This window comes from Rhizobium favelukesii, assembly GCF_000577275.2.
Classification (GTDB): Bacteria; Pseudomonadota; Alphaproteobacteria; order Rhizobiales; family Rhizobiaceae; genus Rhizobium; species Rhizobium favelukesii.
Map to the genome: position 1 here is coordinate 1 of NZ_HG916854.1, position 56,651 is coordinate 56,651.

A 56,651-nucleotide genomic window follows, 5' to 3' on the forward strand; every position below is an offset into this window, starting at 1 on the left:
ATGAACATGGCTCCAGCCTTTATCGAAGACCTCGACTTTGACAGGGAAATACTTGAGCAAGGCGAGTTGATCTCCGACAAGCTGAACATGCTGCGGCTCGAGCAGTATCCTCCAAACGCGCTGAAAGGGCTACGCCGCTTTTCGTCTGCCGAGGTCGCTGATTTTCTGGGCGTTACGCAGAATCACATTAAGAAGCTCCACCTCGAAGGGAAGGGGCCAGAACCGCAAGTATCGGGGTCCGGTCGTCGTTCGTACACTGCCGAGCAAATGATGGAACTGCGGCAGTACCTCGACAAACATGGCCGCTCGGATTTCAAGAAGTATGTGCCGCAACGCCGCCGCGGCGAAGATCTTCAGGTCATCTCTGTCGTGAACTTCAAGGGTGGCTCGGGCAAGACGACGACTGCGGCTCACCTCGCGCAGTACCTTGCACTGACCGGCCACCGCGTTCTTGCGGTCGATCTCGATCCGCAAGCCTCATTGACGGCCCTCCATGGCATCCAGCCGGAACTCGACCGCAATTTGTCTCTGTACGAGGCGCTGCGTTATGACGAAGAGCGCAAATCGATCAAGGAATTGATCCGCCCCACGAACTTTCCGGGCCTTGATATCGTACCCGCAAATCTCGAGCTCCAGGAATATGAGTACGAGACGCCGTTGGCTGCTACCGGCAGGCACCAGCCGGAAGGCAAGCTCTTCTTTACGCGTATCTCGCAGGCGTTGAAGGAAGTTGACGACAGATACGATGTTGTCGTCATCGACTGCCCTCCACAGCTTGGCTATCTGACCCTCACTTCGCTCAGCGCCTCGACGGCAGTTGTCATCACGGTTCATCCGCAGATGCTCGACGTGATGTCGATGAGCCAGTTCCTGCTGATGCTTGGCGGCATTCTCGAATCGATCAAGGCAGCGGGGGCTTCCGTCAACCTCAAATGGTTCCGTTACCTGGTGACACGCTATGAGCCGACAGATCAGCCACAGGCTCAAATGGTTGGTTTCTTGCAGGCCTTGTTCAACAAACGAATGCTCAAGCATCAGATGTTGAAGTCGACCGCGATCTCCGATGCTGGGATAACCAAGCAAACCCTCTATGAAGTCGAGAAGTCGCAATTTACGCGCTCGACCTACGAGAGGGCGCTCGAAAGCCTGAATGCGGTCAATGGCGAGATTGCTTCCCTCATCCATAGCGCATGGGGGCGAAAGTGATCCTTTTGACAGCCGTGCAAATGCTGAAAAACAGACGACCTTTCAACATGATGATCGCCAACGCGGGAGATGGAAATGGCTAGAAAGAATCTCTTGGCACACATCACGGCGACGATCGGTGACGATGCCGAGCGCGGCGCAAATTCTGACACCGAAGCTCGTGCTTCCTATACGAGACGAGGTGCGTCCCGCTCGATGATCCAATCGCTGGATGAACTTGCCGAAACGTCGATGCGCATTCTCGACGGAGATACCATTATTGCGCTTGATCCTGTTGAACTTGACGGGTCGTTTGTCGCCGACCGAATTGGTGACGACGACCAGGCCTATTCCAGTTTGAAAGAGGCGATTCGCCAGTCTGGTCAGTCGACACCGATTCTCGTGCGTCCCCATCCGAGCGATGACGGGCGCTATATGATCGTCTTTGGTCATCGACGAGCACGAGTTGCACGTGAGCTGGGTGTCAAGGTCAGGGCAGTGGTCAAGCCGCTCGCTGATATTGAACATATAATCGCCCAGGGGCAGGAAAACACCGCAAGAGCCGATCTGACCTTTATCGAAAAGGCGATCTTTGCAGGCAAGCTGCTTCGCAGCGGCCTGTCGAAGGATGTTCTTAAGTCGGCTTTGACAGCCGACGATAGCCTCCTATCTCGCATGCTGTCGGTCGCGGATGTTGTTCCGGACGTGGTTCTTGATGCGCTTGGATCTGCCAAAGGCGTCGGCCGAGATCGCTGGGAAGAACTGAAGAAGCTCGTATTAAATCCGGCGGCCGCGGCGCGCGCTAGGGAACTGGTACAGGAAGAGATGTTTCTCTCCCAGACGACCGACGAGACCCGATTCCAGCACCTGGTTGTAGCCCTCAAGGCTGCGCAGAAGGCGGGCAAGCGCGCAAAGCAGAAATCAGCGCCAGCCGCATGGATGCCGGCTGATCAGTCGGTCAGTGTGGTCGCACGGCAAAAGCCAAACAGCCTTGTGATGGAATTCGGGAATCCCAAGGGCAAGTCCTTTGGGAAATGGCTCTCCGGCAACATGGATAGCCTCTTCGAGCAGTACTCGAAAGCGAACGGGGAACAGGAAACAGGAGACTAATCCGCAAAAGAAAAAGGCCCCCTTAACGTTGCCGTCGTGGAAGCCTTCCTCTCGTGTGGTAGCTTGAGAATCGCATTTCCCCGAATCCCAGTCAAGAGTCTTTGGCACCGTTTTTGGTGAGCGGATTTCTTTTGCCTCTTGGAAGGTAAAGGAAGATGCAAGGTGGACATGTAACGACGCCCTTTGGGCGGCGGCCGATGACGCTTGCCCTGGTGAAACGACAGGTCGCTGTAACAGGAATGACGCCAGGCAAGTCGGTCGACAAATGGAGCGTCCTTAGAGACGTTTCGGAGGCCAGGGGAGTGCTGGGATTGCAGGACCGCAGCCTGGCGGTTCTCGATGCGCTGTTGAGCTTTTATCCGGGTAATGAATTGCGCCAGGACGCGCAGCTTATCGTCTTCCCATCCAATGCGCAGCTGACGCTGAGGGCCCACGGCATTGCGGGGGCGGCGCTTCGCCGTCATCTGGCACTCCTTGTCGAGGCGGGAGTGATCATTCGCAAGGATAGCGCCAATGGCAAGCGCTATGCCCGCAAGGGTGGGGCAGGGGAGATCGAAAACGCATTCGGCTTCGATATTTCGCCTATGCTCATGCGCGCCGAAGAACTTGCCGGCATGGCGCAACAGGTTGCAGCCGATCGCGTTGCGTTCCGCAGGGCAAGGGAGAATCTCACGATTTGCCGGCGTGACGTCCGCAAGTTGATTACCGCGGCTCTTGAGGAAGGCGCATTCGGAGACTGGGAGATGATTGAAGAGGTTTATCTTGGTCTCGTCAGCCGCATTCCGCGCTTACCAACACTTGCCGAAGTTGCTGCCATCCTGGACGAGATGGACCTCCTTCGCGATGAGATCGTCAATACGTTGGAAATGCAGCAGAAAACTCAAGATATTGGCACCAATGATGCTCATGATGAGCGCCACATACAGAATTCAAACACCGAATTCATCAATGAACTTGAACCTCGCTCTGAATACGAGCAGAGCGAGAGGCTGAGTGAAAGTCGCCCTCCAAAGAGCGAACCGAACCAGACGGTCCCGTTGGGACTCGTGCTGAAGGCCTGCCCGGATATCTGTGCCTATGGGCCGGGCGGTGCGATCAACAGCTGGCGGGATTTGATGAGCGCGGCCGTCCTCGTCCGTTCGATGCTTGGCGTCAGTCCGTCGGCCTATCAGGACGCGTGTGAGGCCATGGGGCAGGAGGATGCTGCAGTCGCAATTGCCTGCATTCTGGAGCGAGGCGACCAAATCAACTCGGCTGGTGGATATCTGCGGGATCTGACACGCCGAACCGAGAGGGGAGAATTCTCGCCCGGTCCGATGCTGAGGGCGCAACTGCGCTCAAATGGCAAAATGGAGCAGGTTTCCGGTGTGCGCCCGAAGAGCCGCGACGCAGAGGTCCGGACTCAAAAGCGAGCGGATCCCGTTCAGACGCGGTTGCATGTTCAGGGCTTCGTCATCGAAAATTTCACCTCCGCCGCCCCTCCTAAAAGAGAAGCGGAAAGAGATTTGGCGAGCAGATGAACTAGAATTGCCCTTCACGGGCAGACAGACGCTCTATCGTCCAGACAGGTCCCGCAGGATTGAAAAATTGGCGCAGCTTGCCTCGATATTGCCGATACGGATCGCATGCTCGGACCGGGGCGTCAGAAGCGACAGATGTACGTTTTTGGCGCCCTTTGCCCTGACCAGCAGTTCCTGGCGAGCAAAGATAAGGCCCGCTCGGTCCGAAAGCTCATAGGCAACGGTTTCGCTGTATCCGTCATCCGCAATGGTGATTGTCGCCAAACCAGACTGCATTTGTGAGTGTTCCTCAGTTTTTCCACAGATTGTTAGAAAACTGCGGGCAGGGTCAATGACACCGACCGGTTTTCGTCGCAATATCGAAATTACAGCAACTGCTGGCACGCACGCGAGGCGAGGGCTACTCGTCGACTTCCGGCACGAGGACGTCGAAAACCTCCAGAAGGGCCGCAGTGATGGCTGCACCGAGCGCATTTCCGCTCTCAGCAATTGCCTTCTCGTCCATGTCGCGGGACGCGATCGCCAGATTGCCTCCTTGCTCGCCGACGATTGCTCGGGCTCGTTCGATCGCCCACTGGGCGAAATCACCCCGGTTCTCGATGGTGACCGTCTCAGTTTCCATGTCACTTTCCCCTTTCAGGATTTGTTCAGGACTGCCAGGCAGAGTGCGATAGCGCGTTGAGTTGCGCGTACGCGCTACCTTATCCAACCCGAGCAATCAACAGCGCAGCCGACCTGCTGAACCCTCGACCCGACACTGAGGTTGCTTTCTGCATCCACCAAATACGACGGCCGGCGAGGTGACACTGGAGCGGCGCCGAACTCCGGAAGCAAAGGCGGTCAGTGGGATGGCGCTGTCGCGAATACAAACGATGCTATAGCCGCCCCTGGTTGCAAGTGCCCGTCAGGACGTTAAAGAAGCCGTTTGGCTGGTCCGAATGGTGCCCCGGTGTTAGGTTCGTGTCCGTTCCGAATACGAGGAAGCGATATGCCATCTGAAACTCGGTCACCGCGCTTGGCGGTCCTGATCGACGCCGACAACACTTCGGCCAAAATCTCCGACGGGCTGTTTGAAGAGGTCGCCAAGATCGGCGAGGCGAGCGTCCGCCGGATCTATGGCGATTTCTCCGGCACGCGCTCGAAGGGGTGGGCGGATGTGCTGGCAAAGCATGCCATCATTCCACAGCAACAGTTTGCCTATACGACGGGAAAGAATGCCTCTGACATCACTTTGGTGATTGATGCAATGGATTTGCTACACAGTGGCCGCTTCGACGGCTTCTGCCTCGTTTCGTCGGACAGTGATTTCACGCGACTTGCCGCCCGGATTCGCGAGCAGGGCGTCGATGTGTTCGGCTTCGGCGAGCAGAAGACGCCGGAGAGTTTTCGCCAAGCCTGCCGGCGGTTCGTCTATACCGAAAACCTACTTCCCGGAGCCATCAAGGACGAGCAGAGCACTGCGTCTGCCGATAAACCCCTGCAGCCGGCCAGCGCCGCCGTGCCCTTGATCAAAAAGGTGCTGTCACAAGAGGACACCGAAGATGGCTGGGTCAATCTGGGCACCGTCGGCAAGCAACTGTTGAACCTGGCGCCGGACTTCGACCCACGCACCTTTGGCTTCCGAAAACTCAGCGATCTTATCCGTAAGACAAATCAGTTCGAGGTTCGCCAAGCCGAGGGCCGTCCCATCAGCATCCGTGTGAAACAACGAGGCAGAAAGTAGCGGCCACCAGCGCGGCGATTGGCATGAGCGGGAAATTCAGAGCAACCGCGACAGTTCGTATGGCTTTTCGTTGCGGTCGGAAGCGTCTATCGGTACTAACGCAGTCGAGCCCAGAGGTTCGGCAAGTCGATGATCAAAGGAAGATGTTATGGCGACCGGTACAGTAAAATGGTTCAATGCGACGAAGGGTTTCGGCTTCATTCAGCCGGACGACGGCAGTGCCGATGTCTTCGTTCATATTTCGGCGGTGGAGCGGGCTGGAATGCGCGGTCCTAACGACGGCCAGAAGATTACCTATGAGCTGGTGAAGGATCGCAAGTCCGGCAAGATGTCGGCCGACAACCTGCAGGCCTAAGGCTGTTTAAGACAATCCACCAGGAGGCCGGGTTCGCCCGGCCTTTTCCGTTTGCGGCGCGAGGGATCCAACATCGATGCAATCGCGAGACTTGAATTTGCTGCAGCGCAACATTATCTTCCGAGTACCGAAGCGATTCACCTCCTCCCGAGCCGCTTCGGTCCGACGGACAGCACTCCTCCTCCCAAGCTGTCAGTCACTATCGAGGCCCGGCGCACCTCCTCCCGCGCCGGGCTTTTTCGTTGAGCAAGCGGACGATCGCCGCAGGGCAGGGCGCCTCGCGATTTTGCCATTGTTGTCGATCACTGCCTCGCTTGAACAATGCAGCGAGGGATCATGGACATCGGCGCCAACGACCGCGAACTCATCGCGGTGATGAGACGGTACTTTGCGGCGAAGGCCGAGCTACAAGCGCTGAAGGCGCAGTTGGAAGCAGCGCGACAGGCGGGAGGGCCGGGCGATCGACGCCTTCTATGACCCGCGCAGCAACTTGAACCACGCCCGCGACCTGCAACGATCCTATCGCTTGAAAGGCGGAAAGGCGAGATGGTGTCGCTGATGCAGCGCGCCGAGGCCTGGGGCAGGATAGAGCTTGCCGCCGATCGCGCGGAGACGCGAACCGGCTTGGACGAACCGTCCGATGGATCAGTCGATGCGCCACTCGGCGCCTAGTCGCACTCAGACGATCAGTCGCGCCGCACGCCCGTTCTTGCGTTCGACGTTGTTGTAGTAACTGGCCGCCTGCGTCACTGACTTGTGCAGCGACTGCTGCATCGCTTCGAGGAGCGGAATGCCACGGTTGGCGGCCTCGGTCAGATAGCCGGAGCGCAGGCCATGCGCCGAGAATGCCGCTGGATCGTTTGACGCGGGCCTTCAGGATGAGGTTGACCGATTGCGGCGTCAGCGCCCGCCGGTCGATATTGCCCCACTGATCGATGCGTCGGAATGCCGGTCCGGTGTCGATTTTGGCTTCAGCAAGCCAGTGCTTCAAGGCAGTCACCGGCCGGCCGATCAACACGACGTGTCCGTCGTCATCGGCCGTCGTCGTCTTGGTGCGGCCCAGATGGATCGTCAGGCAGGGCAGGGGAGGGGAGCTCTTGTCGGCCGGATCGGTGCGTACCGGCTCCTCGTCGACCAGATCCTCGACCCGCAATGCCGCCACCTCCGAACGCCGGCGGCCGCCGGAAGCGAAGGCGACGAGCAGCAATGCCCGATCACGCAGATCGACTAGCCGATCGCCGGCGCAGGCGGACAATAGCTTTGCCAGGACATCCCCTGTCACCGCCCTTTTGCTCTTGCGCTGCCGCGGCCGTTTGCTCGCATTCACCGCCAGCCTTAGCGAGGTTTTCACGGATAGGGCGGCAAAGGCGCCGGACAGGCCGCGCCAGCGTGTCAAGATCGACCAGGAGGTCAGGCGCCGACGCACCGTGTCCGGCGCGTGCGGACGATCGGCTCGCAGCAGCCGTTCCGCCCGCAATCCCGTTTCCACGGCCGCCGGCATGCCGTGGCTCGGATCCTCGGCGCGTTTGCCGGGTCCCAGAGATGATGCGCGACGAATTTTATCAGCAAGCTTTCAGGCGCGGGCCAGGGCAGGGGGGGCGCCGGTGGCAAGTCCGCACCAGGCCTCGAGATAGCCAAGGTCGGAGGCGAGCGCCCGCAAGGTGTTGTCGCCCATGCCCTGCTGCGCCAGATATTTGAGTGTCGCGACGTCCTCGTCGGTCAAAAGTGCCGCCAGCTGATCGCGGCGACCGAAGGGCAGGATGGCGTCGAGCGCATCAAGCTCTTCGGCGCGTCGGATTTGGATGGTTTTCTGCTCAGAGGTCTTGGCCATGGATCGCTACTCAGTCATCATGGGCGACAAATAACTTGTCAAGAATCCGGAAATCCCGTAATTTACGGAAAATTGGAGATGCGTTATGACGTCGACTGTGACCGCCGCTGCAGTGTCGAAGAATTTTGGAGCCTATCAGGATGCGGCCGTGCGCGAGCCGGTGATCATCACCAAGAACGGTCGACCGCGCACCGTTTTGATCGCCTATGAGGACTATCTCCGCCTGGCAAAGCGTGATCGTCGGGTCGAGCTGACGACGGCGCTCGGTGACGATGAGCTTGCCGCGATCGAGGCGTCTGAGATGGAACCGGGTCTCGATCATCTCAATGCCGAACTGCTGACGGACAAGCATGCTGCCGACTGAACCGAAAGTCGGCTGGGTCTTCAGCTATTCTTATCTTTCGCATTGGCAGCATCTCGAAGGTCGGGAGGAGGGCGACAAGGATCGCCCGGCTCTCGTTCTGGCAATTGTTGCCACCCTCGACGATGGAACGCCAGTTGTTCGGGTTCTGCCCATTACGCATTCGCCTCCGTCCGATCCGCGAGACGCTGTTGAAATCCCGCCAGCCACCAAGCTGCGCCTCGGCCTCGATGACGAACGCTCCTGGATTGTACTGACGGAGAGCAACCGATTTATCTGGCCCGGACCCGACGTCAGGCCGATCGACGGTGAAACCGGCTATTACGGGGCGTTGCCACCGGCCCTGTTTGGAGAGGTCAAGCGCCGGTTTGTCGAACTGGCGCGGGCTGGGCATCATCGCGCAACGGCCCGCAGCGAATAGCTGCCGTTTCCTCGTCGGCAAGAACGTCCGATTCCCCATCGTGCGTTTCGTTTCAGATGCCAATTTGTGATCGCCGCGACCGTGATTTGCCCCGACTTTACCCTCTCTGCGAGTCAGAATCTATCACTATCGATACGCGATACTTGTCGGCAGCGAGGCGTCGCAGCCGTTTTTGTGTCCAATGGCAGAAGCTATCGGCGATATCGCTTCTGGTTAATGGCACGTTTACCATGATTTCAATGTTTTGAGATCTCGCAACATTGCCCGTCCAGAGGTAACCGGGGGTCCAGAGTAACCGGGGCAGATCTGGAGGCAGTGCTGTTGTGGCTTTTACCTCCCGATTTCAATTGAAGCTCTAAGCTGAAATTTCGTCCCTCGTTTTCGACCTAACGGCTTCACGCAGGGCAGGGGGAGGGCAAGCAGTCTCCTTTGTAAGTGCAGGAGACTCCCACATTTGCGCCCGATTTGGGATCGAGTTATATACGGCGACGACAGGCTCGTGAGCGGCAGGACGGGAATGGCGGTGGACTTCAGCGAGCTTCTGGATGCGTTCGAATTCGTGAGCTCCGTCGGAAGCGGCGAAAACACGGCTTATCTGTGCAAGGAGACGGGCAAGATCTACTGGCATTCGGACTGGGCGGACGATGTCGAAGAACTGCCTGACGTGGAGGACAGCGAGAAATACATCCCCATTCCGGAGAAGAGAGAACTCGATCTCGGCAAACCGCTGGTGCTGAAGTTCGCGCGCCACCACCTGCCCGACGATTGCGATAAGGTTCGGGAGATCTTCAGCCGGGCCGGTGCCTATGCCCGCTTCAAGGATCTGTTGGAGCACAGGCACGCCATCGATCGGTGGTACGCCTTCGAGCAAAAGGCCACGGAAGACGCTTTGAGGACCTGGTGCGAGGATAACGACATCGAAGTCAGCGGTTGAAGTTGAAAGTGTCTGGCGTCAGGATCGTTCCGATGACTGGCTCCCAGCGAACAGTAGCCTGAGCTGTTTCCCGCACAGCTTTCCGCAGTCACGTGGCCCGAGCGTCGTCCGAAAAAAGCGACACCAGTTGAAATTCGCTGGAGCACCACCGTCCAGAAATTCAAGCCCGGGACATCATGTGGCGCTTGGCGTCTATTGCAAAGCGCTCCTTGATTCTGTCGACGGGCGTCCCATCGTGAAGTGCAACCTGGACCAGCCTGTCATAGGTCTCAAAGCCCATCCTCGCGTAGTAGGAGACCGCTGACGTTGTCGGCACGAATTGTCGCGTTGATGAATTCGAGCCCGAGCTCTTCCGCTGCGCCCCGGGTTGCGGGAAAGAGGGCGCTGCCTGCGTGGCGGGCTGTCCCTCAAAAGATTGCGACATCAACCGGCGGGTTAGGAGGCGTCGCGCGACGGATATTTGACGAAGTTCACGGGCAGACTTTGCACTCGCCCCACCAAAGGCCGCCGGGGCAAGCGTTCGCGCCAAAACGGCGCCATGTTCCCTGCGTCGATGCTTCCATTTTCATGAGATGTCCTTTCGCTAACCATCTCCTGAAGTACGCCCAAAACGCCTGCCCCATCGAGTGGAACAGGATGTCGTCGACGTCAGACCGGCAGACCGAGCTGCTTTCGCAGGCTCTTGTCGAATGCCAATGCGGGGACGAAACGGCGCAGAAAACTGACCTGGCGTGCCATTTTCCCGGCCGCATAGCGCCTCTTCGGAGCGGCATCGGTCGCAGCCGCCAAAACGGTCTTGGCCACCACGTCGGGGGCGTCGCCTTTTTCCATCGCTTTCCCCACGATTACATTCATGCCAGCGCGCGCAGAGTCATAGATATCAAGCAACTGATCCGGCTTGGCGAGATTGTCTTCGAATGACGTCCGGGTATAGGCGGGCTCCACCAACGAAACGCGAATGCCGAAGGCGCGCAATTCGTGATCGAGCGACTCGGAATAACCCTCGATGGCATGTTTGGTCGACGAGTAGAGCGCGAAATAAGGTGCGGGGATGAACCCCTGTACCGAGCTCAAATTAACGATCCTGCCCTTCCCTTGGCGTCGCATTGCCGGCAACACCGCGTTGGTCACGCGGAAAACGCCGAAGACGTTCACATCGAATAGCGACTTAGCCTGGGTCATTGAGGACTCCTCCGCGCCACCAAGCAGGCCCATGCCAGCATTATTGACAAGAAGATCGATGCGCCCGGCCTCTGCCAGTACGTCATCAACCAGTTTCGCCACAGAGGTATCGTCGGTCACGTCGCAAGTCAGCATGAAAACGCCGTCGCTCCTCTGGGCAGAGAGACGGCGACTGGTTCCGAAAACGCGAAAGCCCGCGTTCTGCAGGACGGCGGCGGTTGCATACCCGATGCCGGTGGATGCCCCAGTCACCAGGGCGACGCCGAGATTGGTCTTGTTCATGGAAATCACTTCTTTCTGTGTGCTGAACCGCGTTTTTGAAAATGTCGGGCGGGCTGTCTGCGACTTAGGTGCCCTGTCACCTTTTTAGATTGCGATAGAAATCTATGCGCGATATAGAGCTCGAACGCAATCTAAAAAGGAGATGTGATCCGCAAATCTTAGGCGCATCGCTCCGGCGGCGCTGCATGGTGGTCTACTACGCCTCGATCGACGCGATCTGCTGGAGGTCACCGTCACCTGCACGCCGCCGCAGGTCGTCACGGGCTTCGCCGAGGGCGTCCCGTGGCACTATCATGCCAGGCTATCGGGACTCGGTATACGCGTTGTCAAGCTCCGGCCAGGAGGTGACGGTCTCGATCGCCGTACGCCGCCGGTATGAGCGCCTCGGTGATGTCCTGCCCACTCTCGAACTTACCGTCGTGATCTGTTCATCCCGAGGTGGGTAAAGTATTTGCGCTTGAGGACTTTTTACGGTTCACAGGCGGCGGGCCGCGGTCTTGCCGTCCAGGCGGCAGTTGGCCACGAAGAGGCGGTCGCCGAACAGATTGCAAGCTGCATGTGCATATTATCGATCGGAGGAAGCCTTGCATTTCAGCATTATTCGAGCGAAATAGACCCGAAATCGTCAGCACTCTCTTTGTTGTTTAATCGACCGCATCTATTTCTCGCCGGTCAGTTCCGTTTCGACAGCGGGATCGAAACCGAACTTCATTCTGAAACATCTCACGCGCTTCTTTGATGTTCGAGAAGCCGATCATACTGACAAACCTCAACACCGTCGAGCTTGAGACCCCGGCACGTTTTGCAATGTTATTGGCAGAGCTAAAGGCAAGCACGTCGGGGCAATCCAAGCACAATCTTGCAACTTCCTCGACCCGAGCGGGGAAGAGCAGCTCTCGTTTAGCGATCTGGTCTTTGAGGCTCCGGAAAGTGGAATCCGGAGCCATGGCCGTTTCGAGCGCAGGCATGGCTCCCCACCAGCCTTCAGAATATGTCGGCAAGGCGAACGGTTTGTCCGGTTGCCAGGGAGCGTGTCGCCGCCTCCGCGACAGCGAGCGCTTTGACGCCGTCATCAAGCGAAACTGGCAGCGCTGATCCGGACGTAATGGCTTCGACGAATGCGTTCCATTCGATGGAATATGCGCGCATGTAGCGTTCGAGGAAGAAGAATTCCGGCTTGGCGCCTGTCACTCCATCCTTGGTGGCCTTGGTCAAGGTATTCTCCAGGATGTTGCCGGCTGCCAGCAGCCCCTCCGAGCCCAACAACTCAATACGCTGATCGTAGCCGTAGACGGCTCGCCGGCTGTTCTTGATGACGGCGATGCGGCCATCGGCGAACTTGAGCGTGACGGCGGCGGTATCGACGTCACCGGCGGCGCCGATATCAGCATCGACGATCGAACTTCCGATGGCCGTGACAGTCTCAGGCGCTCCACCGAAGATCCAGCATGCCATGTCGAAGTCGTGGATCATCATGTCCCGGAACAACCCGCCAGAGACCCTTATGTAGGACACCGGAGGCGGTGCAGGATCGAAGGAGGTGATCGACAGCAGTTCCGTCTTGCCGATCTCGCCCCGGTCGGCGGCAGTCTTGAGAGCCGCGAAGTTTGGATCGAAGCGGCGGTTGAAACCGATCATCACGGGTTTGCCCGTTGCAGCAGCTGCGATCTGGCATGCGCGTGCCCGTTCGAGGCTGAGATCGACAGGCTTCTCGCACAGCACTGCCTTGCCGGCCTTCGTCGCTGCCTCTATCAGGTCCGAATGGGTGTCCGTCGATGTCGCTATAAGCACGGCGTCGATGGCGGGATCGTTGATGATGTTGAGGCTGGAACGGGCCTCGGCTCCGTATTGGGCCGCGAGCTTTGCGGCGGCGTCCGTGTTGACATCCGCGACCGCGACCAGCGCGCTTCCGGGATTGGACGTCATCGCTTTGGCGTGGACGTTACCAATCCGCCCTGCACCGAGAAGACCAACTTTCAGCATTTGCATTCCTTTTGACATGTCGTCGCACGTGCCTGACGAACGGGCGCGCAGAGAGGGATCGTTAGAGGGTGAACGCCTGGCGGAAACGGCTCAGCGCCAGCTCGTCGTCTTCGGATGGCCAGGCTTCTAAACCGATGACGCCGGCGTAGCCCATGGCATCGAGAGCACGGGCGATGGCAGGATAATTGATCTCCCCGGTGCCGGGTTCCTTGCGGCCGGGCACATCCGCCACCTGGATTTCACCGATGAACGGAAGCGCCTGACGGCAAAGCTCGATGAGATTCCCTTCCCCGATCTGTGCGTGATAGAGATCGAGGTTGAGCTTCAGCGATGGCCGGTCGATGGCTGAAACCAGTGCGATCGTGTCGGCCGCCTTGGCGAAGGGCGTCTTCGGATGATCGACCGCTTCGTTCAGGTTTTCGAGAACGAAAGTCACTCCCTCTTCTTCGCCAAGATCCGCGATGCGGTTGAGCGTATCTCTCGCCTTTAGCCACATGGCGCCAGTGACGCCTTCCGACTTGACCACCGGCAGCCCCTGTCCGTCGAGGCCTGTCCCGTGCAGATTGAGCCTGGGGCAACCGAGTTCCTTTGCAACAGGGATAGACAGGCGCGCCGTCCTGATCAGCTCATCGGCGCCCTCATCGTCCGCGAGCGTGCCGGTGATGTACCCCGTCATCGACGAGAACGTCGCGCCGGACCGGGCAAGCGCAGGAATGTCATGCTTGGTCCAGTCCCAGATCTCGGCGACAAACCCAAGCTCTGCAATCCGCTTCAGTCGCTCCGTGACCGGCAGGGAGCGGAAAACCATTTCCGCGCAGACTGCCAGCGTGAAAGGCCCTGGATGTGCGTGTTCTTCCGTCATCATTTCAGTCCTGTTCTATGAATTAGATGGTGCCGCCGAGCTCGTTGGAGAGCGCCTGCAACTCCTTGCCGCCGGCCATCATGTTTTGAAGCTCGTCGATGGAAATCTCGCTCTTGGCATAGGTGCCCAGCGTCTTGCCCCGATTTAGGATGGTGAAGCGATTGCCGACGGCGAAGGCGTGGCGCACATTGTGCGTGATGAAAATAACCCCAAGTCCCTTCTGCTGCACATGGTTGATGTATTTGAGAACCATGGACGTCTGTGCCACGCCCAGCGCAGATGTCGGCTCGTCGAGGATGAGAACCTTCGCCCCGAAATAGACTGCACGGGCGATCGCCACGCATTGCCGTTCGCCGCCCGACAGGGTTCCGACTGCCTGGTTCGGATCACGGACATCGATCCCGATCTTGTGCATCTCCTCCCGGGTCACGGCATCGCAATGCTTGAAGTCGATGTAGCGGAAGGGCGGGATCCCCTTGCGCGGCTCACGCCCCATGAAGAAGTTGCGCGTCACGGACATCAGCGGGATCATGGCCAGATCCTGGTAGACGGTTGCAATGCCGGCATCGAGCGCGTCACGCGGGCTGGAGAACGTGACAGGCTTTCCTTCGACGAGCAGTTCGCCACCGGACGGTTTGACCACGCCGGACAGCGTCTTGATCAGCGTCGACTTGCCGGCGCCATTGTCGCCGAGCAGGCAAAGGACTTCGCCCTGCAGCACCTTCATCGAGATTCCCGACAGCGCGATGACCGAGCCATAGTGCTTCACGATGTCCTTGGCCTCGATGATCGCGGCTGCGGAATTGGATTTCATGTCAGCCATGCTCAGCGCTCCCCTGTGACCTTGCGACGGATGAAGTTGTTGAAGAGGACGGCAAGCAGCAGCATCGAGCCGAGAAAGACTTGGAACCAGTCCGAGTCGAACTTGGTGTAGGTGAGGCCAATGGAGACGAGGCCGAAAATGATGGCTCCGAAGAACGCGCCGATGGCCGAACCATAACCGCCCGTCAGCAGACTTCCGCCGATGACAGCTGCAATGATGGCTTCGAACTCCTTCTGGAAACCGCGCCGGGCGTCAGTCGATCCGGCATCGAGCACCGTGATGATGGCGACGAGGGCGGCAGCACATGCGGTCAAGGCAAACAGACCGGTCTTGACGCGATCGACCGGTACGCCGGAGTTTCGGGCAGCATTGGCATCACCTCCGACGGCGAAAATCCAGTTCCCAACCCGGGTGCGCAACAGGACCCAGGTCGCGACGCCGGCAAGACCGATGAACCAGACCACGGAGACCGGCACGCCTGCGACCTTCGGCACGCCATTGTCGAATTTCTCGATCAGGTCGTTTTCGGCAAGCCAGGCAAAGAAGCCTTGGAAGGCCAGGCCTGAGAACAGGCTCGCAATGGGGGTGTCGCCAACGGCTTCGCTGATACCGCGAAGCTGCGTCGATCCGCCGGTGGCCCATTTCAGGCCGACAAGCGTCAATCCGCGCAGGATGAACAGAAAAGCCAGGGTGACGATGAACGAGGGAAGCCGCGTCCGTATGACGATCTGCCCGTTGACGGCGCCGAGCACGGCGGCAAAGAGCAAGGTGAAAAGAATCGCGATCCAGAGTGGCTGGCCAAAATTGACCAAGAGGCCACCGAAAATCAGACCTGCGAAGGCACCATCGAGCCGATGGAGAGATCGAACTCGCCACCGATCATCAGCATGGACGCTGCGATGGCGAGGATGCCCAGCTGCGACGCCGGCGCCAGGATGGTCATCAGGCCCGACAAGGAGAACATCGACGCGTCGGCGGTGAAGAAGAAAAAGGTCACCACCATCAAGAGGCCCGCAACGGCGCCAAGTTCGGGACGTCGCATCAGACTTGTCAGAACACTGACCTTCTTCATGCGTTCGTCGGATTTAATCGGTGTGGCTGGAATTCTGCTAATTTCGGTCATGGTTCCTCCCGTGGGCGTCATACGCCACAGCCATGCAGGACAATGCGAAAGGGTGATCGGCAGCCCTCCTGTTGGCGGGGCTGCCGACGCGCGCTAGCGCGACTGGAGATGGATCAACGGATACCCTGTGCGGACAGCTCGACGACCTGAGCGGCCTTATCCTTGGTGATCAGGTTCGGACCCGAGGGTACGTTGCCACCCGGGATGAGGCCGTATTTCGCGTTGTTGGCCAGGAAGACCGTCGACAAGTAACCCTGCAGGAACTGCTGCTGATCGATGGCAAACGCGGCTTCGCCCGCAGCGACTGCTTTCAGGAAATCGGCAGAAAGATCGAAGGTCGCCACACTGACCTTGCCTGTCTTGCCAACGTCCTTGACGGCTGCGAGAGCGGGCTCGCCGGCAGTGCTTGCACCCAACGCCATGATGGTGTCGACCGCATCGTTCGCGCTCAGAGCCGCTGTGACCTTGGCTTCGACTTCCGCCGGATCGTTGGACACGGGAAGGACAGTGACAGTGCCGCCAAACCCATCCGAGAAGCCCTTGCAGCGCAGGTCGAGCGAGACGTTGCCGACTTCCTGGTTGATGCAGATGCCGGTCTTGCCGCCCATCTCCTTCAGCTTCTCTCCGGCAGCTTTACCCGCACCGTACTCGTCCTGGCCGACATGCAGCAGAGCGCCGAGTTGCTTCGATACATCGGAGCCGGAGTTGATCGAGATCACCGGAATACCAGCAGCAACGGCTTTTTCGATCGACGGTCCGAGAGCCGAAGCATCCGGGATCGACACGATCAGACCATCGGGCTTCTGGTTGACCGCAGCGTCGATCAGCTGGCTCATGGCCACCATATCGAACGTTTCGGGCGCGCGATAATCAACCTGGACGCCGGCATCCATCGCACCGGCTGTCACACCATTCTTGACCACCGACCAGAAGGGGTCGTTCGCCTGGCCATGTGTCACAGCAATGATCTTGATGTCTTTTGCGGACGCCAGGCTTCCGGCACCCGCAACAGCTGCAACGATCGAAACACCGAGCGCAAGCTTCTTAATAAGCGATTTCATAAAAACTCCTCCCAAAGGGCGTCCCACACCTCGCGAGAACCACCAAAACGCCTCAGACGGCGCCGTCCTCCAACTTGCTACCGGGTGCATATTTTTTGCTACCGGTAGCAAACGTGCATAGCTATAAGATTCTTGCTAAAAGAAATCAACCATTCATTTCGCCATTCGGCAGAAATGGAATAAACGTTTCGAAAGGGAGAAGATCGACCATGAAGCGAGCGACGGCGCAAAATGTGGCGTTAGAGGCGGGCGTTTCAAAGTGGACGGTCATCCGCGCATTTACCCCCGGTGCATCGATCACGGAAGCAAGCAAAGCCAAAGTGCTGGAGGCGGCAGCACGACTCAATTATCGGCCAAACCTGTTGGCTAGGAGCCTTGCCACCAATTCTACACATCAGGTCGCGGTTCTCATCGACGACTTTGAAAACCCGCACAAGCTTCCGTTTCTTGAAAAGCTGACCGCCAGCCTGCAGGCTGAGGGGCTCGTGACGATGCTGATCAATATCAATCAGCACTACAGCCACGTGCATGCCATATTGAATGCCGAGCAGCGGCAGGTTGATGCGATCGTGCTATTTGGCACAGCGTTTCGCGACGAGATGTTGACGGACCATAAGCTGGGACGCGGCGGCCCTCCGATGTTTGTTCTCGCTCGGGATAGCCAGATCGAAGGTGTTCCCGCCATCTCCTGCGATGCGGCCGTGGCGATTGCCGCGATCGGCAAGCACCTATTAAATAGGGGGTATCGGAGGCCGGGATTTATGGCCGGAGCTCGCTCCCTGTCTACGGCGCTTGGCAGGCGCAGGAACTTTAAGGAGTTCTGGCGAACCACTCTCGGCGTCGAACTCGTGGAGATGTCTGCCGAGCGCTATAGCGCAGAAGCAGGTGCGCAGGCAGCCCGGGACTATCTGTCCCAAGTTGCGCCGGAAGACCGGATCGATGTCCTCATGTGTGAAAACGATGCCCTCGCGTTCGGAGCGATGGATGTTGCCCGCAGCGAGTTCGGCTTACGTGTTCCCAACGATCTCGCCATTGTGGGCTTCGATAACGCTGCCCCAGCGGCGTCACCAGCATACGGCCTGACAACCTATGAGCAGCCGACCGATCAGATGGTCAAAGCGGCAATAGACATGATTTTGGAAAGAGCACCGAGAGAGACAGTTAACCTCCAGGGCAAGCTTGTTGTGAGAGATTCAGCTTGATTGATCAAACAATAAGGCGCGGTCGATTTACTTACACTTGGTTGTGCTCGGAATCCTCGCGCTCGAAACATCCGACGCGGAAGAACGGTTGCGGCTGTGAGCATTCCGTAAGCGAGCGCCGCCACGGCGACGGTTTGGAACAGGACGCCGACGCTCGCTCCATACCAGATCACCGCGGACCATCCCAGACCCGCAGCCACAATCATTCACGGTTCAGGCCAGTACGGGAAGAAGCACACGCTTGGTTCCCTGGCTCCCGAAGTAAAGGCCAGACCCAATCCAATCGCCCCGTATGCAGGTGCTACCGTTCGCAGATAAAGGGATCCCATTTCCTGTACGTTCGGGTCGCTGGTGAACGGCTTCATCCAAACATGCGGGAACACCGCAGCGAGGAGGCCGATGATCAGTGTGACTCCAAACGCAATCCCTGCGCCAATCCAGGCGACCCTGCGCGGCCGCTCGACCTGGTCGCTTCAGAAGTGGCAGGCAGAGAATCATGCTGCTTGAATATAGATTGCGTTTAAAATCTAAATCACGTATAGAGGTTGGACGCAATCTAATTTTGATGGTGAGCGAACGCGCCACCCGGGGCCATACAGGAATGACGAAAGCGATATTCTTTGATCGGGAACCGATCGCCACCGACATCGCGGAAAACCCCATCGCCAATGATCTATGCTTTGTACTTCAGCGGGCCAATCGCATTATTTCGCGCGGCGCTGACTCTGCATTGCGAGCGACAGGACTGACTGCCGAGCAGACATTGCTGCTTGCGGCAATCGCCGAGGCGGGGGTCCCCTAGAGCCGCCGATCTCTCCCGCAGCCTCGGCATCGATGCTTCGACGATTGCGGCGAACCTCAAGCCTCTGATGAGGCAAGAATTGGTTTTTGCGCCGGTCGATGTCACCGACCGCAGAGCGCGGCGGCTTTTTCTGACCGTGGCTGGGAGCGAACGGCTTGAGAGGGGGATCAAGCAGCTCCAGGAATACGAAGGCGGCCTGGCATCAGAGTGTGACGGAAATACCGATCACTTGGCCTCTGTCAGGCTCTCAGCAGTCTGGCAGAAGCATGCCTTTAAGTAACACGCGCCCGCCTTCATGCCTGTCTTCTTTCCCCAGGAACGTTGCTGACCTCACCCACGCCAATGACGGCAATCCTTGGCTGGAGGGGACGTATATTCGGTGCAGTAACCATCGTTTGGTTCATAGAAGGTCAGCTCCCAAGCAAGGGTAGTTTCAGGACGGGGCGGCCGCTGCGATGAGTGTCAGCCAACGGTGGATTGCTACCACTAATCCCTTTATGTCCACCGTCTGAAGAGTGCGCTGGCATTGACCCCGCCAAAGCCGAAACCGTTGGATATTGCGTATTCAGCGTCTAATTGGCGCGCTTGGTTTGCGACGAAGTCGATACCGTCGGCTTCCTGATCCGGAGAACTCAGGTTCAGGGTCGGTGGCGCGATCCGGTTCTTGAGCGCCAAAATCGTGAAGATAGCTTCCAGTCCACCAGCCGCGCCGAGCAGATGTCCTGTGGCTGATTTCGTACCGCTCACAGCGATGGTGTTGTCGGAACCGAACACAGTCTTGATGGCCCTGATCTCACCGAGATCTCCAACTGGTGTCGAGGTGGCGTGCGCGTTCAGATGACCGATCTCATGCGCGGCTATTCCAGCCTGCGCGATAGCGATCTCCATGGCTCTGCGCGCGCCGTTCCCATCTTCGGGACCGGAGGTAATGTGATGGGCGTCGGCTGTCGTGCCGTATCCGACGAGTTCGGCAAGCGGCGTGGCACCGCGAGCAAGTGCATGGCTCAACGCTTCGATGACTAACATGCCCGATCCCTCGCCCATAACGAAGCCATCGCGCATCATGTCGAAAGGGCGGGATGCCTGGCTCGGGGTTTCGTTGAAGCCGGTCGATAGCGATCTGGCGGCGGCAAAGCCCCCAAGACTGACGATATTCATGCAGGCTTCCGTTCCGCCGCATATCGCAATGTCAGCTTCATTGGATCGGATTAGCCTGGCGGCATCGCCGATCGCCTGAACACCGGCAGCACATGCCGTCACGGGCGCGCCGAGGGGACCCTTGAAGCCGAAACGGATCGAGACTTGTCCCGCTGCGAGGTTGACGAGAAACGACGGTATGGTGAAGGGCGAAAGACGGCGGACACCGCGTTGATCGACGGTGCGGACCGCTTCGGTGATTGCGGGAAAGCCGCCGATACCCGAAGCGATGATCGTCGCGGTTCGCAGCCGGTCATCATTCGAAACCGGCTTCCACTTCGCCTGCGCGAGCGCCTCTTCAGCGGCCGCCAGTGCGAAGATGATGAACCGGTCGACCTTGCGTTGGTCCTTCGGCGCCAGGACCGTATCCGGATCGAAGCCGCCTTCAGGATCTTCAGTGAACGAGGGGACCACTCCCCCTATTTTTGACGGGAGGTCTCCGACCACGTCGTCTCCCAGTCGCCGAATGCCGCTTCGACTCGCAAGGAGACGTGCCCAAGAGATACCGACATTGGCTCCAAGGGGGCTGACAGCTCCCATTCCTGTTACAACGATACGACGCATCTGTTTTCCACTTGTCTTCTTATTAAAAATTGGCACGCCTCAAGCGTGCCGGCCGACGATACCGCCAGACCCATTCTCAAATCATGCAGTTTGCGCAAGAGTTCAAAGGGCGGGCGCTGTGCCCGCACATTCGGGCGATAGCTCAACGCGGGTCCTCATCCGCACCAGGTCATCGAACCCAACGACAGCCTTCAGGCGACATCATCACCGTGCGCAATGCGCCTGACTTCGCCAGCAGCTGCGTCGAGGATGCCTTGCGACAAACTCTCGTCCTCCATAATCCGCGACAGCGTGACGGCGCCCACCATGAGAGACAGTATCGCCATCGCCTTGCCGCTGGGATTGGAGCTCCGGGCGTCGCCCATCAGTTCATCCAGCACCTCAAAGTGAGCCCGGATCCCATCCTCGAAAGGGCGTCTAACTTCTGCATTCTGCCGGGCCGCGTCCGATCCCAACGCCACCAAAGGGCAACCGTCGGCCTTTTCCCCGAGATGGCCCGGTGAGAGATAGAACTCCATGACTGCTTCAAGGGGATCGGAGCTGGTCGCGGCCGCCGTCGACCATCTCCGCGTAGCGCTTTCCAGTGCGCGCCTGGACGCCTGGGCTGCGAGATCGTCCTTGGATGAGAACTGCTTGTAGAACCCGCCTTGCGTCAGGCCGGCACCCTTCATCAGATCCTTGAGGCCAATACCATCGAAGCCGTGCTCTCGAAACAGACGGCTGGCGACGTTGATCACGGTCTCTCGATTTTCCTCGGCCTGTGCGCGGCTCACTCTCATATTGATCTCCGATTAGATTTCATTTGACATCTATAACGCAAATAGAGTTAGATCGCAATCTAAATTATCCCGGTCGCTGGTCAAGAAGAGAACTTAAAATGAAACGCAAACATGTCCTGACTTTCGTGGGTCTCGTTGCAGCGGCGGGGGCGGCTGCCTTTTTCCTGGTTTTCGAATCCCCTAAGCGGGAAGCCGAGGCTGCGGACCCACGGACGGCTTCACCACTCGTAAGGGTGGCAGAAGCGACAAAGACGGAAACGGCGGAGCGCTCGTTTACCGGCACGGTCGCTTCGCGCGTACAGAGCAACCTCGGGTTTCGGGTCCCGGGCAAGATCGTTCAGCGGATGGTCGATGTGGGCCAGCAAGTGAGACAAGGCCAGACCCTGATGCGCATTGATGAAACCGATCTCCAGCTCGCGCTGACAGCGAAGCGCAATACGGTTACCGCAGCGCGTGCCGTCCTGACCCAAGCACAGGCAGATGAAAAACGATATGCGACGCTGGTGAAAAATGGATTGGCTGCCACTCAACAGCGTTATGAACAGGCAAAGGCGGCTCTCGATACGGCCTCCGCACAGCTCGCCGCGGCTGAAGCCGACGCCAAGGTTGCGGAAAATGCGGCCACCTATTCCGTTCTTCTCGCAGATTCGGATGGAACGGTCGTCAATACGCTTGGAGATCCCGGGCAAGTCGTGACAGCAGGCCAGACGGTGGTTCAACTCGCGCAGGCTGGACCGCGGGAAGCTGTTGTGTGGCTACCTGAGACTTTACGACCCCGGCTAGGGTCCGTGGCGGAGGCCAGTGTCTACGGAGGCGACGGTCTCAGCGGAAAAGCTCGTTTGCGACAGATTTCCGACGCTGCCGATCCCCAGACCCGGACTTATGACGCGCGTTATGTTCTTGAAGGCTCCGCCGCATCTGCTCCGCTCGGCTCGACGGTGACGATTAAAATTCTGGACGCGGACAGGCAGTTGGAGGTCGCTGTTCCCGTAGGCTCCATCCTGGACGACGGTAACCGCACGGGTGTGTGGGCTGTTGATGGCGGCACATCCACCGTTAAGTTCACCCCGGTCAAAGTTCAGCAGATCGGCGAGGAAACGGCATTTGTCACGGGAATTGGAATTGGCGAGCAGGTTGTTGCTCTGGGCGCGCATCTCCTCGACGATGGTGCGGCCGTCAGGATTGCCTCGCAGCAAGAGGTGACGAAATAATGAGCTTCAATCTTTCCGCCATCGCTGTCCGCGAACGCGCCGTCACGTTATTCTTCATAGTCCTCTTGGCCGCCGCAGGAGCCTACGCCTTCGTCAAGCTGGGCCGGGCTGAGGATCCCTCCTTCACCATCAAAACCCTTACGGTCACCTCGGTTTGGCCGGGCGCTACGGCGCGAGAAATGCAGGACCTTGTCGCTGAGCCGCTTGAGAAGCGTATCCAGGAACTCACCTGGTACGACCGTGTCGAAACAACGACGCGGCCTGGCTACGCCTTCCTCACCGTGACACTGAAGGATAATACTCCGGCGAGCGCCGTCGCAGAAGAGTTCTATCAGGCTCGCAAAAAGCTCGGCGACGAAGCCCGAAATCTTCCGCCCGGTGTCATGGGTCCCTTTGTCAATGATGAATACTCGGACGTGAGCTTCGGACTTTACGCACTGAAGGCGAAGGGGATGCCGATGCGCGACCTCGTTCGCCAGGCGGAGGTCATCCGTCAGGATCTCCTGCATGTTCCGGGCGTCAAGAAAATCAACATTCTCGGAGAGCGCCCAGAACAGATTTTCGTCGAATTCTCCTATGCCAAACTGGCAACACTCGGAATATCGGCGACCGATATCGCCGCAGCCTTGCAAAGACAGAACACGGTCACGCCGGCCGGCTCTATCGACACGCGTGGCCCCCAGGTCTTCATCCGTTTCGACGGAGCCTATAACAGTGTGCAGGCGATTGCCGACACGCCGATCGCTGCGGCCAGCCGGACGCTGAAGCTCTCCGATCTGGCGGATGTGCGGCGCGGCTATCAGGATCCCGCAACCTACATCATCCGCCATGAGGGCGAGCCGACAATCATGCTGGGTGCAGTGATGCAACCGGGCTGGAATGGCCTTGAGCTCGGCAAGGCGCTTGAAGCGCGGTCCGCCGCGATCGCGCAGACACTGCCGCTCGGCATGACGCTCACGAAAGTCAGCGATCAGGCCGTCAATATTGACGAGGCGGTCGGCGAGTTCATGCTGAAGTTCGCCATGGCGCTTGGCGTCGTGCTGTTCGTCAGCCTGGTCGCTTTGGGCTGGCGCGTCGGCATCGTTGTGGCGCTTGCTGTGCCGCTGACGCTCGCCGTCGTCTTCCTCATCATGCTGGAAACCGGACGGTTTTTCGATCGTATTACGCTTGGCGCATTGATCCTTGCACTGGGGCTTCTAGTGGACGATGCTATCATCGCGATCGAAGTCATGGTCGTGAAGATGGAAGAGGGCATGGACCGCATCAAGGCGGCCGCCTATGCCTGGAGCCATACGGCGGCGCCGATGCTGTCCGGTACGCTGGTCACGATTATCGGGCTGATGCCTGTGGGCTTCGCTCGATCGACGGCTGGTGAGTACGCTGGCAACATCTTCTGGGTCGTGGGGTTCGCCCTGATCGTCTCCTGGATCATCGCGGTGACCTTTACGCCATACCTCGGTGTAAAAATGCTGCCGAACATCAAACCGGTCGAAGGCGGACACCACGCCATCTATGATACGCCGAACTACCGGCGCCTGCGCTCCATCATCAAGTTTGCGGTTCGCCACAAGTTCGTGACTTGCGCTGTGGTCGGCATCACGATGGCTGTTTCGGTCGTCGGGATGGGAAGCGTAAAACAACAGTTCTTCCCGACATCGGATCGGCCCGAGGTGCTGGTCGAAGTTCGTATGCCCGAAGGTACGAGCATCGAAACCACGACAGCCGCAGTAGAGAAAGTCGAAGCCTGGCTGCAAACGCAGCCGGAAGCGAAAATCGTAACCAGCTATGTAGGGCAGGGCGCTCCCCGCTTCTTCTTTGCCATGGCGCCGGAACTTCCCGATCCTGCTTTCGCCAAGGTCGTTGTGCTGACGCCCGATGCCCATGCACGCGAGGATTTGAAGCACCGCCTTCGCGCCGCCATTTCGGAAGGGATCGTTCCTGAAGCATCTGTCCGTGTAACGCAGCTTGTATTTGGCCCCTACACGCCGTTTCCGGTCGAGTTTCGGATCATGGGACCGGATCAGGATGAGTTGTACAAGATTTCCGAGCAAGCCCTGGCAATTATGAAAAGTGTACCCGATGTACGACAGGCCAACCGGGATTGGGGCAACCGAACCCCTGTGCTGCGGTTTGTTCCGGATCAGGACCGGCTCAATCTGATCGGTCTCTCACCCTCGGAGGCAGCCCAGCAGATGCAGTTGCTGCTCAGCGGCATTCCGGTCACACAGGTGCGCGACAACATCCGCAACGTCCCCGTTGTCGCACGCAGCGCAGGTGATAACCGACTTGATCCGTCACGGCTGAGCGATTTCTCGCTCATGAGCAGGGATGGCCGTCAGGTCCCCCTCGATCAGATCGGGCATTCGGAGATCCGGTTCGAGGAGCCAATCCTGAAGCGCCGTGACCGCACGCCGGTGATCACGATACGCTCCGATATCAACGAGTCGACGCAACCCCCGGAAGTTTCCCAGCAGGTCATGAAGGCACTTCAGCCGCTCATCGCATCGCTTCCGGTTGGATATCGCATCGAGATGGGCGGCAATATCGAGGAGTCGCTCAAGGCCAATGTCGCACTTGTTCAGGTTTTTCCGCTGATGATCGCGGCCATGTTGATTGTCATTATCCTCCAGGTGCGCAGCCTGTCGACGATGACGATGGTGATGTTAACCGCGCCCCTCGGACTTGCCGGAGTCGTCCCGACCCTGTTCCTGTTCAATCAGCCTTTCGGCTTCAACGCCATTCTCGGACTGATAGGATTGGCCGGTATCCTCATGCGCAACACGCTGATCCTGACTGAGCAAATCAAGGAAAACAAGGCGGCTGGCCTCGACGACTATCATGCCGTTATTGAAGCGACGGTGCAGCGGACACGACCCGTGATCCTGACTGCGCTGGCAGCCATTCTCGCATTCATACCCTTAACGCATTCGGTGTTCTGGGGGTCGATGGCATACACACTGATTGGCGGAACGGCAGCGGGCACAGTGATGATCCTGCTCTTTCTGCCAGCGCTTTACGCTGTGTGGTTTCGGATCAAGCCAACGAGAGAGGAGAGACATGGAGAAACGATTGATGAGCTGGAGCCACCGAGGGCGATGGCCGCTGAGTAGCGTTTCGTGTTCAAGACGTCGCGCCGGTTTCTCACGTGCTATTTCCCATGCCTGCCGATGTGCGTCAGAGAAGCGGACCACCGGCAAAAATCGGAGGTGTCTAGGAACGCCAGTTGGTTAGAAACTTCGCGCTGGAGACGCCATGAGCCGCCGTACCCGTATAGAGATTGACGTCGACCTCTTTCGGGAGCGGATTCTGGATGTGGCGGAAGAGCACTTTCGCCGCATCGGTTACCAAAAGACCTCGGTGGCCGACATTGCATCCTGTCTCGGAATGAGCAGCGCCAATATCTACCGTTTTTTTCCCTCGAGGGCGGCAATCAACAGGTCGATCTGTGGCCGCTTCTTCGCGGAAACTGCTCGGCGCGCAGATGCGATCGCCCGGATGCAGGCGCCGGCTCACGAGAAGCTCGTAGATCTTTTGAATATCCTCCACCAGAAAAGAAAAACGACGTTCATCAAAGAGAAGCCGGTCCACGATCTGATCGTCGCAGCAACGGAGGAGAACTGGGCAATCATCAGAGCCCATAGTGACCAGATCGTGGTGATCATCGAGACGATTGTTCGCGAAGGGATGGCCGCACACGAGTTTGGTGTTGAAGATGCCGCGCAAGCCGCCCGAAGTATAATGAACGCCTTCATGCCGTTCTACCACCCCATTCTCGTCGAGCAGGGAGTCCAAAGCGGTGAACATACCGAGGCGGGCTTGCGTGACCAGATCCGTTTTATATTCAGAGCTCTCGGCTGTCCTGACTAGCATCCTCCGCTAGACGCAACCAGAGTTATTGATTCGGCTCGATTGCAATTGCGGTCGCCTGGGCGTCTCAAAAGCGGGTAATCCACGGCTGCGAACGGCGATGGTCGAGCTTGCGTGGTTATGGCTGCGCTACCAACCGGGTTCAATGCTCTCGTGCTGGTTTAAGGAACGCGTCGCACGCAATGGCGGACGCTTCAAAAAGTCGATGATCGTGGCGCTCGCCCGCAAGCTGCTGGTGGCGCTATGGAAATATGTAAGCGCCGGCGTCGTCATCGAGGGGGCGGTCATGAAATCCGCCTGAGCGACGACAGCCCAGCGGCAAAACTATTCCAATCCCCAGGGCCTGATCAGCGCTGGCGGATCCAGTTGAACGTGTGTGGACGCCCCGGTAAATGCAAGCGATGCGATGGAAACGAGCCGTGCACAGTCTCGTGGACGAACGGCACTCTTGACCGAGAGCGACGTCCACCCTTAGGTCTGTGAACGGCAGCACTGCGCCATCATGCACGAACCCGCTTCGCGGGAGGGGCGTGCGCGGTGAGGTTGGTGTGATTATCTGAAGTTCTGGGCAGGCTGTTGGTGTTGCCTGACCATTGAGTTCCCTTCAACGAGAGGAACGTTCAATGGCCAGCTTCTCCAATGATGCCCCGACCACCCCGCTTCGCCAGCGCATGCAGGAAGACATGGTGATGCGAGGGTTGGGATCCCACACTCAGCAGGACTACATCCGTCATGTCCGGCGCTTCGCCACGTTTCTTGGGCGTACCCCTGACACCGCAATGGTCGAGGACATACGACATTTCCAGTTGTATCAGCATGAGAACGGTGTGGGTCCGGCCACGATCAACGGCACGGTTTCGGCGCTACGCTTTCTGTTTGCGGTGACGCTAAAGCGGCGGGATCTGGCGCGAGCGCTGGTGATAACCCGCAATCCACGCAAGCTACCCGATGTGCTGAGCATGGAGGAAGCTGCGCGGTTGCTCGAGGCGGCGCCAGGCATCAAATACAAAGCGGCGCTTGGCGTGGCCTATGGCGCGGGCTTGCGCGTCTCCGAGGTCGCGCATCTCAAGGTCGATGACATCGACTCGACGCGCATGCTGATCCGCGTTGAACAAGGCAAGGGACGCAAGGATCGCAATGCCCTGCTTTCTCCGCAACTCCTTGAACTGCTGCGACTGTGGTGGCGCGAAGGAAAGCGGCGCGGCGTGATGCTGCCTCATGGCTGGCTGTTTCCGGGGCGCAGTCGCACCGACCCGATCTCGTCGCGGCAACTGCATCGCGCGGTTCAGGAAGCTGCGGAGGTCGCCGGCATCCACAAGCGCGTCAGCCCGCATACCCTACGGCACAGCTTTGCCACCCACCTTCTGGAGGATGGCACCGATATCCGCGTCATCCAGGTTCTGCTCGGACATAGCAAGCTGGAGACGACCGCGCTCTATGCGAAGGTCTCCACCCGGACTATTCACGCGGTCGCAGGGCCCCTCGACCGGCTGATGGCGCTGATGGAAGGCAAAACGCCCGACGGCTGAGCCATGCGCACCTCGATTGAGGTCGCCGATATCTTCCGTGTTGCCGGGCCGACCTATCGGAAAGCCCATGGGGGACACCTCAGCTTGGCCCAGTTCAAGGTGATGTCGGCGGTCGAGCACTGCCGCACCGCTGCATTGGGCGGCCATGTCGAGGCCTGCGAGGATTGCGGAGAGTGGCGCATTGCCTACAATTCCTGCCGGAACCGGCATTGCCCGAAGTGCCAGGGCGCCGCCGCACGCACATGGCTCGCCGAGCGCGAGGCTGATCTCTTGCCGGTCGGATACTTCCATGTCGTCTTCACGCTGCCTGCCGAGATCGCCGCGATCGCCTTCTACAACAAGGCGCTCGTCTACGACCTTCTGTTCAAGGCCGCATCGGAAACGATGCTGACAATCGCCGCCGATCCGAAGCATCTCGGCGCGCGCATCGGCATGACCGCCGTGCTGCACACATGGGGATCGGCCATGACCCATCATCCCCATGTTCACATGATCGTGCCAAGCGGCGGCATCTCCCTTGATGGGTCACGCTGGATATCGTCACGTCCTGCATTCCTCTTGCCGGTGCGTGTGCTAGGCAAGCTCTTCCGGCGCTTGTTCCTCACGAGACTGCTCCAACTCCACGATGCCGGGCGGCTCGCCTTCTTCGGTTCGGCTGCGCATCTCACTGACCGTCGGGCATTCGTACGGTACCTGTCGCCGGTGCGAAAGAAGCGTTGGGTCGTTTATGCCAAGCCGCCCTTCGCGGGACCTGAGGCGGTTCTTGCCTATCTGTCACGATATACGCACCGGGTTGCCATCTCGAACAGTCGTCTGATCTCGTTCGACGAGACCGGTGTCATCTTCCGCTACAAGGACTACCGCCGCGACGGCCGCGACCGGCAGCAAATCATGACGCTCGCGACCGTCGAGTTCATTCGCCGCTTCCTGCTCCATGTCCTGCCGCGCGGGTTCCACCGCATCCGGCATTACGGTCTGCTCGCCGGCAGCTCCCGAAAGATCAGCATCGCTCGCGCCCGCGAACTCCTGAACGCTGTCCCGCCGCCCGCTGACGACGCAACCGATGAGCCGAACGATATCCGCCCGCCATGCCCATGCTGCGGCGGACGTATGATCGTCGTCAAGGTGTTCGAACGCTGGCGGCAACCGCGCGGACCGCCAGATAAGGCAACAACGAACCGGGAGAGTGCGTCATGACCCGGCATGGCAGATCCATTCATATGGTCCACTCAAAACAGAGCCGGCCAACGGGAGGGCCTGCGCCAGTCCGAATGGCGCTGGCTTCCAACCGGCCAAACGCTCTCCCAATCACCACGAAACTCTCGGCCGTCACACCCGAAAACACCAATCTTCACCCGCTGGGACCGACAAGCGACGCTGCGAGCAGCGGCCCGCCGGAAGATCCGATACACAAAACCCCATAGCTCACGGAATGCCGACCGCGGGTTCCTGCATGAGAGGCTTTCGTACGCCTGACGGCACCCGAAACCCTTCACCATAGTGGTCATCGAGCCACCGGCCGCCGTTGCTGCAAAGCGGACATGACGCAGTGACAACGCGGGCCGCGTTGCGCCAAGCCGCCATTCCGCCCCATGCGGGTGATTAGATCACGAATTCCTCCTCGTACGTCTGTGGCTCGGCAACGACACTAACCTCCACCGGAACGATCCAATTGGCCGCGTAGCTCTCGCAGTCGGAACGCTGGAGGTCGGGCTGCACGCACCCCGCCCCATCGATCGCGCGACATCGCAGTATATATCGCCCCACTTCTTCAGGGGTCCACATGTACTCCCACAAGCGCCATGCAAAGGGACGTTCTGTTTCGAGGAGCCTCCCCTCGCGCCAGCCCCTGCCATCTCCGGTGCAGACCTGCACCTGCCGGATAACAGCCTCTCCGCTCCAGGCGGCTCCGAAAATCCGGTACGGTTGGCCGACGATGAGATGCGCCCCCTGTACGGGACGCGCGATCTGCGCTTTGACCTCCATCTCCGCAAGGGGGACCAGCCTGGGTTCCCCGAGGCTGCGCTCCCAACGGAAATAGTCGCGCGCCTGCCAGTAGCCAAGGAACGGTTGCTCCACAACCGTGATATGCGTGATCCACTTGACCCAAGCCATGCCGAACCAGCCACCCACGACCGCGCGTAGCGGGTAGCCGTGATCGCGCGTCAACGGCTCCTCGTTCATCGAATAGGCAAGGATCGTGCTGTCAGCGATGGCCTTCTCAAGCGGTAAACTGCGCGCAAAAGCGATGGGGCCGGGAGAAGCCGTTTTCTTGTTCGTGTCGACGACGCCGCTGTCGGCGCCTGCGAGCAGAACCTCACGTGCGGTTCGCTTAACGCCCGCCATTTCCAAAATCTCGCGCAGAAGAACACCTGTCCACGCGGCATTGCCGACGGCTCCGTTCTGCCACTGCAACCCCTCCTTCGGCGGCACATAGTAGACGCGCCCGTTCCCTGCACACTCGACGACGGCGGTGAAAGTCGTGCTCCGCATCGCCTTGATGCTGTCGAGGTCAAGTTCGATCGGCCGCTCCACCGCCCCGCCAACGCGCAATCTCCAGTCTCGCGCATCGAGGTCCGGCGATGGGAAATGGTTTCGCACGAAGAACAGCTCGGTTGGGATCAGCCAATCGGAGAGCGACGCAAACGGAAACTCGATGTTCTGTGGGGATTTCTGTCGAACTATTAGACTGGGCTGATGTGGTGTCGGCATCGTCCTCGTCTCCCCTTTCAAGAGCACAACGTCGGCTCTCGGTCGCGCGAATTCCGGTACGATCACACCGCCCCTCGCACCGCGTCTGTCGCATTCCGCCTTCGGGCCGCATTCTAGCACATACCGCACGTTCCTCGGATCGACCTCGAACGGCAGCAAAGGGGCCGAATGCTGCTATAGGCCCACGTCTCTTTCGCGCCCACTTGTCGTTCAGGCACTACTGCTGGAGAAGACCAGCAACATATTGTTGGTAGGCATCTCAATCGTCTCGCGGAGATTAAGTCCAGCGGCCTCACCCACTTGTTCAAGATCAGCGATATCACGCACACCCCAGGATGGGTTGCGCTCCTTTAGAGCCGCGTCGAAAGCAGCGTTCGAGGGGGCGTTGTGTGCCCCGTCGCGCATGAATGGACCGTAGAGAAGAAGAAGCCCACCAGCGTGAAGCAAACGGCCAGCTCCTGCGAACAATCCTAAGCTTGCCGCCCATGGCGCGATATGGATCATATTGATCGACATGATGGCGTCAAAATGCCCCGTTTGTTCGACGCCCCATTGTCCTGAGCACACATCAATATCCCGCGGTGCCAGCACATTCTTCAGCCCTGCGAATTTGATCCAGCTAGACGTGCAGGTGCGGGCGTCGGCATCCGGATCGCTCGGCTGCCAGGTGAGGTTGGGCATTGCTCCCGCAAAACACACGGCGTGCTCGCCGGTCCCGCATCCAATCTCCAGCACGGCGCCATGTGTTGGAAGGACACGTTTTAGGACCGCGAGGATCGGCGCCGAATTTCGCGCAACAGAAGGCGAGAACATGCGCTGGTCGGCGCTTACGTCGCGCTGTTCCAGCGCAACAGGCGAACGGTCCTTCTTCTCTGGGGGCATTGGCCTTGAATCCCCTTTGGGCGATGTCTCCCACCTTATAGCTGAAATGATGGGACTGAAACCAAGGATTTCGGACTTACGAAGGGGGCGTCGGCGCGTGCGTTCGAGGGCGACCGAACGTCCACTTCGCGTCAGATCATGCGCCCGCCAGGCTCAAGGTCTGCTTTCGAAAAGATGATGTCCCAGGGAGTGGTGTAGCTCGCGGCTAATAGCCGTGCTTTCCGGCAACAGCCGGAGGGGGATATCAGCGTGCGACTGCAGGCAGGCCGATTTGCGGATCATCGCTCATCGACGCCATAGTCTCAAGTGTCATGTACCTAGCCCGCTGAACGGCCCACTCATCGCTCTGTTTGAGCAGCAATGCGCCGACGAGACGGACTATGCCTTCGTCGTTGGGAAAGATGCCAACAACCTCGGTGCGGCGCTTGATCTCGCCATTGAGGCGCTCGATTGGATTGGTCGAGTGCAGCTTTGCCCGGTGCTCTTTCGGGAACGTCATGTAGGCCAGCACATCCTCTTCCCGGCATCTTTGCCATGTGGCGCTGAGAACCTTGGTGACCGCGGCCTTGAGCCCTTCATGCGCATCTGAGACGACGAGCTTCACGCCGCGCAAACCTCGGCGCGTAAGCTTGCGCAGGAACTCCGTCCAGATCGGCTCGGCTTCGGACGTACCGACTTCCATACCCAGTACCTCGCGCCGGCCATCACTGTTGACGCCGACGGCGATGATGACCGCAACGGAAACGATGCGACCGCCGCGTCTGACTTTCAGATAGGTGGCATCGATCCAGAGATAGGCCAATCTCCTTCGATGGGTCTTTCGAGGAACGCCTTTACCTTGACGTCGATCTCTTCGCACAGGCGGCTTACCTGGCTTTTGGAGATGCCGCTCATGCCCATCGCCTTGACGAGATCGTCGACAGAACGGGTCGAAATCCCTTGAATGTAGGCTTCTTGGATGACCGCCGTCAGGGCATTCTCCGCCATGCGACGCGGTTCGAGGAAGCTTGGGAAATAGCTGCCCTTGCGCAGCTTCGGAATGCGAAGCTCGACCGTTCCGGCGCGTGTCTCCCAGTCCCGGTCGCGGTAGCCGTTGCGTTGCGCCAACCGCATCGCATTCTTCTCGCCGTAGCCAGCACCGGTCGCACTGCCGACTTCCAGCTCCATCAGCCGCTCGGCCGCAAAGCCGATCATCTCACGCAACAAATCGGCGTCAGCACTCTTCTCAACAAGCGAGCGCACGTTCATCATATCGTCGGTCATCGGTGGTCTTTCCATCAGGTTGGTCTTCAACAACCCGACCCTACCGGAAAACACTGGTGACCACCGCTACCCTGCTACACCACTTCCTGGGAGTACGTCATGCCAAGCTGATAACTGCTTGTGGGTGCAAGTCCCATCCGGCCAAAGCCCGAGCAGGCAAGCCGGGACCGAGTCTTGCGGGCGTCGCGGTAACGCGGGGTCTGAAGTGTAGACAGGAGCCATGCGGGGTGCGGGAATGAGCCTCGAAAGGTGGATGTTCACGGAGGCCGAGTGTGTTCCCTAAACACGAAGGCAACATGAGTATCGTCGTTACGCGAGATGATGCCGCTCCGTCGGGGTCGATGGCCGGATCACGCATGGAAGGCAGTTATCGGAACATGAGAGGCCCGACCGGGTCCGCCAGACTGGTCTCTGGTGGGGGTCAGCAACAAGGCACTGCCGGAGTTGTTGACCGAGCTGAGGTCGGGAGTCGGACTGGTTCATAGTACCAATGAAACCGTTGAAGGAAACGAAACGCGTGGAGGGAAGGGACCGGCCCGAGAGGATCTCGCAAGAGGAGGCCAGGGTCCGGACGCAGAGCCGGGTTATCCTGATGCCAAACCTCGAGCGGGTGAACGCGGCAGCCAGACATGCTGCCCAAACTCGGTTCACTGCACTGCTGCATCACGTCGATCTGAATGCGCTTCATCGTGCATTCAGACGGCAAAAGCGGCAGGCAAGCGCAGGCGTCGATGGGATGACTGTGGCGAAGTACGAGGAGAGGTTGGAGCAAAATCTCCACGATCTCTGCGAACGGGTCCACACGGGTCGCTACCGGCCACAGCCGGTGCGACGTGTTTACATTCCAAAAGCCGATGGCGGAAAACGGCCACTTGGAGTGCCCGCCCTGGAGGATAAGATCGTCCAGGGCGCGGTCGCTGAAGTGCTTAGTGCCGTCTATGAGGCCGACTTTTGCGGGTTCTCCTATGGCTTCAGGCCAGGGCGTAACCCGCACATGGCACTGGATGCATTGCATACAGCGATCATGAGCCAGCGCGTGAATTGGGTGCTCGATGCCGACATCCGCAGCTTCTTTGACTCGGTTGACCACGAGTGGCTGCTGCAGATGGTGGCGCACAGGATAGCCGATCCCCGTATCCTCCAGCTTATCAAGCTGTGGCTGCGGGCGGGAATCCTTGAGAGCGGCGAGACGTATGAGACTGACAAGGGTACCCCGCAAGGAGCTGGCATTAGTCCGCTCCTCGCCAACATCTTCCTGCACTACATCCTCGACCTGTGGGTTCATCAATGGCGTCGACGCTATGCACGCGGCCGAATTGTGATCGTGCGCTATGCCGACGACTTCGTCATGGGCTTCGAGAACAAGGATGATGCGCAGGAAATGCTTCTGGCCCTCAAGGAGCGACTAGGCAGTTTTGGCCTGGCGCTTCACGAAGGCAAGACGCGGCTGATCGAGTTTGGCCGGTTCGCGGCTTTGACTCGGCAACGGCGTGGCGAGCGAAAGCCCGAGACCTTCGCCTTCCTGGGCTTCATTCACTATTGTGGAGTGACCCGTGATGGCAGGTTTATCGTGAAGCACAAGACGGAAGGGAAACGCCTGACGCGAAAGCTGAAGGCGTTGCGCGAGGGAGCATGGCGGCACATGCACATGGCGTTGGCTACCCAGCACAAGTGGCTTGCCGCTGTGCTGCGTGGACACTACGGCTACTACGGCAGGCCGCATAACTATCCAGCGCTCAACGGGTTCTATAAGCAAACACGCCGCATATGGTTCCGCTGCCTGAGGCGGCGAAGTCAGAAAAGCCGGCGAATGAGTTGGTTGGAGTTTGAAATCCTGACCGCACGCTTCGCGCTGCCAGTCCCACGTATTACTCGAACTTGGGCGCAGGCCAGGAGATGACGCGGGTTACTCTCGGGAAGAGCCGGGTGCGGGAAATCCGCCCGCCCGGATCTGTGAGGGCGAAGCCGAATGGCATAGCTACTCGACCATCATCGGCTGGTTGGTCAAAAGGCGCCAGCAAAGGCCAAGTCCGGTCGATCTGGCGTTCGTTGACAATTAACATGCCGTTGCCGACTGGTGCGCCAAGCCATTTGTGAAAGCTGGTGATGAAGAAGTCGCAATCGAGTTCGCGAAAGCTGACTGGCATTTGAGCAAATGTCTGTGCGCCATCGACAATCGTTATGATTTTGCGCTCCCGCGCTATCTCGCAAAGTCGTTTGACGGGAAGGACACGTCCATTCCAGTGGTACGTGTGGGTCAGTTGAAGGATGCGGGTCTGCGGCGTGATGGCTGCGGTATAGGCTTCTACTATATCATCGTCGCTATCCATCAGGCCGAAAGCGCAGTATATCCCGTTTCGGGACGGAGCGATCAGCGACGTCGATGGTGGCAAACCGGAAGCGGTCTGGGTCACCGAGCAGATCAAACGACCCATCATCAAAGCCTGGAACGCGGTGCTTGCCGCGACCCTGCGGAAAGGGGCCTCGACAAGACGCAGCCCGGTCGCATCGCCCTTCCGGTAGCAGGCGATGATCCCGAAAAGAAGTCGCGCCTCATGGAACTGGTAGAGGCGACTGGCTTCGACGCGTTCGACGCTGGGGGCCTTGCGACATCATGGCGACAGCAGCCAGGCACACCTGCTTATTGCACGGAACTGACGGCCGATGAGTTGAAAACGGCTCTCGAAAAAGCAGACGCCAACCGCTCGGCGGATAACCGCGAGACTCTGATCAAGGGGTTCATGGAAGGGGGCGACAGCCTGACTCACGACGACATTGTCGCCCGCAACCGCACCGTGACTGTGCCTCCGAAGGCGAGAGCACCGTCAGATCATCGGGACCAAGCTGTCGTCCCGCCGAATTTTCGTCGAAGAAGCAGTAACTCCCTTGGCCTCCTTCGAGGTTGACGAAGGCAAGCGTCGTTGGCCGGCCAGATACCATCACATGCGATGTGTCGACCCGGCTTTCCCGAAGCGCGGAGATAAGTTGCTCTCCGAACAGATCATTCGACAGGCCGGCCAACATGCCGGTTCGTGTCCCAAGTCGTCCCAAAGCAATTGCAGTGTTGAAGACGGCGCCGCCGGCATGAGGTATGAATCCCCTGCTTCCGTCGATGCCGGAATCATGTCAATCAGAGCCTCGCCGCCGCAGAGGATCATTTCGAATACCTTTCCAGTACCTGCGCTGAAGCGGACGATGAGATGTCCAGGTGATCGGGCTCGATATTCGCGTAGCCGCGGCGCGTTCCGCAAACACTTCCACCGTCTGCAAAAATCTCGACAATTCCGCGGTCATGAAACAGACGAAGGTCTTTCCCGCAGCCAAGCTCCGCCACGTATTGGATCGAGCCGTCGTCCTGGGCGAGCCGGATCGACAGGATACCGTCGGCGACGCTCACCTCGAAAGCAAGTTCGCCGCCCTGCGTCGCGACAAGCTTGCTGCCCTCCAAGGCTCCGGAAAGCCTTATTTCAATGGGACCCTTCGGTAGCGAGAATGTGCCGCTTTTGTCCTCGACGATAAGATCGGCGACAAGGTGCTCGTCGACCTCCATCGCCGGCAGCATGCGCAGCCTCTTCCTGTCTTCACTCAGGCTTAGAACACGGGGCAGGGACATCTCGCCAGAATAGGATGAACCCTCAGGCTTGCGGTATTCCCAGTTGAAAAGCCAGGCAAACGCGATCTGACGTCCGTCTGACTCGACACTCTGCATCGCGTAATAGTCAGTCCCGAAATCCAGCAATTGCAGTTCCGGCGTGTCGGGTACGAAGCAGTCGTCGACAAACTCGCCGATCAGGGCATAAAGGAGATTGTGGCGCCGTGTTCGTGGTTCGACATGGCCAACAAAGCCCATCACCAGAACCCACTTATCCTCCAGCCGGAAGAAATCCGGGCATTCCACTGCACGCGCACCTTCTTGGCGGAAGTTAACCGGCGCGCGGTAGAGCGGCCTGAGATATTGCCATTCGAGGCCGTCGCCGGAGCCGAACAACAACACTGCGGGATCGCCCTCCATTGATGCGCCGAGGACCATACGATAGGCGTTGGCTGCGTCGTCCCACCAAACCTTTGGATCGCGGAAATCGTGCTCGACCCCGTCGGGACGCTGCTCCAAAACCGTCACAATCCCTTCCGCCTTGATCATCCGCCGATCTGGGCGCGCTAATTTCTGAATTTCCCGATACCCCTTGAAAAGGTCATAAGCGGGCAGGCGCTCGGTGTAAAAGAACATCAAGCTTCCATCTCGATCCCGAAAGGCGTTACCGGAGAATGCGCCTCCTGTGGCGCCGAGCCGCCACAGGTTCTGTTCTGGATGCAGAAATACCGGCATGTGAAGCCAATTGACCAGATCGCGGCTGGTCGCATGTCCCCAATGCATCGGTCCCCAACCACTGCCGCTCGGATGGAACTGGTAGAACATATGCCAGGTATCGCCGATCTTGCAGAGACCTACGGGGTCGTTCATCCAATGACGGATTGGCGAGAAATGAAGCGCAGGACGATCCGGATCGGACCGAAGCCAATTTTCAATTTCCGCACCCGTGCGTTGAAGGATCCCTCTGTCCGAAAATTCAAACACCGTTATACCGGTCTCGTTCACGGTTTGAGGCTGATACCCATAGGCCCAAAGAACTGCGTCCGGCGCATTGGTGACAATGGTGACCTCGCAAGCTTCCCTGTGGTGATACTTGAAAAACTCCGGATGGATGGCAAATGACGGAATCTGCCAAACCGTTTTCCCATCAATGTTGATACGAAGAAAGCCGTCGCCCGCGGCCCAAAATTCCAAGCGGTACCCCGAGGGTAGGAATAGGTTTTGCTTCAACGGGCCGTCTTCCCGTTTTCCATTTGGTTCGTCATGAACACCACTCCGAATAGTCACTGAATTTTGACAGACGCTCTAGCTACGCTCGGTCCGCTTTGAAACTTTGCCGACTATCTATTGCCGAGGAACCGGAGTACCCCTGAATGCATTCATTGTTCTGTCCATCTCGACCTGGTCGTCACTGCCTGAATCCAAGACTGTATTCCGCACCGAACCCCTTTGCACCAGCACTGCAGTTACTTCGAGCGTCTTCAAATTGTTCGTTGACAGCAATGCGCCTACCTGTGTCGAAAAACAGGCACTGTTTGCTGCATCATTGATGTGCGACATTTCGGTTGTGGCCACGATGTGATTATTGGCTATGTAGTTGCCGTTGCCGGCAACCACGTGGACGATCACGGGCTTTACGCCGAGAGGCTTGATATATTGAGTATCGATCGTCTCTGAAATGTGGTTGGCGATGAACGAATTGTTGCTGCCATCAATGTGCAAAAGTCCGAACAGATCATCCAGACCGTTATCGTACTTCTGCATGGGTGCCCATGGCTCGCGATCTCGCAAGAAGTGATTTGAGGAAACAAGGTTCTCGCAGGAGTTCGCAGCAAAAACCAGCATTCCGGGGTAGAAGGAATGGAATCTATTTCCTGTGATCGAGGAACGCACCACGCCGGAAAAATAGATGCTGCTGGCGCCTCGAGGGAATACGTTGTTTGAGGATACGAGAATGCCCCCATAATTCTCAGCGTAAATGGAGTGTCCCCTATATCCGGCTCCGACAAAATTATTTGCTATTCTTGAGGCCTGCCCCATACCTTTCAATTCGATACAATTGCCGCACTCTGCAATGAAATTGTTGTCTATCGCCAGCGCATCTGCATCATGGACAGTAACACCATGCTCCAGATAGATAAGCCCCATCCCCGTTATTCGAAATGAGTCATTGGCGCTGCCTACATAGATTCCCGTTTTGCCATTCTTGTATGTATTCTCTGCATCATTCTGCCCCGAACCATCGTCAATGAAGTGCAGGCCATCGATGCAAAAGTCAGCAAACTCCACGGAGCTTATACGAGGATTTCCGGTGCGCTTAACGTAAAACGCGGCTCCAGCAGCCTCACCGTCGGTGGCCTCTGGAGAAATGTCTACACGTATGCGACTTCCGCCCGGCCACACTTCGCGCCACTGTGCCAGCTCGTCTGCGGGTGTGTTGAAACGGATGCTCGACGACGTAAAACCATGTCCCGAGCCTGCAATCTTCAGATAGCTCACGTCTATAACGACTTGAGTGACAAGACGATAATCGCCTGGCGGTATATAGATCACTGCTCCAGGCTTTCCGCCGCCATTCAGGTCGGGAACCGTTTGCCTGCTCTTAATATCCGCAATGATGCTGTTGATGACCGATCCGATATCCTCATAGGGGTTTCCTGCGTGATAGCATGTTACGTCGTAAAAGTTTTCACTTGCCATTGTTCATCTTTCCTCGGCCATTTCCTGCTCCACAGCGAGAGCGACCGATGTTCTTGATTGGCTTGTCGTGCGAAAGCCGCCTGGGATATGCGTGCAACCGGCTCTCTCGTTCGAGTTTGGAACAAAAGCCCGCGAACCATCACCAGATGCTGGTGCGGCTGTCGGGTTGAAAGAAATGGAGTTCGTCGGCATCGACAGCGATGCGCGCGATGTCACCTGCGCGTACGGTGCTCTTTGGGGAAAAGCGGGCTACAGCAGCCTTTTCGTCGCCGATGTCGGCGACGGCGTCCGGGTCGCCAGCATCCACCCAGGGTGCGTCGATATTCAGATGCACCATGGATTCAGAACCTAGCGCCTCAACAAGAGTGACCGGGGCCGAGATCTCGGCCGAAGAAGGCCGGACTGCGGCGTCGTTCATGTGCTCGGGCCGGATACCGACAATGACCTGCCGGTTAGACGCACCATTGAGCGAGGGGCGGTATTCGAAAACCCGGTCAGGGATTTCGAAACTGTTGCTGCCCAGGGTCAGCGTCCTTCCATTCAGAACGGCCTCGTACAAGTTCATCGAGGGCGATCCGATAAAGGCGGCGACAAAGACATTGTCAGGGCGATTGTACAGGTTTTGCGGCGTGTCGACTTGCTGCAGCACGCCGCCTTTCATGACAGCTACGCGGTCACCCATCGTCATCGCCTCGACCTGGTCGTGGGTCACGTAAATCGTAGTGACATTCAGTTTTCTTTGGAGGCTGGCGATCTCGGCGCGCATCTGCACGCGCAGCTTGGCATCGAGGTTCGACAACGGTTCGTCCATCAGGAAGGCCGCTGGTTTGCGGACGATCGCTCGTCCCATGGCGACACGCTGACGCTGGCCTCCTGAAAGGAATGCCGGCCTGCGGTCGAGCAAAGTCGTCAGTTCGAGGATGCGCGCGGCTTCGTCTACGCGGCTGGCAATCTGGGTCTTCGGCAGGCCTGCCATCAGCAAGGGAAAGGCAATGTTCTGCCGCACTGTCTTGTGCGGGTAGAGCGCATAGGACTGGAAGACCATGGCGATGTCGCGATCCTTGGGATCGACATCGTTGACTAACCTGTCACCGATCCTGAGTTCACCGCTAGTAATGCTCTCCAGGCCAGCGATCGTCCTCAGCGCCGTCGACTTTCCACATCCTGACGGACCGACGAACACCATGAACTCGCCATCCCTGATGTCGAAGCTCATATCGTGCAGAGCGTGAAAGCTGTTTCCGTAGACCTTGTTGATATTGCGCAGTTCTATGCCGGCCATACCTTTGCCTCCTTCATCCCTTTACAGCGCCGAAAGTTAGGCCGCCGACGATTTGTTTTTGAAGTGCTAGCGTTACGATGATGACCGGCAGCGAGTAGAGGACGGCTGCGGCGGTCATCGCCCCCCAGGCAAGCCCGTAGACCGAATTGTATTCGGCGATGACGATCGGCGCCGTTTTGGTCGCCTCGGACGTCAACAGCAGCGCGTAGAGAAACTCGTTCCAGCTTGTGATGAAGGTGAAGAGCGCGGTGACCGCTATCCCCCCTGTCGTGACCGGAAGGACGATCTTTCGAAACGCCTGGAATCGTGTGCAGCCATCCATGCGCGCCGCTTCTTCGAGCTCCTTCGGTATGCCCTCGAAGAAGGCGGACATGAGCAGCAGGGCCAGTGGTACCGCGGCCGATGTGTGAGCGAGCACCAGGCCTGGAATGGTATCGAGCAGACCCAGCGACTTCAAAAGCTGGAACAGTGGCACCCCAAGCGCCACCGACGGCACCATGCGCGTCACCAGTGCGAAAAGCAGGAAAATGGTGGTGATCCGGCGCCGGTACTGGGTGGCAACGTAAGCAGCAGGCACGGCCACTGACAGTGAGAGAGCAGTCGTCAGCACCGCGACGGTGAGAGAACTGACGAAGGCTCTCGGCAAGGTTGAGGATCGCAGCACTTCGCGAAAGTTCTCGAACGACACGACAGCTGGAAAGAAGCTTGGCGGGATCTGCTGGACATCAGCCGCCGGCTTTATGGAGGTCATAAGCAGATAAATGTAAGGCAGCGCGTAGGATAGCACTAACACGAGGGCTGCCGCGTTGATCAGGACTCCACTGACATTGAGGCGGGGAGCTCTATGCATGTACCGGCCTCCAAATCTTCCAATAGGCGACCGCCGCCAAAAACATCATCACGATGAGAAACAACGTTCCGGAGGCGGACGCCTCCCCAAGATCGCCGAACCGAACCATGCGCTGGTAGATATTCATCGAGAACACCTCAGAAGCATGACTGGGACCACCCTGTGTCTGTATCCAGATCAGGTCGAATGTCTTTGCAGCATCCACGCCCCGCACGATCACGACGACGGCGATCACCGGCCGCATCAGAGGAAGAGTGACATGCCAAAAGCGCTTGAGCGCATTCGCCCCGTCGATCCGTGCTGCCTCCAGCAGGTCTTTTGGGATGTTCGTCAACCCCGCATAGGACACAAGGGCGACAAAGGAGGTGGTCAGCCAAATGTCAGCAAAGGAAACAGAATAGATGACGATATCTTCGCTGGACAACCATGCGATAGCGTCGGGATCGCTGATGAGACCCAAGCGGACGAGTCCGTAGTTCAGAATGCCGATATTGCCGACGAGCAGAAATCGCCACAGCAAACCCGCGACAATGGGCGGAACCATCAACGGCAGAGCGAAGATCGTGCGATGCCACCGCGATTTACCGGCAAGCGCCGAAAAAAGCAGCGCCGCAGAGAAGCCAAACGTAAACTCGAAGAACAGCGCGAAGACCGAATACTGAAGGGTCCGCAGAGCGCTCTCTGCGACACGTTTCGATGTCAAGGCGTCGACATAGTTCTGCAGGCCGACCCATTCGCGTATATGAGGCGTGATCGTATCGACTTTGAAAAACGAATCGAATACCAGAAGCCCAACCGGATAAGCGACCAGCAGGCCGAGGATGGCGACTGCGGGCGCGAGCATGCAAAGTACAAATCGGTCTTCACCCGACATGTCCGTCTCCGAAAGCTAAGGGTGGGGCATATTTTGCCCCACGATGTTGAGGAATGTACGAGGCTAGTTGAGAATGTCCTCGATCGTTTCCTTGGCTTCCGTCAGGACCTCCCCGATATCTGCCTTGCAGGTGAGTGCCTGCTGGATAGCCGGCAAAACAGCTTCATCGACTATTTCTTGATATTTTTCATTGATCGGCCGGCCCTGCGTGGCAGGAGCACTCAGCGTCTCAAGAAGCGGGGGGAAGTGCTCATAACCGGTCTTGCCTGAATAGCTACGATAGGCGGAATTCGTCGCGGCGAGGCCGAGGGGAGCTTCGATACCCAAGGCATTATTGGCGATGGCAAACGAGATGAATTTTTTCGCCGTGTCCTTGTGCTGGGATGTTGAGGGAACGACGTTGTACCAAGGGCCGGGAATAGCGGCGATTCCGGCGTCACCGGCCAGCATTGGCACCACGCCGACCTTGCCACTGACCTTTGAATCCGGAGGCGTCATCTTGTAGGCGTGCGCCCAAAACTTCATCATCGCGGTCTTGCCCTGGTAGAACAGGTTCTGCGCCTCGCCCCAGCCGATCTCGTTCACATTTTCAGGAACAGAATGATCAATACAGTGCGGCGCGATGTAAAATTCAAGTGCCTTCTTGTGGGCCTCATTGTCGATGATGACTTGCCCGTCCTTATCGAGGATCACCCCTGGCGAACCCGCCTGCAGCACATGCGTCATCCACTCCTCTGAGAACGTGCCGATGGTGTCGGCGCCCCAGAAGTCAGTCTTTCCATCACCGTCAGTGTCACGCGTGAAGAATTTCGCAATGTCGCGCCACTGTTGCCAGGTTTTGGGTGGCGCCAGAGGATAGCCATACTTGGCCTGAAAAGCTTCCTTTTCCTCTGCCTTTTCAAATAGATCCTTGCGGTAGAACACGATCTCGGCATTGGCCCAGGCAGGCATGCCGATCAGCTTGTCACCGACCTTCGCATCGGCAAGCAAGACAGGCGGCAGATCCGCACGAACCGCATCGGTGAAAAGAGGTGCGAGGTCTTCGACATGGTCTGCAAACTTCGCATTCCACACGACGTCGATCGTCACGACATCGAACGCGGAAGAGCCAGAGGCGATTTCGGCTGAGAACTTGTCAAAGACACCCTGATAGGGAACGATCGTGAAGTTCACCTTGATGCCTGTTTCGGCAGTAAACTTCTCGGCGACCGCCTTTTGCAACATTTCGCCGCCGCCCTCGACCAGGATATTGATGGTTTCGGCGTTGGCAGCGGCGGCCATGAAAACAAGCGCGAGTGCGCTCGCACCAAGCAATTTCTTCATCGATACCTCCCATTTGGCTCGTTGCGCCTTGCACTGAGCCCTCCTTCTTGCCGCGAACATAGTCCCCGTATGACGACGTTGTCAACGTCTGATGTCGACGTTGTCATAGAAATATGTCGACGTTGTCATGAGCTTGCTTTAAAAGGGACCCCAACAAGGAGAGAAGCGGGTATGGTCAGCATAGTCAGCGTCGCGAAAGTGGCGGGGGTTTCCAACAAAACCGTGTCTCGGGTCATTAACGGCGAACCATATGTGACCGAGGAAACGAGGGAGAGGGTAGAAAGGGCAATTCGAGACCTCGGATACGTACCCAATATGGCCGCGCGCCAAATACGCTCAAGTCGCTCCAACACATTTGGCATAATCGCTGACTACGTGTCGACGACGCCATATTCAGTGGATATCGTTCGCGGGATACAGGATTGGGCTAATGTTAACGGCAAAACCATCCTGATGGCAAACACCGGCGGTGCGTTCGAGCAGGAAATTAAAATTTGGAGAATGTTCCAATCGCATCGCATCGACGGTGTTCTCTACATAACGATGTACCATCGCATCATTGACCCCGAAACCGGCGATGTCAGCATCCCCACGGTGATGATCAACTGTCGGCCTCAAACGAGCGAGTTGTTGCCATCGATCGAACCCGATGACTACCAGGGTGCTCAGGATCTGACACGCTATCTGCTTGAAAGGGGCCATCGAAAGATCGGCTACATCCGGCTCAATCCCATTTTGCTTGGCGCGGAGCTGCGGCTCGATGCATTCCGCAAAACCGCCGGGGACTTCGGCCTTGCAGAGAGCGATCTGACTATCCGTCTCGGGATGGAAGGACCGGTAGGAGCAGAGAAGAACTACGTTTTTGCTGCCGCCACCGAGATGCTTCAACAAAAGGATCGACCGACCGCGATCATGAGCGGCAACGACGAAATGGCGATCCAAATCTACATCGCGGCCATGGCGTTGGGTCTCCGCATCCCCGAGGATGTCAGTATTGTCGGCTTTGACGATTTCCGGACGGTTTCCTTGGCGCTGAAGCCGGAACTGACCACTGCGGCCTTGCCTTATTACGATTTAGGTCTGGAAGGGGCGGAATTGTTGAATAGCGTGGTGGCGGGAAGCAAGGCTCGTCCGAGCAGTCGCGTTATGCCCTGTAAACTGGTCGAGCGAACTTCGGTGTGCTCGTTGTAATCTGACTCACGAGCGGGAGCGCCTGGTTGAGCGAGCATTCGGCCGATTTTTCAGCGCGTACGCGGCAAGGAAAGAGGTAATTATGAGCTCGACTTTGTACAAAATCGGTGGTGATTTCGGGGGCATCTGAGCAGCCCTGGGTGAATCAATTCGCCGCAGGGTCCCGGCCTTGCGCCATTCGTTTGATCGGATTCGAACGAATGGATGAGCGAACAACATGATTGTAGCCGTGAGCCGGGAGACGCGGTCCCCCACATCCTTCGCAAATGGCTGTCGCCGTTTCGTTTCTGGTTTACCGCGCCAAGCTGGGAGCATCTGCTGGTCCTGGTGATGGGTGCGCTCCTTTCGCCTGGCAAGCGAACGGTGACGGCCTGCCTGCGCATCACCGGACGCGCGGAGGTAAGTAATTTTGCCGCCTATCATCAACTCCTCAACCGAGCCCGCTGGAACCCTCGCACGTTGGCGGCCCGTCTGCTGTCCATCATTGTTGCCCGGCTCGTGCCCGAGGGCCCTGTCGTGATTGGCATGGATGATACAATCGAACGGCGTTGGGGCCAACGCATCGCCGCGCGTGGAATTTATCGTGACCCGGTGCGCTCCAGCCATGGCCACTTTGTCAAGGCCAGCGGCTTGAGATGGTTGAGCTTCATGGTTCTTTCACCTGTCCCATGGGCAAAATGTATTAAAGCCCTGCCGGTGCTGACGATCCTGTGTCCCTCTGAGCGCCATGATCAGAAGAAGGGCCGAAAGCACAAGCTGCTGACTGATTGGGCAAGGCAAGGCGTCTTGCAGCTTTGCCGCTGGCTGCCGGGCCGCGAAATCATCTTTGTCGGCGATAGCAGCTTTGCCGTTCATACACTGGCTGCGGCTCTTCCCGACACGGCCACTCTCATCACGCGGTTGCGTCTGGATGCCAGTCTCTTTGCTCCACCAGATCAACGGCACGAACATACGCTCGGGCGACCGGCGCAAAAAGGCAGGCCATTGCCGAAACTGAAAACGCTCCTCAAAGACGCAAAGACCGAGTGGCAGCGCATCGTCGCATCGTCCTGGTACGGCAAGCAAACCGACAAAACCCTTGATGTCACATCAGGAACCGGCCTCTGGTATCGGCGTGGAACGCCCCCAAGACCAATTCGCTGGGTTCTCGTTCGCGATCCATCAGGCCGTCGTGAACCCCAGGCGTTCATGAGCACCAACGTCAACCTTGAGCCCGCTCAGATCATTGCCTATTTCGTTCGGCGCTGGCAGATCGAGGTCACCTTCGCCGAAACGCGAGCGCATCTTGGCGTGGAAACCCAACGGCAGTGGAACGACAAAGCCATCATGCGCACGACCCCGTCGCTGCTGGCGCTCTACAGCCTCGTCACACTCTGGGCATGCGATCTGCTCGGTCATGGCGTCCTTCCCTATGCCGCCGCCTGGTACAAGAAAACAGAGTTCACCTTCTCCGATGCCATCGGTGCGGTTCGCATGATCCTGTGGGATCAGGATATTTATCGACAGCACCCGCCAGACCCGGACATTCCTGAAACTCAACCAAGCCGCCTCAAGCGGATGACACAAGCACTTTGCTTCGCTGCATAATGTACAAAGTCGAGATGAGGACATGGCGGATAATAACTGGATGTTGAAATAGGCCCCGCTGGTTCAGCCAGGCTGCGTCGTAGGATCTGACTTATCGGTGATCATGACACGCGGTGTGACGCACTGGCCCTCCAGGAGCTTTCGCATTAGCTTCAAGGCCGCCTTCTTGTTGCGGGGGCTTTGGATCAGAGCATCGAGACATAACCATTGGCATCGATGGCGCGCCACAGCCAGTATTTGTTGCCCTTGATAGCAACGACCATTTCGTCCAGATGCCATCTGTCGGCAAAACTTCCCCTGGAGCGCAGCCGGATGGCACGGGCATATTTCCGGCCGAACTTGGCAGCCCATCCCGCGAGTGTCTGGAACGAAACTCCAATGCCTCGCTCAGCCAGCAGATCTTCAACGTGACGCAGGTGGAAAGCGGAAGTAGAGCCACACAGCATGCGCTATAATCTCAGCGGGAAAAACCATGACGCTTGTAGCGGTGCGTCATAACATCGGTCGGCGGGTTCGGGCTCCTGCCTGTAAACACCGCCGCAAATGTTAAGGCGACGCTGCCTTCTGATCTGTGCAGGGGCGACGGTCATCTCTCTCGCAATTTGAAAGGATTACCCGATCGAGTCATGGCCTTTCCACAGACAAACGGCCATCCGGCGCTGACCGAAATGTTCTCCAGGGAAAATACGGGTATCTCTTCGCCAATTTGGCTATTCATCCTTCCATCTGCCATAGCGGCTGCCATACCGGCGCCCGCGAAAGGCGCCTTGATCGGCCAGGTCCTCTCTGGGCGCGCGCGCCAGCGTTCCTTCATCTCGATCTTCACCGCGACCGGACCAACACTGCCGAACATCGCAAAAACGAAACGCCGCCATGAACACGTGGCGCGAGATCACCCTGTCGACCGCGGCATAAACTGGAACCATGGTGGCCATGCTGTGCCCCAACCAAGTTAAGGCGACGCTACCGCTTAGGCCAGCTGGAAATCGCCGAGCATGCTGTAGGAGGGTAATGCCCTATTGGCATAGAGGCCGCGGCGGAGGATGACGCGGTCGGAATGCGGGCGGGCAACGACCTGGTCAAGGCTCCATGCTTCCAGGATCATCAGGTCTGCGGGACGCCCGACGCCGATCCTGCCGGTGTCGATGCCCAAAATGCCGGCCGGTGCCGGTCCGGCAAGCGCGGTCGCATCCGCGTAAGGGTGGTCGAGATGCAAGATGCGCACCGATTGCCGCCAGGTGTCGAGCATGTCGTGATCGCCATAGGCAAAGAACGGGTCACGGCAATTGTCGCCGGCGACTGCTACCGGAATGCTGGCCGCCCGCATCTCCTGCACGGGCGTTACCCCGCGCCAGCGCGGCGTGCGGCCACCTTGGCGGTCCTGGAGATACATGTTGACGGTTGGCAACGTGATAATCGAAACGCCGGCATCGGCGATCAGGGCGATCCTGTCGCGCAACTCCTCTTCCTTCAACAGTGCAAGCGAGCAGCAGTGACCGCACGTCACGCGACCCTCGTAGCCATGGCGGATGGCGGCGCGCGCAACATGCGGCAGCGTATCGGCCTGTGCCGCCTCGTCGACATGCAGGTCGACATCCAGTTCCCGCTCCTTCGCCAGCGCAAACAGCCGGTCGAGCAGCAGGTCGATATCGTCAAGGCCCGAGGCATGCGTGCCCCCGGAGGCGCGCGTCACGCCGCCGAGCAAGCCGCCATGGCCGGCAACGATATCGGCAAGGCGAGCGCCATAGTCACCGCGATAGGCATCGAGCGGGACGAGGCCGGCAGCCTGCAAAAGGATGTGGCCCTTCCAGCGTTCGCGAGCTTCGGCAAACACGTTCCAGGTGATCTCCGCCTGCCCCTCGTGACTGTCGAGATGAGTGCGAATGGCTGCCACGCCATGAGCGTCGGCCGTAGCAAGGCCGAATTCCATCCGTCGCACAAGGTCGTCGGCAGTCCAGTGGGCAAGGCGGTCTGCCGTCGTTGCAGAGCGCGCGCCGGGGTGTGTGCCGCCAGAATCCGGCGCCCGTCCCAGAGTGTGACCTTTGTCGAGATGAGCGTGGGCGTCGACCAGAAGTGGCCAGACATGGCGGCCGTCCAGAGCGACTGCATCGTCGCTGCTATCGGCAACGGCGGGCGTTATGGCGCCGACCCTGCCATCCTCGATCAGAATATTGACGAGAGCCGAACCGTCGCGGTCCATCTCTGCGTCAACAGGCATGCCATCGCAAAGCAGCGCCACCGGCACGCGCGCCTTTGTGAGACGGATGCGTTCTGCTCTCGCCAGACGGGCGGCAAGGCGTGGAAACATGGAAAGATCGTTCATGGCGGGAGTCTCTATCGGATGGTTGCTAAAGCGTTCCACTCTCGTCGAACGAGGCGAGCAGACGCTCCTGCGCGAATTGCATGAAATGGCTGCCGGCAGGCGAAAGCGAGCCGCGGGCGCGGTGGAGGATATTGAGCCTTTGCAGCGAGCCGGTTCCCGTCAGCGGGATGAAGACGAGGTCGCCGGACGCCATTTCTCGGTCGACGTCGAGCCGGTTGAGGAAGGTGATATGCGGGGTTGTCTTGGCAAGGCGCTTCATCAGTTCCATCGAATTGGTCTCAACGACAGGAACAAGGCTAGCACGCGCCGGCGCGGTTGCCTCGACGACCTCGCGCAGCGACAGCGATCGATCCGCCAGAACCAGCGGATAGAGGAGACAGTCCGACATGCGCACAGTCTTGCGCGTCGCGAGTGGGTGGCCAGGTGCGACGACCGCTCCCAGCGCATGGCGGAATTCAGCGGCACGTTGCAAGCGGGTATCGTCCGACAGGTTATAGGCGATGGCGAGATCGGCCTGACCGAGCGCCACCATCTCCGCGACGGTCGTCCTGTCGCCAACCATGATCCGTAGGCTGACCTGGGGATGCTTTTCGCGGTAGGCGGCAACGATCTCGGCAATCCGGCCGGCAGCAAGTGTCGCCATGGTCGCCAGCACCACCTCGCCGCGATTGAGCCCTTTGAGGGACTGGATCTGTGCCCGCATCCGCTGATGCGCCTGAAGGGTCTCGCGAATGTGCTGGATCAGGATCTCGCCGGAACTCGTGAGCTTCAGGCCGCGCGGCAGGCGCTCGAAGATGGGCGCCTGCAGCTCTTCCTCAAGCTCCAGAATGTAGCGGTTCACCGCAGAGGCGGCGACATTCAATCTCTTCGCCGCCTTGCGAATGGAGCCCTGTCGGGCCACCTCGTCGATGTAGCGCAGCGCGCGTCCATGAAGCGTGATTGGTCCATTGCCTGACGGGAGTCGGATTGACTGTTCCACGATGTCACCGCAGCGGACCATCTTCAACGTCACTTCTTGGCGAAATTGGCGTTGATGCGCCGGGTCAGGTATTCGCCGGCCGTGATCGCTTCATATTTGCCGAGCGGCCCCTGCATGATGGCATCACGGTTTGCCTGGCAGAAGAAGGGCAGGGACAGGCGGCGTCCCATATACTCATCCTCGCGCGGCATGCGTACCCGGTGCAGCGTCGACTGCAGCTGGTCATCCGACCAGCGCATCAGCATGTCGCCGATGTTGCAGGTAATGTAGCCCTTGCGCGGCGGAACATCCGTCCATTCATGCAGGGCGGCATCCTTGCCCGGGCACACCTGAAGCCCGCCTTCGCCTTCCTTCTGGTGAAGGATGGTCAGGCAATCGAAATCCGAATGGGCGCCGGCACGCCACGACGTGAAGTCCTCCGGCTTGGCGCCTTCCATCGACATGTAGTGGATGAGACGCAGCGTCGACTGATATTGGTCCGAAGACGGATCATGCGCCTTCGTGAAAAAGTCCTCGGTGAAGCCCATCGTCAACGCAAAGCAGGAGAGAATGCGCATGCCGAGTTCCCAGTTCTGGCGCTCGAAGCGCAGCATCTTGTCTCGGAAGGTCGGAAGGTCGTCTTCGCTCGGCCACAGGTTCAGGCGGATCATGTCCGGCCGGGTAATCTGGAAGCTTTCCTTGTTATCCGGCGTGCCGGTGGAGGGGCGGACCTGCGCCTTGAATTCCCAGCCGGCATTGATGCCCTTCGGCATCGGCGTTTTCGCCTTCACCTCCGTCGGCAGTTCGAAGAACGTCCATGCCGTGTCGAAGGCCGCGTCGATATCGTCCTGGTCGATGCCGTGATTGTAGACCTGGAAGAAACCGATCTCGACCGACGCCTGCCAGAGCGCGTCGGCGATCTCGTGCTTGCGGTTGTCGAAATCCGCAAGGTCGATGACGGGGATTTCCCGGTCGACCGTTGTGCCCACGCCACCGATGATCGCTTCCTTGGCCAGTTCGGCGAGTGTGTCTGTCTGGATATTCATGCCATTCTCCTGGGTCAATGCCGGCGAACCGGCGGTTGAGGAGCAATGTCCGGGTGGTGCCCGACTGCTTCTACTCCGGGGTGGGTTCAGCCGTTTTTCGGCACGCTCCAGGGAAAGAGGAGCTTCTGTGTCAAAACGACGGCCTGAAACAGCAGGAGCGACATTGCGGCGAGCACCCAGCAGCCCGGCCCAAGCTTGTGGAAGCTTGAACAGCGACGTCGACAGCTGAATGAAATAGCCGACGCCAGCTTCCGACGCGCAGAACTCCGCAACCACGGCGCCGATGACGGCAAGCGTGATCGAGATTTTCAGGGCCGAGAAGATGTAGGGTACCGCAAAGGGCAGGCGGATCTGGGTGATCTCGCGCAGGCCCGTGGCGCGCAAGCTGCGCGACAGCTCGATGAGTTCCGGTGGGGTTGCCGCAAGGCCCGTTGCCGTGGAGACGACAATCGGGAAAAACGTGATGAGAGAAGCGATGACGATGCGCGGCGCATCGCCGGCCCCGAGCACCACGATGATGATGGGCGCAATCGCAACCACCGGCGTCGACTGCACGACGACTAGCAGCGGATAGAGCGTTCGCGATAGGAACGGCGAGCGCATCATGAAGACCGCGAGCGGAATGGCGATGGCAATAGACATAGCGTAGCCGATGAGTGCCACGCGCAGCGTCGCAGCGATGTGACCCGCCCAGCGTTCGAAGCCGATAGACGAGAACGAGCCAAGGATGGCGCTCGGGGCGGGCAGCAGATAGGTCGGGATCGACAGAAGCCATGCTGCCCCTTCCCACAACAGGACAGCACCGACCAAGGCTGCCACAGTCGTGATGCCCGGCAATGTTAGCACGTGCTTGAGCGGGGCGACCGGCTTTCCGCTCTGCACGACGTCATGCCGCGTGACGGTTGAGGAGGAGATCGCGGAGGTAATCGGAGAGGTCATGGATCGCCTTGTCCTTTGCAGTTTCGGGGCTGCGCGTGCGGCCGACGGGAACGGTGACTTCGGTCAGGATCGAGCCTGGCCTTTCGGTCATCACCAACACGCGGTCCGACAGCAGCGCCGCCTCGCTGACGGAATGCGTGATGAAGACCACGGTTTTGGGACGCTCGGAGAAGATGCGCAGCAGATCAAAGCCCATCACCTCGCGCGTCAGGGCATCCAGCGCCGAGAAGGGTTCGTCCATCAAGAGGATGTCCGGGTCCATGAGGAGCGCGCGGGCAATACCAACGCGCTGTTGCATGCCGCCGGAGAGTTCCTCCGGAAGGCGCTTCTCGAAGCCGGAGAGCCCGACCATCTTCAACAGTTCGCCCGCCCGCTCGCGGTCCTTTGGCGTCACCCTGCCGGTCTTGTGGCGCGCTGGGAACACGACATTGTCTTCGACATTCGCCCAGGGAAGCAGCGTCGGCTTCTGGAAGACGATACCGATGTCGTCACGCGGAGCTTCCACCCGCAGACCGAAGACGGCCACCGAGCCGGATGTCGGCTTCAACAGGCCGGCGATCATTCGCAGCAGGGTCGATTTCCCGCATCCCGAAGGGCCAAGGATCGAGACGAACTCATGCCGTGCCACATCGAAACTGACGTCGCGCAGCGCTTCGGTGGGTCCGGACCGGGTCTTGAAGACCTGGCCCAGCTTGTCGAAGCGGATAGCGGGCATCGCCATGGCGGTTACTCCGTTGCGGCCAACGTGCGGTTGACCACGGTTTCGGGATCGAGCTTGGCCGGATCGATGTCCTGCGCTTGGGAGACGCGGCGCCAGGTCTCGGCGAGGCGGGCGATTTCGAAAACCCCAATGCCATCCTTCTCCGTCACCTCGTTGAAGATGAGCGGCAACGTGTCCTTGAGCGATCCTTCCACATCTTCGGAGCCGAGCTCCGGGACGATGGCGGTTACCGCCTCGGCGGCCTTCGTCGGATTCCCCTTGGCGAACTCGACGGACTTCTTGTAGGCCGCGACGAAGCGGGCGGCGACCTGCGGACGCTTGGCAAGGAAATCGTCGCTGGCGATGAGAGATGCAGAATAGAGCTCAAGGCCTGCCGCGGACCACGGCAATGCAACGATCTCCTTGCCGGCTTCCTTGCCCTGGTTGCTGTAGCGCGTCAGGTCCGTCATCCACGCGATGATGCCATCGGCATGGCCGGTCATCAGCATGGGGCCGAGCGCGCCGGGATCGGCCTTGATGAGCTTCACATCCGCCATGTCGATACCGGCATCCTGGAGCACCAGTGGCAGATAGACATTCGAGGACGTGAAAGGCGACGTCGCGATCGTCTTGCCCTTGACGTCCGCAACGCTTGCGATCGAGCCGCCCTTGGCGACGTAGAAGGCATGTGGTCCCTTGTTGAACAGCGACATGACGGCGGTGACCTTCACACCTTCATTGGCGCGCGCAGCCATCAGGGCGCCGATATCGGAAACACCGATGTCAGAGGACGCGGCGGCAAGGCGCGAGATCGCATCGGTCGAGCCACGACCCGAGGCAATCTCCACGTCCAGACCGGCCTTCGAACAGAAGCCTTCGTGGATGCAGACATAGATCGGCGCCTTGTCACCACCAGGCAGCCAATCGAGCTGAAAGATCACCTTGTCGGCGGCACATGCCGCGCCGGCAGAAAGGGTTGCGGCCAGTGCATAGAAGACAAGCTTGGTGCGAGGCATGGGTCGACCTTTCGCAGTTAGTGTTCTGTTTTTAAGAACGGATAGAGATTGGCGATGCGCTCTGGATCGAAGCCATCCGCGACGAGCCTGGCAATCGCGTAATCGCGCTTTGCGGGACGCTTGCTGCTCAGACACGCAAAGCAGCGGTGTGAGCGAAGTTCGTCAGATGCGGCGTCGATCTCCACGAGTCCCAGGGCGGGATAATGAAATTTCCCTCGCATTTGAACATCTCCTCGACAGATTCACCCGTCGAGCAATGTCCAGAACCAAGGTTCAGACCGCTTCTACTCGCAGGTCTTTGTCCCATGATTGTCAGGCGTTCTGCAAGATTTTTGATGCATTAATTCTTATGCTGAAAAAGTAGGCATTATGCCCCATACTCTGGTTCGAAACCTGCAGCGCCGTCACTTAAACATTGAATCCAAAGACGAAATTTCGCCGCGGTCGATCGGGGAAATGCTGAAGAAATTAGCGTCCTAATATTTAGGACGCTCGGCACGTAATTTTCTTGTCGTGCCCTCGACTTGCAACAGCATATTTCGGCTCATTTTTTTGAGCGATCGCCGCATGAAGCCTCGGCGTCTTCGATGGTCTGGCACGGCGCCTAGGGGCGAGGCCTCCGGGGTGACGATAGTGACATCCCTTTTCCATGACGCGATCGAGCTTGTTTCGCTCAGAAACCTGGAGGCTGACGAGCGTTTTTCGGTTGACCTTCAGGTGAGGTTCAAGGTTATGACTGCTCGTCATTGAGCGAAGGAGGGGAAACGGTGAAACGCAATTTGCACGTGGTCAGCACCGTTTCCCATTTCGCCCGATCCTGCGCATCCGACCGGCTTATGGCTCTCCGAGCTGACTCACCCCCACGACGTCTTCGCCGCCATTGGATACGAGCAACGTATCGTCAGCCCCAAAGGTGGCGTCTCGGCTCTGGAACCACGCGCACTTAAATGGCCGCTTCTGGGCGCAGCGGCGAAGGAGTAGCTCGACGATCCGAAGCGAATGGCACTGTTATCCACGACCGCCCACCCGAACGACATCAATCCGGCCGACTACGATGCTATCTACTTCACTGATGGCCATGCGTTCATGTGGGACTTTCCCGACGATGAAGGACTGCAGCGGATCACTCGCGTCATCTGGGAAAAGGGCGGAATCGTCTCGTCCGTCCAGGACCGACGGCAACTACCGTTCCTACGATCGGGAGGACCTGTCGTTCAGCTTGCGGTTGTAGTACCGGCGTCGAACGCGCCGTCCTGACGCATGGTCACGTTGTGCGGCCTTCGCCATGAGCAGGGCCTTGTCTGCCGGATCGCGACGCCCAACGAAAGCGCACGTCACCCTGCAAGCGTATTCAGCGTCATTGGGACACGCGGATCCGGACCAAGGTCCGCATGGGAGGTCGAACACTGCCGTTTGAGGTCACGGCCACTTGCCTCATCGAAAAACATCGGCGCGTTCGTCGGCGAGGCGGTTCTGAGCGCAGGGATGGGCAGCGTGATCCCCATTGCGGCGCTGATCCTGGTTCTGGTCGTCCGTCGTGGATCTGCGAGCGTGCCGGCGATCGAAGCCCGAATAGGGAACTGCGACAGGTTCCATTACGAGCCAAAAGTGTCCTCCTGGCTCATGAAGCGGAAGACCAGATCGGCGCATTCGTCTGATCCCGCGTTACCTCTCCGGGCTCCCCAGCGAACGCCAAAGAAAGGAATTCATCCATGACAAGAATAGCGGGCGTCGTCGTGTTCAAGGCCAAGCCGGGCCTGGGCGAGGAAGCAGCAAAAAGAATCGCGGCAGCACTGCCCGCGGTCGAGGCGGAAGCAGGCACGACGCTCTGGCTCGTCCTGCACTCGAACGCCAGTGCGGACACGATCTACCTCGTCGACCTCTTCGACAGCGAAGGAAGCCTCAACGCCCATATGACGGGCAGCGCCGCAAGCCAGATTTTCGCGACCGTGCCCGAGTTGCTGGCCGCAGAACCCGAACTGCATCCGAGCACGGTGATTGCGTCGAAGCCAGCCGCATAGGGCGTCTGGAGGCTCAAACCCCGCTTTTGCCGACCATCTCCGGGCATCAATATTGGCCAGACAAATATTTCTCCGAAGCTGCGTTACCTCGGGGGAACCTGCATCGAACTTCCATACAGACAGGTCGAAACCGGCCGTCGCAGTCAGCAATCGAAAGCGCTGGCTTAACCTTCAGGAGAACCAATATGTCTGATCGTCTGATTTCTACGCTGGTAGCTGGCGCCTTCGCTGCCGCCTTCGGTACGCTTACGGTCGCCCCGGCCCATGCCCAGGACTTCACGGAGCAGCAGAAGAAAATCCAGGCCGGCAACACCGTCAAGGTAAAGTCCGGCAAGGTTGAGCCTTGCTTCGGCGTCGCGCTCAAGGGCCAGAACGATTGCTTTGCTGGCGCCGGCACGACCTGCGCGGGCACCAGCGCCGCCGACTACCAAGGCAATGCCTTCAAGCTGGTTCCGACCGGCACCTGCACGGGTATCTCGACCCCGAATGGAGCCGGCAGCCTGAAGCCCAAGGTCTAAACGCCTTACTGGCCGGGCCGCGAAGGCCCGGCCTTTCCCAACTTATCGGTCCTGTATAAGTCAAGGTAATTGCCATGCCGGAACGGACATTTATATCCTCGCAGACAATGATGCCGGAACGTGCGGGCGTCGGCCTGAAGGCTGAGCACTACCGGACGATCATGCAGACCTCGCCCGATGTCGGCTTCTTCGAGGTGCACGCAGAGAACTACATGGGCGCAGGCGGGCCACCGCATCGCTACCTCTCGGCCATCCGCGAACGCTATCCGCTATCGTTGCACGGCGTCGGCTTGTCGATCGGCGCTGATCGGCCCCTCGACAAGGATCATCTCGCTCGCCTCACGGAGTTGATCGATCGCTACTCTCCGGCACTGTTCTCCGAGCATCTCGCCTGGTCCAGCCACGACGTCGGCTTTCTCAACGACCTGCTTCCTCTGCCCTATACGGACGAGACACTCATGCGCGTCGTGGAGCATGTTGATCAGGTGCAAGAAGCACTTGGGCGCCAGATGTTGCTGGAGAACCCTTCCACCTATCTGGCCTTCGCCGAAAGCACCTGGACAGAGACCGATTTCATTGCGGAGATTGTCCGACGGACCGGATGCGGTCTTCTGCTGGACCTCAACAACATTCACGTCGCCTGCACCAATCAGAACTGGAACCCGATCGCCTACCTCGATGCCTATCCGCTTTCTCATGTGCAGGAGATCCACCTGGCCGGGTTCGCGCCCGACGTCGACGAAGAAGGCCGCCCGCTGCTGATCGACGCTCACGATCGCCCGGTTGCAGAGACCGTCTGGGGTTTGTTCGCCCATACGATCGAGTGCATCGGCCCGGTTCCAACCTTGATCGAATGGGATGCAAATCTGCCTGAGTGGCCGACACTGAAGGCCGAAGCAGAACGCGCGGAGTTGATCATGGCCGACATCGGCAACATTCGCCAGCGTGCAGCCATCCCCGTCTACGC

General features: G+C 58.8%; 50 protein-coding genes and 10 pseudogenes (1 of these 60 running past the window's edge). 26 read left to right on the forward strand and 34 right to left on the reverse strand.

The features are described 5' to 3' along the window. From repA to repC, 3 genes are all read left to right on the forward strand, one after another. Positions 1-1,206 (forward strand): plasmid partitioning protein RepA, encoded by a 1,206-nt coding sequence (repA, locus tag LPU83_RS59920; protein ID WP_024317803.1) that lies wholly within the window; start codon positions 1-3, stop codon positions 1,204-1,206. A 75-nt stretch (positions 1,207-1,281) separates the two neighbouring features. After that, positions 1,282-2,295: a plasmid partitioning protein RepB gene (gene repB / locus LPU83_RS59925; RefSeq protein ID WP_024317804.1), complete on the forward strand. Its 1,014-nt coding sequence runs from the start codon at positions 1,282-1,284 to the stop codon at positions 2,293-2,295. Between the two features lie 155 nt (positions 2,296-2,450). Then, positions 2,451-3,815, forward strand: coding sequence for a plasmid replication protein RepC (gene repC, locus LPU83_RS59930; RefSeq protein ID WP_024317805.1), 1,365 nt, complete (start codon positions 2,451-2,453; stop codon positions 3,813-3,815). A 33-nt stretch (positions 3,816-3,848) separates the two neighbouring features. Here the strand turns inward: repC and LPU83_RS59935 are convergent, their stop codons facing one another. Together LPU83_RS59935 and LPU83_RS59940 are read right to left on the reverse strand one after the other, a co-directional pair. Beyond that, a complete protein-coding gene (locus LPU83_RS59935; RefSeq protein ID WP_024317806.1) occupies positions 3,849-4,091 on the reverse strand; it encodes a hypothetical protein in 243 nt (80 codons plus the stop codon). Between the two features lie 124 nt (positions 4,092-4,215). Further along, positions 4,216-4,437 (reverse strand): hypothetical protein, encoded by a 222-nt coding sequence (locus LPU83_RS59940; protein WP_024317807.1) that lies wholly within the window; start codon positions 4,435-4,437, stop codon positions 4,216-4,218. 366 nt (positions 4,438-4,803) lie between these two features. On the opposite strand from LPU83_RS59940, the gene LPU83_RS59945 reads away from it, so the two are divergent. The 4 genes from LPU83_RS59945 to LPU83_RS75890 all read left to right on the forward strand — a co-directional run bounded on the left by LPU83_RS59945 (position 4,804) and on the right by LPU83_RS75890 (position 6,565). Beyond that, a complete protein-coding gene (locus LPU83_RS59945; RefSeq protein WP_024317808.1) occupies positions 4,804-5,538 on the forward strand; it encodes an NYN domain-containing protein in 735 nt (244 codons plus the stop codon). A gap of 148 nt (positions 5,539-5,686) precedes the next feature. Beyond that, a complete protein-coding gene (locus tag LPU83_RS59950; protein WP_024317809.1) occupies positions 5,687-5,893 on the forward strand; it encodes a cold-shock protein in 207 nt (68 codons plus the stop codon). A gap of 336 nt (positions 5,894-6,229) precedes the next feature. Beyond that, the gene (locus LPU83_RS75885) at positions 6,230-6,370 is read left to right on the forward strand and encodes a hypothetical protein (RefSeq protein WP_374046211.1); all 141 of its coding nucleotides are present in this window, start codon (positions 6,230-6,232) and stop codon (positions 6,368-6,370) included. A gap of 69 nt (positions 6,371-6,439) precedes the next feature. Next, complete coding sequence (locus tag LPU83_RS75890) at positions 6,440-6,565, forward strand: hypothetical protein (protein ID WP_374046212.1); 126 nt, start codon at positions 6,440-6,442, stop codon at positions 6,563-6,565. Between the two features lie 6 nt (positions 6,566-6,571). On the opposite strand, the pseudogene LPU83_RS59960 reads toward LPU83_RS75890, so the two are convergent. After that, positions 6,572-7,724: pseudogene (locus LPU83_RS59960) on the reverse strand (site-specific integrase). Positions 7,725-7,809: 85 nt separating this feature from the next. Between LPU83_RS59960 and LPU83_RS59965 the strand changes: the two are divergent. The 3 genes from LPU83_RS59965 (at position 7,810) to LPU83_RS59975 (ending at position 9,440) form a co-directional block, all read left to right on the forward strand. After that, positions 7,810-8,088 (forward strand): type II toxin-antitoxin system Phd/YefM family antitoxin, encoded by a 279-nt coding sequence (locus tag LPU83_RS59965; RefSeq protein ID WP_024317813.1) that lies wholly within the window; start codon positions 7,810-7,812, stop codon positions 8,086-8,088. Continuing rightward, on the forward strand, positions 8,075-8,506 hold the full coding sequence (locus tag LPU83_RS59970; protein WP_024317814.1) for an mRNA interferase PemK: 432 nt from the start codon (positions 8,075-8,077) through the stop codon (positions 8,504-8,506). Before LPU83_RS59965 ends, LPU83_RS59970 begins: the two co-directional genes overlap by 14 nt. A gap of 517 nt (positions 8,507-9,023) precedes the next feature. Next, positions 9,024-9,440, forward strand: a complete 417-nt coding sequence (locus LPU83_RS59975) for a UPF0158 family protein (RefSeq protein WP_024317815.1) — start codon at positions 9,024-9,026, stop codon at positions 9,438-9,440. Between the two features lie 160 nt (positions 9,441-9,600). On the opposite strand, the pseudogene LPU83_RS74365 reads toward LPU83_RS59975, so the two are convergent. The 8 genes and pseudogenes from LPU83_RS74365 to LPU83_RS60015 all read right to left on the reverse strand — a co-directional run. Further along, a pseudogene (locus LPU83_RS74365) lies at positions 9,601-9,829 on the reverse strand (GNAT family N-acetyltransferase); the annotation flags it as partial. Positions 9,830-10,088: 259 nt separating this feature from the next. Then, a complete protein-coding gene (locus LPU83_RS59985; protein WP_024317817.1) occupies positions 10,089-10,904 on the reverse strand; it encodes an oxidoreductase in 816 nt (271 codons plus the stop codon). 644 nt (positions 10,905-11,548) lie between these two features. Next, a complete protein-coding gene (locus tag LPU83_RS59990) occupies positions 11,549-11,872 on the reverse strand; it encodes a MurR/RpiR family transcriptional regulator (RefSeq protein ID WP_024317818.1) in 324 nt (107 codons plus the stop codon). Positions 11,873-11,888: 16 nt separating this feature from the next. Beyond that, positions 11,889-12,887 carry an inositol 2-dehydrogenase gene (iolG, locus tag LPU83_RS59995; protein ID WP_024317819.1) on the reverse strand — a complete coding sequence of 333 codons (999 nt, stop codon included), beginning with the start codon at positions 12,885-12,887 and terminating at the stop codon, positions 11,889-11,891. Between the two features lie 61 nt (positions 12,888-12,948). Continuing rightward, the gene (locus tag LPU83_RS60000) at positions 12,949-13,749 is read right to left on the reverse strand and encodes a TIM barrel protein (RefSeq protein WP_024317820.1); all 801 of its coding nucleotides are present in this window, start codon (positions 13,747-13,749) and stop codon (positions 12,949-12,951) included. Positions 13,750-13,771: 22 nt separating this feature from the next. Then, positions 13,772-14,572: an ATP-binding cassette domain-containing protein gene (locus tag LPU83_RS60005; RefSeq protein WP_024317821.1), complete on the reverse strand. Its 801-nt coding sequence runs from the start codon at positions 14,570-14,572 to the stop codon at positions 13,772-13,774. Positions 14,573-14,574: 2 nt separating this feature from the next. Then, positions 14,575-15,695, reverse strand: a pseudogene (locus LPU83_RS60010) (ABC transporter permease). 113 nt (positions 15,696-15,808) lie between these two features. After that, entirely contained in the window at positions 15,809-16,756 is a 948-nt protein-coding gene (locus tag LPU83_RS60015; protein ID WP_024317822.1) for a sugar ABC transporter substrate-binding protein, read from the reverse strand. A 209-nt stretch (positions 16,757-16,965) separates the two neighbouring features. Between LPU83_RS60015 and LPU83_RS60020 the strand changes: the two genes are divergently transcribed. Further along, on the forward strand, positions 16,966-17,958 hold the full coding sequence (locus tag LPU83_RS60020) for a LacI family DNA-binding transcriptional regulator (RefSeq protein WP_024317823.1): 993 nt from the start codon (positions 16,966-16,968) through the stop codon (positions 17,956-17,958). A gap of 206 nt (positions 17,959-18,164) precedes the next feature. Here LPU83_RS60020 and LPU83_RS74370 read toward each other — a convergent pair whose 3' ends face one another. Then, on the reverse strand, positions 18,165-18,395 hold the full coding sequence (locus LPU83_RS74370; protein ID WP_342214010.1) for an MATE family efflux transporter: 231 nt from the start codon (positions 18,393-18,395) through the stop codon (positions 18,165-18,167). Positions 18,396-18,454: 59 nt separating this feature from the next. Between LPU83_RS74370 and LPU83_RS60030 the strand changes: the two genes are divergently transcribed. Beyond that, positions 18,455-18,760, forward strand: coding sequence for a hypothetical protein (locus tag LPU83_RS60030; protein WP_141652599.1), 306 nt, complete (start codon positions 18,455-18,457; stop codon positions 18,758-18,760). Between the two features lie 495 nt (positions 18,761-19,255). On the opposite strand, the gene fabF is transcribed toward LPU83_RS60030, so the two are convergent. Beyond that, entirely contained in the window at positions 19,256-20,521 is a 1,266-nt protein-coding gene (fabF, locus tag LPU83_RS60040; RefSeq protein ID WP_029710350.1) for a beta-ketoacyl-ACP synthase II, read from the reverse strand. A 191-nt stretch (positions 20,522-20,712) separates the two neighbouring features. After that, complete coding sequence (locus LPU83_RS60045; RefSeq protein ID WP_024317826.1) at positions 20,713-21,300, reverse strand: TetR/AcrR family transcriptional regulator; 588 nt, start codon at positions 21,298-21,300, stop codon at positions 20,713-20,715. 98 nt (positions 21,301-21,398) lie between these two features. Between LPU83_RS60045 and LPU83_RS60050 the strand changes: the two genes are divergently transcribed. The 6 genes and pseudogenes from LPU83_RS60050 (at position 21,399) to LPU83_RS60075 (ending at position 29,104) form a co-directional block, all read left to right on the forward strand. Beyond that, positions 21,399-22,511 (forward strand): efflux RND transporter periplasmic adaptor subunit, encoded by a 1,113-nt coding sequence (locus LPU83_RS60050; RefSeq protein WP_024317827.1) that lies wholly within the window; start codon positions 21,399-21,401, stop codon positions 22,509-22,511. Next, positions 22,511-25,621 carry an efflux RND transporter permease subunit gene (locus LPU83_RS60055; protein ID WP_024317828.1) on the forward strand — a complete coding sequence of 1,037 codons (3,111 nt, stop codon included), beginning with the start codon at positions 22,511-22,513 and terminating at the stop codon, positions 25,619-25,621. The genes LPU83_RS60050 and LPU83_RS60055 overlap by 1 nt, the downstream gene beginning before the upstream one ends. 142 nt (positions 25,622-25,763) lie before the next feature. Next, positions 25,764-26,378, forward strand: a complete 615-nt coding sequence (locus tag LPU83_RS60060; RefSeq protein ID WP_024317829.1) for a TetR/AcrR family transcriptional regulator — start codon at positions 25,764-25,766, stop codon at positions 26,376-26,378. 61 nt (positions 26,379-26,439) lie between these two features. Then, positions 26,440-26,679 (forward strand): annotated as a pseudogene (locus tag LPU83_RS60065) (IS110 family transposase); the annotation flags it as partial. Between the two features lie 322 nt (positions 26,680-27,001). Further along, a complete protein-coding gene (locus LPU83_RS60070) occupies positions 27,002-27,907 on the forward strand; it encodes a tyrosine-type recombinase/integrase (RefSeq protein WP_040680778.1) in 906 nt (301 codons plus the stop codon). Between the two features lie 3 nt (positions 27,908-27,910). Next, a complete protein-coding gene (locus LPU83_RS60075) occupies positions 27,911-29,104 on the forward strand; it encodes an IS91 family transposase (RefSeq protein WP_040680781.1) in 1,194 nt (397 codons plus the stop codon). Between the two features lie 405 nt (positions 29,105-29,509). On the opposite strand, the gene LPU83_RS60080 is transcribed toward LPU83_RS60075, so the two are convergent. The 3 genes and pseudogenes from LPU83_RS60080 to LPU83_RS60090 all read right to left on the reverse strand — a co-directional run bounded on the left by LPU83_RS60080 (position 29,510) and on the right by LPU83_RS60090 (position 32,764). Beyond that, complete coding sequence (locus tag LPU83_RS60080) at positions 29,510-30,619, reverse strand: sulfite oxidase (RefSeq protein WP_210363019.1); 1,110 nt, start codon at positions 30,617-30,619, stop codon at positions 29,510-29,512. Between the two features lie 210 nt (positions 30,620-30,829). Then, the gene (locus LPU83_RS60085) at positions 30,830-31,501 is read right to left on the reverse strand and encodes a DUF938 domain-containing protein (RefSeq protein WP_024318632.1); all 672 of its coding nucleotides are present in this window, start codon (positions 31,499-31,501) and stop codon (positions 30,830-30,832) included. 244 nt (positions 31,502-31,745) lie between these two features. Next, positions 31,746-32,764 (reverse strand): annotated as a pseudogene (locus LPU83_RS60090) (IS256 family transposase). A 490-nt stretch (positions 32,765-33,254) separates the two neighbouring features. Between LPU83_RS60090 and ltrA the strand changes: the two are divergent. Next, positions 33,255-34,664: a group II intron reverse transcriptase/maturase gene (gene ltrA, locus LPU83_RS60095; protein WP_024318633.1), complete on the forward strand. Its 1,410-nt coding sequence runs from the start codon at positions 33,255-33,257 to the stop codon at positions 34,662-34,664. On the opposite strand, the gene LPU83_RS74375 is transcribed toward ltrA, so the two are convergent. Beyond that, positions 34,633-35,202: an aminotransferase class V-fold PLP-dependent enzyme gene (locus tag LPU83_RS74375; RefSeq protein WP_342214011.1), complete on the reverse strand. Its 570-nt coding sequence runs from the start codon at positions 35,200-35,202 to the stop codon at positions 34,633-34,635. The two genes, ltrA and LPU83_RS74375, sit on opposite strands and share 32 nt — an antisense overlap. Between LPU83_RS74375 and LPU83_RS75420 the strand changes: the two are divergent. Next, a pseudogene (locus LPU83_RS75420) lies at positions 35,105-35,565 on the forward strand (NADPH-dependent F420 reductase); the annotation flags it as partial. The gene LPU83_RS74375 and the pseudogene LPU83_RS75420 overlap by 98 nt on opposite strands. A gap of 10 nt (positions 35,566-35,575) precedes the next feature. On the opposite strand, the pseudogene LPU83_RS60110 reads toward LPU83_RS75420, so the two are convergent. From LPU83_RS60110 to LPU83_RS60140, 7 genes and pseudogenes are all read right to left on the reverse strand, one after another. After that, positions 35,576-35,922, reverse strand: a pseudogene (locus LPU83_RS60110) (PfkB family carbohydrate kinase); the annotation flags it as partial. Continuing rightward, positions 35,919-37,586, reverse strand: coding sequence for a glycoside hydrolase family protein (locus tag LPU83_RS60115; protein ID WP_024318635.1), 1,668 nt, complete (start codon positions 37,584-37,586; stop codon positions 35,919-35,921). The gene LPU83_RS60115 and the pseudogene LPU83_RS60110, both read right to left, overlap by 4 nt. 114 nt (positions 37,587-37,700) lie before the next feature. After that, on the reverse strand, positions 37,701-39,056 hold the full coding sequence (locus tag LPU83_RS60120) for a NosD domain-containing protein (RefSeq protein ID WP_024318636.1): 1,356 nt from the start codon (positions 39,054-39,056) through the stop codon (positions 37,701-37,703). 139 nt (positions 39,057-39,195) lie between these two features. Further along, on the reverse strand, positions 39,196-40,338 hold the full coding sequence (locus LPU83_RS60125; protein WP_024318637.1) for an ABC transporter ATP-binding protein: 1,143 nt from the start codon (positions 40,336-40,338) through the stop codon (positions 39,196-39,198). Between the two features lie 13 nt (positions 40,339-40,351). Next, positions 40,352-41,188 (reverse strand): carbohydrate ABC transporter permease, encoded by an 837-nt coding sequence (locus LPU83_RS60130; RefSeq protein WP_024318638.1) that lies wholly within the window; start codon positions 41,186-41,188, stop codon positions 40,352-40,354. After that, positions 41,181-42,062 carry a carbohydrate ABC transporter permease gene (locus tag LPU83_RS60135; protein ID WP_024318639.1) on the reverse strand — a complete coding sequence of 294 codons (882 nt, stop codon included), beginning with the start codon at positions 42,060-42,062 and terminating at the stop codon, positions 41,181-41,183. The genes LPU83_RS60130 and LPU83_RS60135 overlap by 8 nt, the downstream gene beginning before the upstream one ends. Positions 42,063-42,125: 63 nt before the next feature. Then, positions 42,126-43,385 carry an ABC transporter substrate-binding protein gene (locus tag LPU83_RS60140; protein WP_024318640.1) on the reverse strand — a complete coding sequence of 420 codons (1,260 nt, stop codon included), beginning with the start codon at positions 43,383-43,385 and terminating at the stop codon, positions 42,126-42,128. Positions 43,386-43,556: 171 nt separating this feature from the next. On the opposite strand from LPU83_RS60140, the gene LPU83_RS60145 reads away from it, so the two are divergent. Together LPU83_RS60145 and LPU83_RS60150 are read left to right on the forward strand one after the other, a co-directional pair. Then, the gene (locus LPU83_RS60145) at positions 43,557-44,576 is read left to right on the forward strand and encodes a LacI family DNA-binding transcriptional regulator (protein ID WP_024318641.1); all 1,020 of its coding nucleotides are present in this window, start codon (positions 43,557-43,559) and stop codon (positions 44,574-44,576) included. 204 nt (positions 44,577-44,780) lie between these two features. Further along, positions 44,781-46,163, forward strand: coding sequence for an IS701 family transposase (locus LPU83_RS60150; RefSeq protein ID WP_037068948.1), 1,383 nt, complete (start codon positions 44,781-44,783; stop codon positions 46,161-46,163). A gap of 70 nt (positions 46,164-46,233) precedes the next feature. Here the strand turns inward: LPU83_RS60150 and LPU83_RS60155 are convergent. From LPU83_RS60155 to LPU83_RS60195, 9 genes and pseudogenes are all read right to left on the reverse strand, one after another. Beyond that, positions 46,234-46,659: pseudogene (locus tag LPU83_RS60155) on the reverse strand (IS6 family transposase); the annotation flags it as partial. A gap of 214 nt (positions 46,660-46,873) precedes the next feature. Further along, positions 46,874-47,098: a hypothetical protein gene (locus LPU83_RS60160; RefSeq protein WP_141652583.1), complete on the reverse strand. Its 225-nt coding sequence runs from the start codon at positions 47,096-47,098 to the stop codon at positions 46,874-46,876. 35 nt (positions 47,099-47,133) lie between these two features. Beyond that, the gene (locus LPU83_RS60165) at positions 47,134-48,486 is read right to left on the reverse strand and encodes a cytosine deaminase (RefSeq protein ID WP_024316428.1); all 1,353 of its coding nucleotides are present in this window, start codon (positions 48,484-48,486) and stop codon (positions 47,134-47,136) included. Positions 48,487-48,511: 25 nt separating this feature from the next. Further along, the gene (locus LPU83_RS60170) at positions 48,512-49,492 is read right to left on the reverse strand and encodes a LysR family transcriptional regulator (protein WP_024316427.1); all 981 of its coding nucleotides are present in this window, start codon (positions 49,490-49,492) and stop codon (positions 48,512-48,514) included. Positions 49,493-49,494: 2 nt separating this feature from the next. Beyond that, positions 49,495-50,490: an isopenicillin N synthase family dioxygenase gene (locus LPU83_RS60175; RefSeq protein WP_024316426.1), complete on the reverse strand. Its 996-nt coding sequence runs from the start codon at positions 50,488-50,490 to the stop codon at positions 49,495-49,497. Positions 50,491-50,576: 86 nt separating this feature from the next. After that, positions 50,577-51,372: pseudogene (locus tag LPU83_RS60180) on the reverse strand (ABC transporter permease). Between the two features lie 4 nt (positions 51,373-51,376). Then, positions 51,377-52,150 carry an ABC transporter ATP-binding protein gene (locus LPU83_RS60185; protein WP_024316425.1) on the reverse strand — a complete coding sequence of 258 codons (774 nt, stop codon included), beginning with the start codon at positions 52,148-52,150 and terminating at the stop codon, positions 51,377-51,379. 5 nt (positions 52,151-52,155) lie between these two features. After that, on the reverse strand, positions 52,156-53,145 hold the full coding sequence (locus LPU83_RS60190; RefSeq protein ID WP_024316424.1) for an ABC transporter substrate-binding protein: 990 nt from the start codon (positions 53,143-53,145) through the stop codon (positions 52,156-52,158). Between the two features lie 17 nt (positions 53,146-53,162). Then, positions 53,163-53,366: a hypothetical protein gene (locus tag LPU83_RS60195; protein ID WP_024316423.1), complete on the reverse strand. Its 204-nt coding sequence runs from the start codon at positions 53,364-53,366 to the stop codon at positions 53,163-53,165. Between the two features lie 546 nt (positions 53,367-53,912). Between LPU83_RS60195 and LPU83_RS60200 the strand changes: the two are divergent. From LPU83_RS60200 to bufB, 4 genes and pseudogenes are all read left to right on the forward strand, one after another. After that, positions 53,913-54,312: pseudogene (locus tag LPU83_RS60200) on the forward strand (type 1 glutamine amidotransferase family protein); the annotation flags it as partial. 545 nt (positions 54,313-54,857) lie between these two features. Next, positions 54,858-55,166, forward strand: coding sequence for a putative quinol monooxygenase (locus tag LPU83_RS60205; protein WP_024316420.1), 309 nt, complete (start codon positions 54,858-54,860; stop codon positions 55,164-55,166). Between the two features lie 185 nt (positions 55,167-55,351). Then, complete coding sequence (locus LPU83_RS60210; protein ID WP_024316419.1) at positions 55,352-55,684, forward strand: BufA1 family periplasmic bufferin-type metallophore; 333 nt, start codon at positions 55,352-55,354, stop codon at positions 55,682-55,684. A gap of 74 nt (positions 55,685-55,758) precedes the next feature. Continuing rightward, a protein-coding gene (bufB, locus tag LPU83_RS60215) for an MNIO family bufferin maturase (protein ID WP_024316418.1) crosses the window boundary here: on the forward strand, positions 55,759-56,651 show its 5' portion. The gene runs 7 nt beyond the window's last position; only the first 893 of its 900 coding nucleotides appear in the window; its start codon is at positions 55,759-55,761; its stop codon lies off the right edge, out of view.

Bases quoted from the DNA above. Each gene is read 5' to 3' on its own strand.
- repA (WP_024317803.1), top strand. From the start codon at position 1: ATGAACATGGCTCCAGCCTTTATCGAAGACCTCGACTTTGACAGGGAA.
- repB (WP_024317804.1), top strand. From the start codon at position 1,282: ATGGCTAGAAAGAATCTCTTGGCACACATCACGGCGACGATCGGTGAC.
- repC (WP_024317805.1), top strand. From the start codon at position 2,451: ATGCAAGGTGGACATGTAACGACGCCCTTTGGGCGGCGGCCGATGACG.
- LPU83_RS59935 (WP_024317806.1), bottom strand. From the start codon at position 4,091: ATGCAGTCTGGTTTGGCGACAATCACCATTGCGGATGACGGATACAGC.
- LPU83_RS59940 (WP_024317807.1), bottom strand. From the start codon at position 4,437: ATGGAAACTGAGACGGTCACCATCGAGAACCGGGGTGATTTCGCCCAG.
- LPU83_RS59945 (WP_024317808.1), top strand. From the start codon at position 4,804: ATGCCATCTGAAACTCGGTCACCGCGCTTGGCGGTCCTGATCGACGCC.
- LPU83_RS59950 (WP_024317809.1), top strand. From the start codon at position 5,687: ATGGCGACCGGTACAGTAAAATGGTTCAATGCGACGAAGGGTTTCGGC.
- LPU83_RS75885 (WP_374046211.1), top strand. From the start codon at position 6,230: ATGGACATCGGCGCCAACGACCGCGAACTCATCGCGGTGATGAGACGG.
- LPU83_RS75890 (WP_374046212.1), top strand. From the start codon at position 6,440: ATGGTGTCGCTGATGCAGCGCGCCGAGGCCTGGGGCAGGATAGAGCTT.
- LPU83_RS59965 (WP_024317813.1), top strand. From the start codon at position 7,810: ATGACGTCGACTGTGACCGCCGCTGCAGTGTCGAAGAATTTTGGAGCC.
- LPU83_RS59970 (WP_024317814.1), top strand. From the start codon at position 8,075: ATGCTGCCGACTGAACCGAAAGTCGGCTGGGTCTTCAGCTATTCTTAT.
- LPU83_RS59975 (WP_024317815.1), top strand. From the start codon at position 9,024: ATGGCGGTGGACTTCAGCGAGCTTCTGGATGCGTTCGAATTCGTGAGC.
- LPU83_RS59985 (WP_024317817.1), bottom strand. From the start codon at position 10,904: ATGAACAAGACCAATCTCGGCGTCGCCCTGGTGACTGGGGCATCCACC.
- LPU83_RS59990 (WP_024317818.1), bottom strand. From the start codon at position 11,872: ATGCCTGCGCTCGAAACGGCCATGGCTCCGGATTCCACTTTCCGGAGC.
- iolG (WP_024317819.1), bottom strand. From the start codon at position 12,887: ATGCTGAAAGTTGGTCTTCTCGGTGCAGGGCGGATTGGTAACGTCCAC.
- LPU83_RS60000 (WP_024317820.1), bottom strand. From the start codon at position 13,749: ATGACGGAAGAACACGCACATCCAGGGCCTTTCACGCTGGCAGTCTGC.
- LPU83_RS60005 (WP_024317821.1), bottom strand. From the start codon at position 14,572: ATGGCTGACATGAAATCCAATTCCGCAGCCGCGATCATCGAGGCCAAG.
- LPU83_RS60015 (WP_024317822.1), bottom strand. From the start codon at position 16,756: ATGAAATCGCTTATTAAGAAGCTTGCGCTCGGTGTTTCGATCGTTGCA.
- LPU83_RS60020 (WP_024317823.1), top strand. From the start codon at position 16,966: ATGAAGCGAGCGACGGCGCAAAATGTGGCGTTAGAGGCGGGCGTTTCA.
- LPU83_RS60030 (WP_141652599.1), top strand. From the start codon at position 18,455: ATGCTGCTTGAATATAGATTGCGTTTAAAATCTAAATCACGTATAGAG.
- fabF (WP_029710350.1), bottom strand. From the start codon at position 20,521: ATGCGTCGTATCGTTGTAACAGGAATGGGAGCTGTCAGCCCCCTTGGA.
- LPU83_RS60045 (WP_024317826.1), bottom strand. From the start codon at position 21,300: ATGAGAGTGAGCCGCGCACAGGCCGAGGAAAATCGAGAGACCGTGATC.
- LPU83_RS60050 (WP_024317827.1), top strand. From the start codon at position 21,399: ATGAAACGCAAACATGTCCTGACTTTCGTGGGTCTCGTTGCAGCGGCG.
- LPU83_RS60055 (WP_024317828.1), top strand. From the start codon at position 22,511: ATGAGCTTCAATCTTTCCGCCATCGCTGTCCGCGAACGCGCCGTCACG.
- LPU83_RS60060 (WP_024317829.1), top strand. From the start codon at position 25,764: ATGAGCCGCCGTACCCGTATAGAGATTGACGTCGACCTCTTTCGGGAG.
- LPU83_RS60070 (WP_040680778.1), top strand. From the start codon at position 27,002: ATGGCCAGCTTCTCCAATGATGCCCCGACCACCCCGCTTCGCCAGCGC.
- LPU83_RS60075 (WP_040680781.1), top strand. From the start codon at position 27,911: ATGCGCACCTCGATTGAGGTCGCCGATATCTTCCGTGTTGCCGGGCCG.
- LPU83_RS60080 (WP_210363019.1), bottom strand. From the start codon at position 30,619: ATGCCGACACCACATCAGCCCAGTCTAATAGTTCGACAGAAATCCCCA.
- LPU83_RS60085 (WP_024318632.1), bottom strand. From the start codon at position 31,501: ATGCCCCCAGAGAAGAAGGACCGTTCGCCTGTTGCGCTGGAACAGCGC.
- ltrA (WP_024318633.1), top strand. From the start codon at position 33,255: ATGAAACCGTTGAAGGAAACGAAACGCGTGGAGGGAAGGGACCGGCCC.
- LPU83_RS74375 (WP_342214011.1), bottom strand. From the start codon at position 35,202: ATGATGGGTCGTTTGATCTGCTCGGTGACCCAGACCGCTTCCGGTTTG.
- LPU83_RS60120 (WP_024318636.1), bottom strand. From the start codon at position 39,056: ATGGCAAGTGAAAACTTTTACGACGTAACATGCTATCACGCAGGAAAC.
- LPU83_RS60125 (WP_024318637.1), bottom strand. From the start codon at position 40,338: ATGGCCGGCATAGAACTGCGCAATATCAACAAGGTCTACGGAAACAGC.
- LPU83_RS60130 (WP_024318638.1), bottom strand. From the start codon at position 41,188: ATGCATAGAGCTCCCCGCCTCAATGTCAGTGGAGTCCTGATCAACGCG.
- LPU83_RS60135 (WP_024318639.1), bottom strand. From the start codon at position 42,062: ATGTCGGGTGAAGACCGATTTGTACTTTGCATGCTCGCGCCCGCAGTC.
- LPU83_RS60140 (WP_024318640.1), bottom strand. From the start codon at position 43,385: ATGAAGAAATTGCTTGGTGCGAGCGCACTCGCGCTTGTTTTCATGGCC.
- LPU83_RS60145 (WP_024318641.1), top strand. From the start codon at position 43,557: ATGGTCAGCATAGTCAGCGTCGCGAAAGTGGCGGGGGTTTCCAACAAA.
- LPU83_RS60150 (WP_037068948.1), top strand. From the start codon at position 44,781: ATGAGCGAACAACATGATTGTAGCCGTGAGCCGGGAGACGCGGTCCCC.
- LPU83_RS60160 (WP_141652583.1), bottom strand. From the start codon at position 47,098: ATGGCCACCATGGTTCCAGTTTATGCCGCGGTCGACAGGGTGATCTCG.
- LPU83_RS60165 (WP_024316428.1), bottom strand. From the start codon at position 48,486: ATGAACGATCTTTCCATGTTTCCACGCCTTGCCGCCCGTCTGGCGAGA.
- LPU83_RS60175 (WP_024316426.1), bottom strand. From the start codon at position 50,490: ATGAATATCCAGACAGACACACTCGCCGAACTGGCCAAGGAAGCGATC.
- LPU83_RS60185 (WP_024316425.1), bottom strand. From the start codon at position 52,150: ATGGCGATGCCCGCTATCCGCTTCGACAAGCTGGGCCAGGTCTTCAAG.
- LPU83_RS60190 (WP_024316424.1), bottom strand. From the start codon at position 53,145: ATGCCTCGCACCAAGCTTGTCTTCTATGCACTGGCCGCAACCCTTTCT.
- LPU83_RS60195 (WP_024316423.1), bottom strand. From the start codon at position 53,366: ATGCGAGGGAAATTTCATTATCCCGCCCTGGGACTCGTGGAGATCGAC.
- LPU83_RS60205 (WP_024316420.1), top strand. From the start codon at position 54,858: ATGACAAGAATAGCGGGCGTCGTCGTGTTCAAGGCCAAGCCGGGCCTG.
- LPU83_RS60210 (WP_024316419.1), top strand. From the start codon at position 55,352: ATGTCTGATCGTCTGATTTCTACGCTGGTAGCTGGCGCCTTCGCTGCC.